39 protein-coding genes and 3 tRNA genes are annotated in these 46,840 nt (G+C 42.5%); 31 read left to right on the forward strand and 11 right to left on the reverse strand.

What is annotated here, in order from left to right:
- Nucleotides 1-178 precede the first annotated feature (178 nt).
- From GT508_RS09945 to GT508_RS14940, 9 genes are all read left to right on the forward strand, one after another.
- A tRNA-Asn gene (locus tag GT508_RS09945) sits at nucleotides 179-250 on the forward strand.
- A gap of 80 nt (nucleotides 251-330) precedes the next feature.
- On the forward strand, nucleotides 331-897 hold the full coding sequence (locus GT508_RS09950; RefSeq protein ID WP_138376429.1) for a M48 family metallopeptidase: 567 nt from the start codon (nucleotides 331-333) through the stop codon (nucleotides 895-897).
- 206 nt (nucleotides 898-1,103) lie between these two features.
- Nucleotides 1,104-1,766 carry an amino acid ABC transporter permease gene (locus GT508_RS09955; protein ID WP_028086778.1) on the forward strand — a complete coding sequence of 221 codons (663 nt, stop codon included), beginning with the start codon at nucleotides 1,104-1,106 and terminating at the stop codon, nucleotides 1,764-1,766.
- A gap of 76 nt (nucleotides 1,767-1,842) precedes the next feature.
- Complete coding sequence (locus tag GT508_RS09960; RefSeq protein WP_044920568.1) at nucleotides 1,843-2,688, forward strand: transporter substrate-binding domain-containing protein; 846 nt, start codon at nucleotides 1,843-1,845, stop codon at nucleotides 2,686-2,688.
- Between the two features lie 42 nt (nucleotides 2,689-2,730).
- Complete coding sequence (locus tag GT508_RS09965; protein ID WP_044920574.1) at nucleotides 2,731-3,471, forward strand: amino acid ABC transporter ATP-binding protein; 741 nt, start codon at nucleotides 2,731-2,733, stop codon at nucleotides 3,469-3,471.
- Nucleotides 3,472-3,527: 56 nt separating this feature from the next.
- Nucleotides 3,528-4,751: a M20 metallopeptidase family protein gene (locus GT508_RS09970; RefSeq protein ID WP_161144138.1), complete on the forward strand. Its 1,224-nt coding sequence runs from the start codon at nucleotides 3,528-3,530 to the stop codon at nucleotides 4,749-4,751.
- 22 nt (nucleotides 4,752-4,773) lie between these two features.
- Nucleotides 4,774-5,940, forward strand: coding sequence for a MalY/PatB family protein (locus GT508_RS09975; protein WP_161144139.1), 1,167 nt, complete (start codon nucleotides 4,774-4,776; stop codon nucleotides 5,938-5,940).
- Between the two features lie 101 nt (nucleotides 5,941-6,041).
- Nucleotides 6,042-7,169: a helix-turn-helix domain-containing protein gene (locus tag GT508_RS09980; protein ID WP_117598487.1), complete on the forward strand. Its 1,128-nt coding sequence runs from the start codon at nucleotides 6,042-6,044 to the stop codon at nucleotides 7,167-7,169.
- 11 nt (nucleotides 7,170-7,180) lie between these two features.
- Nucleotides 7,181-9,334, forward strand: a complete 2,154-nt coding sequence (locus GT508_RS14940; protein WP_161144140.1) for a double-cubane-cluster-containing anaerobic reductase — start codon at nucleotides 7,181-7,183, stop codon at nucleotides 9,332-9,334.
- Between the two features lie 102 nt (nucleotides 9,335-9,436).
- Here the strand turns inward: GT508_RS14940 and GT508_RS09990 are convergent, their stop codons facing one another.
- The gene (locus GT508_RS09990; RefSeq protein WP_161144141.1) at nucleotides 9,437-10,129 is read right to left on the reverse strand and encodes an epoxyqueuosine reductase; all 693 of its coding nucleotides are present in this window, start codon (nucleotides 10,127-10,129) and stop codon (nucleotides 9,437-9,439) included.
- 97 nt (nucleotides 10,130-10,226) lie between these two features.
- On the opposite strand from GT508_RS09990, the gene GT508_RS09995 reads away from it, so the two are divergent.
- The 3 genes from GT508_RS09995 (at nucleotide 10,227) to feoB (ending at nucleotide 14,372) form a co-directional block, all read left to right on the forward strand.
- Nucleotides 10,227-11,267, forward strand: a complete 1,041-nt coding sequence (locus GT508_RS09995; protein WP_117598490.1) for an XdhC family protein — start codon at nucleotides 10,227-10,229, stop codon at nucleotides 11,265-11,267.
- A 35-nt stretch (nucleotides 11,268-11,302) separates the two neighbouring features.
- Nucleotides 11,303-11,860, forward strand: coding sequence for a class IV adenylate cyclase (cyaB, locus tag GT508_RS10000; RefSeq protein WP_117598491.1), 558 nt, complete (start codon nucleotides 11,303-11,305; stop codon nucleotides 11,858-11,860).
- A 169-nt stretch (nucleotides 11,861-12,029) separates the two neighbouring features.
- On the forward strand, nucleotides 12,030-14,372 hold the full coding sequence (gene feoB, locus GT508_RS10005; protein WP_161144142.1) for a ferrous iron transport protein B: 2,343 nt from the start codon (nucleotides 12,030-12,032) through the stop codon (nucleotides 14,370-14,372).
- A gap of 70 nt (nucleotides 14,373-14,442) precedes the next feature.
- On the opposite strand, the gene GT508_RS10010 is transcribed toward feoB, so the two are convergent.
- From GT508_RS10010 to GT508_RS10040, 7 genes are all read right to left on the reverse strand, one after another.
- A complete protein-coding gene (locus tag GT508_RS10010) occupies nucleotides 14,443-15,426 on the reverse strand; it encodes a bile acid:sodium symporter family protein (protein WP_161144143.1) in 984 nt (327 codons plus the stop codon).
- Nucleotides 15,427-15,429: 3 nt separating this feature from the next.
- Entirely contained in the window at nucleotides 15,430-16,269 is an 840-nt protein-coding gene (panC, locus tag GT508_RS10015; RefSeq protein ID WP_161144144.1) for a pantoate--beta-alanine ligase, read from the reverse strand.
- Nucleotides 16,270-16,375: 106 nt separating this feature from the next.
- A complete protein-coding gene (gene panD / locus GT508_RS10020) occupies nucleotides 16,376-16,768 on the reverse strand; it encodes an aspartate 1-decarboxylase (RefSeq protein ID WP_161144145.1) in 393 nt (130 codons plus the stop codon).
- A gap of 261 nt (nucleotides 16,769-17,029) precedes the next feature.
- Nucleotides 17,030-17,794, reverse strand: a complete 765-nt coding sequence (locus GT508_RS10025) for an acyl-CoA dehydratase activase (protein WP_118310199.1) — start codon at nucleotides 17,792-17,794, stop codon at nucleotides 17,030-17,032.
- A 29-nt stretch (nucleotides 17,795-17,823) separates the two neighbouring features.
- On the reverse strand, nucleotides 17,824-18,084 hold the full coding sequence (locus GT508_RS10030) for a DUF3343 domain-containing protein (RefSeq protein WP_161144146.1): 261 nt from the start codon (nucleotides 18,082-18,084) through the stop codon (nucleotides 17,824-17,826).
- Nucleotides 18,085-18,103: 19 nt separating this feature from the next.
- Nucleotides 18,104-19,381: a double-cubane-cluster-containing anaerobic reductase gene (locus GT508_RS10035; RefSeq protein WP_161144147.1), complete on the reverse strand. Its 1,278-nt coding sequence runs from the start codon at nucleotides 19,379-19,381 to the stop codon at nucleotides 18,104-18,106.
- Nucleotides 19,382-19,521: 140 nt separating this feature from the next.
- Nucleotides 19,522-20,676 (reverse strand): aminotransferase class V-fold PLP-dependent enzyme, encoded by a 1,155-nt coding sequence (locus GT508_RS10040; RefSeq protein WP_055282803.1) that lies wholly within the window; start codon nucleotides 20,674-20,676, stop codon nucleotides 19,522-19,524.
- A 265-nt stretch (nucleotides 20,677-20,941) separates the two neighbouring features.
- Between GT508_RS10040 and GT508_RS10045 the strand changes: the two genes are divergently transcribed.
- The 4 genes from GT508_RS10045 to htpG all read left to right on the forward strand — a co-directional run bounded on the left by GT508_RS10045 (nucleotide 20,942) and on the right by htpG (nucleotide 29,092).
- Entirely contained in the window at nucleotides 20,942-22,093 is a 1,152-nt protein-coding gene (locus GT508_RS10045) for a double-cubane-cluster-containing anaerobic reductase (RefSeq protein WP_055282801.1), read from the forward strand.
- Between the two features lie 713 nt (nucleotides 22,094-22,806).
- Nucleotides 22,807-23,511 (forward strand): ABC transporter ATP-binding protein, encoded by a 705-nt coding sequence (locus GT508_RS10050; RefSeq protein WP_055282798.1) that lies wholly within the window; start codon nucleotides 22,807-22,809, stop codon nucleotides 23,509-23,511.
- Nucleotides 23,512-23,527: 16 nt separating this feature from the next.
- The gene (locus GT508_RS10055) at nucleotides 23,528-26,839 is read left to right on the forward strand and encodes an ABC transporter permease (protein ID WP_161144148.1); all 3,312 of its coding nucleotides are present in this window, start codon (nucleotides 23,528-23,530) and stop codon (nucleotides 26,837-26,839) included.
- A 207-nt stretch (nucleotides 26,840-27,046) separates the two neighbouring features.
- Nucleotides 27,047-29,092 (forward strand): molecular chaperone HtpG, encoded by a 2,046-nt coding sequence (gene htpG, locus GT508_RS10060; RefSeq protein WP_161144149.1) that lies wholly within the window; start codon nucleotides 27,047-27,049, stop codon nucleotides 29,090-29,092.
- A gap of 100 nt (nucleotides 29,093-29,192) precedes the next feature.
- On the opposite strand, the gene GT508_RS10065 is transcribed toward htpG, so the two are convergent.
- On the reverse strand, nucleotides 29,193-29,672 hold the full coding sequence (locus GT508_RS10065; RefSeq protein WP_161144150.1) for a DUF5721 family protein: 480 nt from the start codon (nucleotides 29,670-29,672) through the stop codon (nucleotides 29,193-29,195).
- Between the two features lie 186 nt (nucleotides 29,673-29,858).
- Between GT508_RS10065 and GT508_RS10070 the strand changes: the two genes are divergently transcribed.
- From GT508_RS10070 to GT508_RS10125, 12 genes are all read left to right on the forward strand, one after another.
- Nucleotides 29,859-30,713, forward strand: coding sequence for an SGNH/GDSL hydrolase family protein (locus tag GT508_RS10070; RefSeq protein WP_330576915.1), 855 nt, complete (start codon nucleotides 29,859-29,861; stop codon nucleotides 30,711-30,713).
- Complete coding sequence (locus tag GT508_RS10075) at nucleotides 30,713-31,198, forward strand: DUF4358 domain-containing protein (protein ID WP_055282789.1); 486 nt, start codon at nucleotides 30,713-30,715, stop codon at nucleotides 31,196-31,198. Before GT508_RS10070 ends, GT508_RS10075 begins: the two co-directional genes overlap by 1 nt.
- Nucleotides 31,199-31,216: 18 nt before the next feature.
- Complete coding sequence (locus tag GT508_RS10080; protein WP_161144151.1) at nucleotides 31,217-32,623, forward strand: MBOAT family O-acyltransferase; 1,407 nt, start codon at nucleotides 31,217-31,219, stop codon at nucleotides 32,621-32,623.
- A gap of 8 nt (nucleotides 32,624-32,631) precedes the next feature.
- Complete coding sequence (locus GT508_RS10085) at nucleotides 32,632-33,810, forward strand: DHHW family protein (protein ID WP_161144152.1); 1,179 nt, start codon at nucleotides 32,632-32,634, stop codon at nucleotides 33,808-33,810.
- Nucleotides 33,803-34,549, forward strand: a complete 747-nt coding sequence (locus GT508_RS10090; protein WP_161144153.1) for a pseudouridine synthase — start codon at nucleotides 33,803-33,805, stop codon at nucleotides 34,547-34,549. The genes GT508_RS10085 and GT508_RS10090 overlap by 8 nt, the downstream gene beginning before the upstream one ends.
- Nucleotides 34,521-36,464, forward strand: a complete 1,944-nt coding sequence (ligA, locus tag GT508_RS10095; RefSeq protein ID WP_192934810.1) for an NAD-dependent DNA ligase LigA — start codon at nucleotides 34,521-34,523, stop codon at nucleotides 36,462-36,464. The genes GT508_RS10090 and ligA overlap by 29 nt, the downstream gene beginning before the upstream one ends.
- Nucleotides 36,465-36,517: 53 nt before the next feature.
- A complete protein-coding gene (clpX, locus tag GT508_RS10100; RefSeq protein ID WP_055282779.1) occupies nucleotides 36,518-37,963 on the forward strand; it encodes an ATP-dependent Clp protease ATP-binding subunit ClpX in 1,446 nt (481 codons plus the stop codon).
- Between the two features lie 99 nt (nucleotides 37,964-38,062).
- The gene (locus tag GT508_RS10105; protein ID WP_161144155.1) at nucleotides 38,063-39,421 is read left to right on the forward strand and encodes a sodium:proton antiporter; all 1,359 of its coding nucleotides are present in this window, start codon (nucleotides 38,063-38,065) and stop codon (nucleotides 39,419-39,421) included.
- A gap of 15 nt (nucleotides 39,422-39,436) precedes the next feature.
- On the forward strand, nucleotides 39,437-40,438 hold the full coding sequence (locus GT508_RS10110; RefSeq protein WP_055282774.1) for a cytidylate kinase-like family protein: 1,002 nt from the start codon (nucleotides 39,437-39,439) through the stop codon (nucleotides 40,436-40,438).
- A 170-nt stretch (nucleotides 40,439-40,608) separates the two neighbouring features.
- The gene (locus tag GT508_RS10115; RefSeq protein ID WP_242859232.1) at nucleotides 40,609-42,207 is read left to right on the forward strand and encodes a S8 family peptidase; all 1,599 of its coding nucleotides are present in this window, start codon (nucleotides 40,609-40,611) and stop codon (nucleotides 42,205-42,207) included.
- A 28-nt stretch (nucleotides 42,208-42,235) separates the two neighbouring features.
- Nucleotides 42,236-42,526: a hypothetical protein gene (locus GT508_RS10120; protein WP_055282772.1), complete on the forward strand. Its 291-nt coding sequence runs from the start codon at nucleotides 42,236-42,238 to the stop codon at nucleotides 42,524-42,526.
- Nucleotides 42,527-42,988 carry a signal peptidase II gene (locus tag GT508_RS10125; RefSeq protein ID WP_161144156.1) on the forward strand — a complete coding sequence of 154 codons (462 nt, stop codon included), beginning with the start codon at nucleotides 42,527-42,529 and terminating at the stop codon, nucleotides 42,986-42,988. It begins immediately after the preceding gene.
- A 130-nt stretch (nucleotides 42,989-43,118) separates the two neighbouring features.
- On the opposite strand, the gene GT508_RS10130 is transcribed toward GT508_RS10125, so the two are convergent.
- Nucleotides 43,119-43,189: transfer RNA gene (locus GT508_RS10130), tRNA-Gly, on the reverse strand.
- Nucleotides 43,190-43,204: 15 nt separating this feature from the next.
- A tRNA-Pro gene (locus GT508_RS10135) sits at nucleotides 43,205-43,279 on the reverse strand.
- 254 nt (nucleotides 43,280-43,533) lie between these two features.
- On the opposite strand from GT508_RS10135, the gene GT508_RS10140 reads away from it, so the two are divergent.
- From GT508_RS10140 to GT508_RS10150, 3 genes are all read left to right on the forward strand, one after another.
- Nucleotides 43,534-44,436 (forward strand): C39 family peptidase, encoded by a 903-nt coding sequence (locus GT508_RS10140; protein ID WP_081021025.1) that lies wholly within the window; start codon nucleotides 43,534-43,536, stop codon nucleotides 44,434-44,436.
- Nucleotides 44,437-44,518: 82 nt separating this feature from the next.
- Nucleotides 44,519-45,730, forward strand: coding sequence for a MalY/PatB family protein (locus tag GT508_RS10145; protein WP_055282842.1), 1,212 nt, complete (start codon nucleotides 44,519-44,521; stop codon nucleotides 45,728-45,730).
- 29 nt (nucleotides 45,731-45,759) lie between these two features.
- Nucleotides 45,760-46,716, forward strand: a complete 957-nt coding sequence (locus tag GT508_RS10150; protein ID WP_028086742.1) for an AEC family transporter — start codon at nucleotides 45,760-45,762, stop codon at nucleotides 46,714-46,716.
- Nucleotides 46,717-46,840 lie beyond the last annotated feature (124 nt).

Consider the following 46,840-nt stretch of genomic DNA (forward strand, 5'->3'; position numbering starts at 1 on the left):
AAGTACAGTAATGTATGGAGCTGACTGATACTAATCGGTCGAGGGCATGACCAAGCAAGGTGATAGGTAGGATGAAAAAGAGATATTTCTTGTATGCAGTTTTGAAGGTACATAAAAATAAAAAAGCAAGTAAAAACCCTTGTCAAAAGAGACAAAAGGGTTTATACTATATAAGTATTCCTCGATAGCTCAGTGGTAGAGCATTCGGCTGTTAACCGAAGGGTCGTTGGTTCGAACCCAACTCGGGGAGTTAAAGACAGAAATCGATTTGATTTCTGTCTTTTTATGTTATAAGAGAGTACTTTATAATGAATGAGAAGGATAAATAATATGAAATACATTTTACAAACAGATAATGAAACAATAGAGATTCCGATTATACGATCAAAAAGGAAGACACTGGGGTTAGAAGTGAAATATGATGGTACAGTAAATGCAAGAGTTCCAATGCGGGCACCAAGAGAGATTATAGAAAGATTTATCCGGGAACATGAAGCATGGATTATAAGAAAGCGGCAGGAATGGAGTCTGGCTGGAAACAATCGGGATGATATGTCAGGTCTTCCACCGATCGAGACAAAAGAAGGAAAAGCGAAGATCAGACAGTATATAGAAGGGCAAGTTGAATATTATGCAAAAATAATGGGTGTTACATATGGAAGGATATCTATGCGTAATCAGAAAACACGATGGGGAAGCTGTAGCAGCAATGGAAATCTGAATTTTAATAATCGGTTGTTATTTGTGCCAAAAGAACTGGTTGATTATGTAGTGGTGCATGAATTGGCACACAGAAAAGAGATGAACCATTCGAATGCATTTTGGAATGTGGTAGAGAAGTATATGCCGGATTATAAAGAACGCAGGAAAAAACTAAGGGAGTATCATATAGAATAAGAAGGAATACACAACAATCATAAGAAAACATTTACTTAAAAAAAATATATATAGAAAACCTCTATAAATCATAATACTTATAGAATATGTGCGAAAGATACAAAAATTAACAAATGCTTTGTAGGACAATGACGATGAAAAATAATTTGAAGATGTTAAAATGTTAATTTGTTAGGAATAGAAATAACAGGTCTGGAGTAGGTGAAATGTTTAAAGTAAGTTATTTTTTGGAAGTCCTGCCGATTATTGCAAGTAAAGTTAATATTACATTTGAATTAACGATAGCTGCGACAATATTTGCACTGATCGTGGGAGTCATTATTGCAATCATCGGTTATTACAAAATTCCGGTATTGTATCAGCTGACAAGAGTGTATGTATCCATTATGCGAGGTACACCGGTCGTAGCACAGTTGTATTTCTTCTATTATGGAATTGCATTATACAGTGCATTTGTAAGAAATATGACACCACTTATCGCTGTAGCGGTAGTTATGAGTTTTAATATGGGAGCTTTTATGTCAGAAAGTATCAGAGGAGCATTATTATCCGTTGATGAAGGACAGAAAGAAGCTGCATATTCACTGGGAATGACGAATTTTCAGCTGGTTACGAGAATCGTAATTCCACAGGCTGTACGTGTGGCATTACCGCCGCTTTTTAACGACATCATTAACCTGATCAAGATGACTTCGCTTGCATTTATGCTTGGTGTACCGGATATCATGGGAGCTGCCAAGATTGAGGGAGCCAGAACGTTCAGATATTTTGAAATTTATGCTGCCGTTATGCTGGTGTACTGGCTGATTATATTTGTGCTTGGAATCTTACACAAATTATTAGAAAAGAAATGTGCAAATATGTATTAAGACAAGATCTTAAATGGAACAACCCCATTAAGATAGATGCATTATCATTTATGTGAAAAAGAGGAGATTAAGTATTATGAAAAAACGTGTATTAGCTGCTTTATTAGTAACTATGATGACAGTAGGAACTGTTGCAGGATGCGGAAGCAATGCCAAATCTGATGATTCAGATAAAAAAGCAAGTTCAGAGTCTAAGAGTGATGACAAAAAAGATTCCGGAAAGAAAGTAACAGTTGTTACATCTGGAACAGGAGAACCATACAGCCTTATTTCTGATGATGGAAAATGGACAGGTATCGACGCAGAGATGTGGGATGAAATTGAAAAACGTACCGGATGGGAAGTAGAAGTAAAACAGGCTTCTTTCGATGCTATGTGGGGAGAACTGGATACAGGACGTGCTGATGTAGTTGCAAACTGCCTTGCAGTAAAAGAAGAAAGAACAGACAAATATAATGCAACAATCCCATACTACGGAGATTCACAGTGCATTATCGTAAATGATGATTCTGATTACAAGACATCTGATGATTTAAAAGGAAAGACTGTAGGATGTACAAACGGACAGGCTGCACAGACAATCATCGAAGACATGGCGAAAGAAAAAGGATTTACAGTAAAACTTTATGAAGACAGTGCTGTAGGTATGAACGATCTGAAACTTGGAAGAATTGATGCATATGCGAATACAACAACAAATGTAAATGCATTTACACATAACAATACAGATGCAAAATTCCGTTTCTTTGATGAACAGCTTCTGGCAAATAATGTAGCTTATTTCCTCCAAAAAACAGATGACGGAGATAAACTGACAAAAGAATTAGATGATGTAATCCAGGATATGTTAGATGACGGAACAGTAGCAAAGATTACTGAAAAATGGATGTATGCTGATATGACAAAATTAATCCAGAAATAAGAAAAGTCAGGAAGATTAAAACGTATGGGAACAGAAACACAGTTGGTTAAGGTTGAACATTTATATAAAGAATTTGATGAAAATACAAAAGTATTAGAAGATATCAATCTGACGATCAATAAGAATGAAGTGATTGCAATTTTAGGACCTTCGGGAACTGGTAAATCTACATTACTCAGATGTCTGAATTACCTGACAGTACCGACAAAGGGAAAAATAACAATTGGTGATGTAACGGTAGATGCACAGAACCATACAAAGAAGGATGTAATAGAATTGAGAAAACATTCTTCCATGGTATTTCAGGGATATAATCTTTTCAAGAATAAGACTGCATTAGAAAATGTAATGGAAGCGCTGACCGTTGTACAAAAAAAGTCAAAGGCAGAGGCGGAAAAAATTGCGTTAGAACTGCTGGATAAGGTAGGAATGAGTGAAAGAAAGGACTTTTACCCATCGAAACTGTCCGGAGGACAACAGCAGAGAGTTGGAATTGCAAGAGCACTTGCAGTAAATCCGAATGTGGTATTATTTGATGAGCCGACATCGGCATTGGATCCGGAACTGGTAGGAGAAGTACTGAATACGATTAAATCTCTTGCCGAAGAAGGAACGACAATGATTTTGGTTACGCATGAGATTGGATTTGCAAGAGAAGTAGCAAGCAGAATCCTGTTCATGGACGGAGGAAGAATTGCAGCCGATGGAAGACCGGAAGAAATCATCGATCATCCAGAGAATCAAAGACTTCAGCAGTTCCTGAATTTTGTTAATCGTAAATAGAATGGCTGAAAGGTCTGCACAGGGTTTGTGCAGGCCTTTTTTGAGGAGTTGGTACAATGAGTAATATAAATGATAAGATAAGACAAATTGCAAAAGAGACAGAACCGGAACTGATCCGCATCAGAAGAGAACTGCATCAGTATCCGGAGCTTGGAATCGACCTTCCAAAGACACACGAGATCATCAGCCGTGAATTACATAAGATCCCGGGGCTTAAGATAAGAGAACATGCTGCCGGTGGGTATGGTCTGATCGCAGAACTTAAGGGGAAGAAAGAGAATGGGAAAAATGTTTTGCTGCGGGCGGATATAGATGCGCTTCCACTGGAAGAAAAAGTGGAAAGCACTTACAAGTCCAGGCATGACGGACGTATGCATGCATGCGGACACGACGGACATGCGACATGGCTGATCGGTGCGGCAAAGATTCTGGCACAGTTGACAGATGAATTCGGTGGATGCATAAGATTCGTATTTCAGCCGGGGGAAGAAGTCGGACTTGGCGCGGATACGATGATAGAAGAAGATAAAGTACTGGAAGATCCGAAGATGGATATGGCATTTGCCGCACATGGATGGCCGTCTGTAGAGAGTGGTAAGATCGGAATCGTGAGACGCTATGCATTTGGCTGTGTGGGAGATTTTAAAGTCAGAATTATTGGAAAGAAGGGGCATGCATCATGGCCGGAGCAGACGATTGATCCGATTGCGGCAGCGAATGAGATTTACCAGCATATTCCGGCAATACTGACACGTACGATCGGTGGAACAGAGCCTAAGATCATGTCAGTTACTTATATGCAGGCAGGGGATGTGAATGTCAGAAATATCATTCCGCAGGACTGCGTATTTGGCGGAACGATGAGAGCCGTAAAAAGAGAAGTTCTGGAAAAAATGAAAACAGAACTGGAAAAAGAGATAAAAGGAATCTGCCAGGTATACGGAACTTCTTATCAGGCAGATATCAGGATTCACGGGGGAAGTGTAAAGAACGCTCCGGAATTATTAAACGGAGTGAAAAAGTCAGTAGCCGATGTACTTGGAAAGGAAAATGTTTATATTATAGAAGAAGATAATCTTGGCGGAGAAAATTTTGCAGAATATAGCTGTCGTGTTCCGGCGGTCTATATGTTTATTGGAATTAAACCGGAAGAGAAAAAAGCAATTCCGGGGCTGCACAGTCCGGAATATCAGTTTGATGATACGGTACTGGCAGGAGCGGCTGCCGCATTTGCCAATATTGCGATTCACGGCTGTATGGGAGAACTGAAGGAAAATTAAAAAGAACAGGAGAGGTATCAGAATGGAAAAGCTGGTTTATGTAGACCGAAGAAATACAAACTGTAATAAATGGGACGGACAGCAGAAAATGTTCGGAGAAGAAGGACTTCATGCAATGTGGGTGGCAGATATGGACTTCCGTGTACCGGAGTGTGTAGTCAGTGCACTGAGGGAATATGTGGAATCCGGAGTGTATGGGTATTATAAGATTCCGGATGCTTATTATCAGGCATTCATTGACTGGGAGAGGGAGCATCACGGATATGAAGTGAAAAAAGAATGGATCCGGTTTTCACCGGGAGTTGTAGCAGGATTCCACTGGCTGTTGCAGATTCTGACAGAAGAAAATGATGCAGTAATTGTAAATACACCGGTATACTATCCGTTTTTAGACGCAGTAAAGAACAATCACAGAAATTTAATCTGTTCCGATCTTAAGAACGAGAATGGAGAATACTCGATTGATTTCGATGATTTTGAGAAAAAGATCACAGACCATCAGGTGAAATTATTTATTTTGTGTTCACCACATAATCCGGCGGGAAGAGTATGGAAAAAAGAAGAGTTAAAGCGGCTTTTTGAAATCTGCAGAGCGCATCAGGTGTATATTATATCAGATGAGATCCATCAGGATCTGGTATTTGGAGAGAATAAGCATATCCCATCTTTGTCAATCGGAGAGTATAATGATATTATGGTATCGATCGTGGCTGCATCGAAGACATTCAATATTGCGGGTGCACAGAATTCTATGGTGATCATTCCGGATGAAAAACTTCAGGAAAAGTGGGATGCTTATGTAAAAGGCAACAGAGTACTGGGAGGAAATGCTTTTGGTTATGTTGCAGCTCAGGCTGCATATGCAGGAGGCAATGAATGGCTGACACTGGTACTGGATCAGATCGAAGAGAATTATCAATATCTGAAAGCAGAACTTGCGGAAAAACTTCCGGAGGCGGTTGTGACTCCGCTGGAAGGAACGTATCTTTGCTGGATCAATCTGGAAGCATATGTAAGTGCAGATGAGATGAAAGAAGTGATCCAGAAGAAGTGCCGTCTGGCCGTTGATTTCGGTGACTGGTTCGGCGGAGAACGCTTTGGTACGTTTATAAGAATGAATCTTGCGACATCAAAAGAGAATGTAGAGATTGGTGTCAATGCACTGATTGCGAATTTAGTGAGAAAATAGTTATAGAAATTATCAATAAGACGAAATCACTGGCATATGATTTTCTATTTGACAGAAATAATTTTCTACGAGAAAATATCTGTATATGGAGTGAAAAAGATATGTACGAGATTGAAGTCTGTTATAAAATAATTTTTGAAGCAATGCTGGAAAAACCAGTATTAAAAAGTATTGCAGAAAAGATAAATGAATATACAGGTGCGAAAGTAATATTTGTGTCAGGGACAGGAAAAATCCTGGCATATTCGCATACCTGTGAACAGGATGGGAGCGAATCCATCAGATGGAAGCATGTGACATTTTCAGACTATAAGAAATTCTGCCAGGAAGCTGATACGAAAGAACATCAGCTTATACTTCAACCTGTTGAAACAATGGGAAGGTTAGCTGGATATGTAGTTATTCTATATAGTGAAGAGGAGTCCCGGCGGTTTTTTGAAGAATTGGGAAGTGTGATCGGACAGGCAGTAAGGCATCAGTTTGAAGATGTGGTAAAAGAGACGATGGTTTTACAACCGATGCGCGAAGCCATACTTGCCTGGAGTCTGTTTCACGGGAAAGCAGATGGGATCCAGCAGACAGAAAAAATATGGACAGGACAATGCATAGAAGTATTAATGTTAAAAAAGGATATTCAGGAAAAGAATGTATTGTGGATAAAAGAAATATGGGACAGATATTGTATCTGCGAAGAGACAGATAGGATCCAGATATTATTTTATGGATTAAGAGCGAAAAATACGGAAGAAATTTACCAGAAGATCATGGAAAAAAAGATTGGATGCAGCATCAGTGAACCATTTGGGAAATTAGACAGATGTGTTACAAAGTACGAGTTGTTAAAACGCATGTCTATGGTAAACGGACTGGAAAATGACCCGGTTATGAAACGGGAAAAGGAATGGTCGGTGCAGGGACTTTACACATATACAACACCGCTCTTTAAAGAAGCGGGATTAAGTGATTACCGATTGTTACGGCTGCTTCAGGAAGACCGAGAGAATAATACGGAGCTCTACTATACATTAAAGGTATATTTGTTGAATGAAAATAATGTAACAATGGCAGCAGACAGCCTTCATATTCACAGAAATACATTGGTCTACCGGTTAAAGCAGATCAGGGAATGTATAGAAGCTGATATCAATGATAACGAAACAGCAAGGGAATTGCTGGCATTTATGATGATGTATGATATATCGAGACAAGATGAGAAAAGGCAAAAGTAAGGAGAGCATATATGAAACTGGTGCAGGATTTACCAGAGATATTTGAAGAGTTTGGAGAAAAAAAGAGAGAAGCATTTCTGGAAATAAAAGAATATAAGGATAAGGGAATTCCGGTTATAGGAATGTATTGTGCCTATTTCCCGACAGAACTTGCAATGGCAGCGGGAGCAATCCCGGTAGGTCTTTGCTCTTTTTCCAATGAGACGATCACGGCTGCGGAACGCGATCTGCCGAAAAGTATGTGTCCGCTGGTAAAATCCAGTTATGGATTTGCAATCAGTGACAGATGTCCGTTTTTTCATTTTGCTGATCTTGTGATCGGAGAGACGACCTGTGACGGAAAAAAGAAGATGTATGAGCTGATGGCAGAGTTCAAACCTGTTCATGTAATGGAACTTCCGAACAGTCAGTCTGAAAGAGGACTTGCTTTCTGGAAGAGTGAGATCATCCGGACGAAAGAATATCTGGAAGAGTTCTTTCATATGGTAATTACAGAAGAGATGATCCGTGATGCCGTACATTTGAATAACCAGATCCGTACCTCTTTGAAAAATCTTTGCGAAGTGATGAAACTGGATCCGGTACCGGTAAGTGGGGAGGATATCCAGAAGATGGTCCAGGGAAGCAAATACAGGTTCGATTTTGCGACGACTCCAGGCGTGGTGAAAGAAGTGATCGATAAGATCATGACAGAATACAGACAGGGAAAGCATCTGGAAAAGCGGCCGAGAATACTGGTGACAGGGTGCCCGATCGGCGGGGACAGCCTGAAAGTGATCCGTGCGATAGAAGATAATGGCGGAGTTGTTGTGGCAATTGAAAACTGCAGTGGTGTGCGGACACTGGGGAGTCCGGTGGAGGAAGACTGTGAAGACATTTACGAGGCTATTGCCAGAAAATATCTGTCAACAGGATGTTCGATCATGACGCCGAACGATAACCGGATCGATCTGATCGGTGAGATCATAGAGGAATATCATGTAGACGGAGTGGTAGAGATGATACTGACCGGATGTCATGCAACAGGGGCGGAGTCTGTTTATATCAGAAAATTTGTAACAGAAGAGAAACATCTGCCATATATTGCCATTGATACGGATTATTCTACTGCAGATCAGGGGCAGATTGCTACCAGACTGACAGCATTTTTGGAAATGATCCAGCCGGAGACAGAAAAACGTATAGATATCAATTATTGTTATAAGATTGTACTGACGGGACTAACGGAGCAAAAGTCAGGAAAGAAAATTCTGGAAGAGATATGGAAATATACGCATATTCCGGTAGGCATAAAGGCCGGTGAACAAGAGGTAGAAGATTGGATCGGGATCAGCAGGGAAGAAGCAGAGCAGGAAAACAATAAAAGGATGGAATATAAGCTGTCAGAGAAGAATGGTGTTGTAATGGCAGTTGTTCCGGATGATGTCAGTAAGGAAAATGTAGAAGAACTGTTGGAACTTTTGGCAAAAAGTTATCATATGAGAGACAATAGCCGTGAGACAGAAGAAAGAGAAATTCCGGATTATATGTGGATTATGGCAGAAGAATCAAAAGACCTTATACATATCGGACAGGAGCTTGCAAAACAGATCGGAGAGAAAAAAATAATAGCAGGACTGAAATTGCGGCAGATGCAGGATAACGAATTATTCCTGTCAGGAATGGAAGGAAAAGAAGCCCGAAACTGTGTAATTGATATATGCCGGAAATCTATGGCAGATGTAGATGGAAAAGTGATAATTGGAAATGGATTTCCAGACTGTGAGAAAAAAGAAGAGAACAGGCAGCTTCAGTGGCAGGTGATGAATATAGCTTCAAGGCAGAAACAGAAAGAATCGGTAATGCTTGTAGAGAATTATTACCATGAACTTGCAATCGACTGTATCAGTGAACATCTGGGACAGGAAAAAGTATATATGGAAGAGTTAGAAATTCTGAAAGAAGAGGACCGGAAAACAGGAAAAGAACTTTATGAGACATTGTACTGGTATCTTCGGATGAAACGAAATGTTGCACAGACGGCCGCAAGGCTTAGGATTCACCGGAATACATTGTTGCCAAGAATTGCACGGATTAATGAACTGTTGGATATGGATGAAAAAGACGGAATGGAATGTGAAGGAATTCTGTTGGCAATGGAGATAGAAAAGCTAAAAAATGACTGATACGCTTGGTATCAGTCATTTTTTTAAATTTATTAACATTTCCTTCAAGGACTGAGAGGCCGCTTCCCCAGTTAATAAATTAAATCCCAAAAACAACACATCTTACACATCCCGGCACTGCTTCAAATACTGCTTCGTATAAGTGCAGACTGCAAAGCATTTTCCACACAGATCTGCATCAATCCCCGTGCTTTTTTGCATGATCTCACGACATTTCTTATGACACGTGGAGATGGCTATGATATTTTCGCAAGGTATGCCGGGACGCCACAAAGTATTTTTCAGGGCATGTGCCGGGCAATATCTGACACAGGCATGACAGGCACCGCACTGAGAGCGTGTAACCGGAGCATCGCAGGTCAGCGGGGCATCGGTCAGAAGAGAAGAAATCCTTACGGCAGATCCATATTGCGGTGTCACCAGCCGGTTGTTTTTACCGATCCAGCCGAGACCGGCTCGGGTGGCAATCGTTTGATGTGACAATGGAATACAGTTATCTGAATCTGTCATTTTCTGGTCTGTCGTCCGGGCATAAGCATGATAGCCTTTGTCAGTCAGGTATTTTGCACCGGCAGTTACGATGGTGTTCAGTTTGTCACTCAAAGAATTATAAAGTTCGTAGTATTCTCTTGTTGGAGCAAGCTGAAGACCTTTGATGACGTGTTTCGGTAACGGGATTGCGACTGCAATACCGACCGGGTAGTCAGAAGATGGAACTGCGGTCAGATCCCCAATTCCGACCAAAGCAGCACCCTGCGAGATTAGATAATCTCTGAATTCTTTTGTGGGATTCATAAAATTCCTCCTTTCAGAACATTTCCGTTCATTGACTTATTGTACATTCAATTTTACAATAGAATGCAGAAGAAAGATAGTGGGAAAGGAAACTATTATGGAAAGTAGAATGACGGAATTAATGGAAGCAATTCAGGAAAGTGAAGGACAGGCCGAACGCAGGGTGCTTACTTTGCTGGGAGGCAGATGCATTTCTGAAAAGGCACTGGTCATAGATGGAAAAATTGTCTGGGAAAGCAGGAAAAATGGTTATTTTCATGGATATACAGATGAGATAAAGAATATTACAGAAAGTGGAATCACCTATATTGGAAATGAGAAAGTATTTTGCGATACATTGGGACAGGAAAAACAGATTGTGATCTGTGGTGCCGGTCATGTGTCGATTCCGGTGATTAAAATGGCAGTGATGATGGACTGTGAGGTAATTGTACTGGAAGATCGTCCGATGTATGCGGATCATGCAAGACTGGCCGGGGCGTCACAGGTTATCTGCGAACCATTCGAAGAAGCACTGGACAAGATACAGGGAAGTGCGGATACGTATTTTGTGATCCTGACGAGAGGACACCGGTATGACCAAATCTGTCTGGAGAAAATAGCCGCAAAAGAGCATGCCTATATCGGTATGATCGGAAGCCGCAGAAGAACAGCACTGGTAAAACAAAGTCTGGCGGAAAAAGGCGTGGATCAGGAGGTGCTGGATGCAGTGTATACACCGATCGGTCTGGATATCGGAGCGCAGACACCGGCAGAGATCGGAGTGGCAATTATTGCAGAGATTATTGAAGTAAAGAACAGGAAGAAACGGACTTATGGATATTCCAAAGAAATTATGCGTGCGCTGACTGCTCAGGAACCGTATCCGGAAAAGAAGATAATGGCAACGATCATTACCAGACATGGTTCCGCACCACAGGGGCTGGGAACCAAAATGCTGATATACAGAGATGGCCGCTGCGTTGGGACGATCGGCGGCGGATGTATGGAAGCAAGAGTCATCCAGATTGCCAGACTTATGGCAGCAGGAGAGGGAGAACAGGCAAGGATCTGCCATGTAGACATGACCGGAAATGAAGCCGAAGAAGAAGGTATGGTCTGTGGCGGGGAAGTGGATGTATTTCTGGAAATCGTCTAAGCGCGGAAAACAGAATCATCGGAGGCATTAAAAAGATGATAGAAGTAGAGGTAAAAATACCCATTGAAAATATAGAAAAGATAAAGCAAAAATTGCTTGAAACAGGGTTCATATATCAGAAAACTGTTGTAGAGACGGATACTTATTTTACAAGCGATCACTATGATATGCGGAAGAAGGACAAGGCACTGCGCATCCGTAAGACGGAGAATCTGGATACGGGAGAAGTAAAAGCACAGCTTAACTGCAAAGGACCGAAATTAGATCAGGTATCCATGACCAGGAAAGAAACAGAGATTGATATCTATGAGCCGGAAAAGATGGAAGACATTCTTAAAGAACTTGAATTTTATCCAGCGTCTTGCAGAGTGAAGAAGACAAGAGGTTATTATATAAAAGATCATATGATAGCGGCTGCAGATAAGGTAGAGAATCTGGGTAACTTTCTGGAATTGGAAATAATTGTTGCAAAAGAAGAAGAACGAGCAGGTGGATTGGATATGATATATGAGCTAATGAGAATGTTGGGATGCGAAAAGACAGAGACAGTAAGGGATTCATATTTGTCAATGTTAGAAAAACGAGGTATCTAGCATCAGAAAGATCCATGAGGGACAGATAAAAAGCCAAATTTCCTGTCCCCGTTGTTATTGACAAAAATTATCGATAAGTCTATACTAACCTTACGAGTTGAGAAAAATTATCAGTAACAGTGGAAATAATACCACTGCCTGTAGATAAATTTGGAAGGAAGTACAGACGATGACATTAAAAGAATTACCAATCGGCAAAAGTGCAACATTGACAGTCGTAGGTGGAGAAGGTGCATTGAGACAGCATTTTCTGGATATGGGACTTATTCCGGGGGCAGACGTTACCATGGTAAAATACGCACCAATGGGTGATCCGGTGGAACTTCGTATCCATAGTTATGAACTGACACTCAGGCTTGCAGATGCGGAAAAGATAGAGATTACAGATGTCCGTGATGAGATTAAGATTAAGAATCAGATTCCGAAAGAGAAGATTGATCATCCGGGACTTGGAGAAGGTGGAAAATATCATGAAAAAGCAGATGAGAATCCACTGCCGGATGGAACAACACTGACATTTGCACTGGCAGGAAATCAGAATTGCGGAAAGACGACACTGTTCAACCAGCTGACCGGCTCTAATCAGCATGTGGGAAATTTCCCGGGAGTGACAGTTGACCGTAAAGATGGAGTGATCAAGGAACACAGTGATACCCTGGTGACAGATCTGCCGGGAATCTACTCTATGTCGCCGTATTCCAGTGAAGAGATCGTGACCAGGAACTTTGTGTTAAATGAGCATCCAAAGGGAATCATCAATATCGTGGATGCAACCAATATTGAGCGGAACCTGTATCTGACCATGCAGCTGATGGAGCTGGATATTCCTATGGTTTTGGCACTGAATATGATGGATGAGGTGCGGGACAACGGCGGTTCGATTCTGGTAAATGAGATGGAGCAGGAACTTGGAATACCGGTTATTCCAATATCGGCTGCGAAGAATGAAGGAATTGGCGAACTGATCGAGCATGCCGTGCATGTGGCAAAATATCAGGAAAGTCCGGGGAGACAGGATTTCTGTGATGCAGATGACCATGGCGGGGCAGTACACAGATGCCTGCACGGGATCATGCATCTGATCGAGGATCATGCAAAGAAGGCAGACATTCCGGTAAGATTTGCGGCATGCAAACTGGCAGAAGGGGATGAACTGATCCTGGAACAGCTCAAGCTGGATGAGAATGAAAAACAGCTTCTGGAGCATATTGTAAAGCAGATGGAACAGGAACGTGGACTTGACCGGTCCGCAGCAATTGCAGATATGCGTTTTACATTTATTGAGAAGATCTGTGATGCTACGGTTGTGAAGCCGAAAGAAAGCAAGGAACATCTGCGAAGTGCGAAGATGGATAAGATCCTGACGGGAAAATATACAGCTATTCCATGCTTTGTTGCAATTATGGCGGCTGTATTCTGGCTGACATTTAATGTGATCGGAGCTGCGTTGTCGAATCTGCTGGATATGGGAATCTCTGCACTTACGAATCTGGTAGATGGTGCGTTGACATCCTGGAATGTCAATTCCGTTATTCATTCGCTGGTAATCGATGGAATCTTTAACGGTGTGGGAAGTGTGTTAAGTTTCCTTCCGGTTATCGTTACCTTATTCTTTTTCCTGTCCATTCTGGAAGACAGCGGATATATGGCAAGAGTTGCATTTGTGATGGATAAATTACTCCGTAAGATCGGACTTTCCGGACGGAGTATCGTACCGATGCTGGTAGGATTCGGATGTACGGTTCCCGGTGTTATGGCGAGCAGGACACTGCCTTCGGAGAGAGACCGTAAGATGACGATCCTTCTGACACCATTTATGAGCTGCTCGGCGAAACTCCCGATTTATGCATTTTTTACGGCAGCATTTTTCCCAAAACAAGGAGCAGTAGTGATGGTAGCGTTATATTTTGGTGGAATACTGATGGGAATCCTGATGGCGCTGCTTTTAAGAGGAACGATGTTCAAAGGTGAAGCCGTACCGTTTGTCATGGAACTTCCGAATTACCGTATGCCGGGAGCAAAGAATGTAGGGCAGCTTCTGTGGGAAAAAGCAAAGGACTTTTTGCAGAGAGCATTTACCGTAATCTTCTTTGCAACAATTATCATCTGGTTCCTGCAGACATTTAACTTACACATGAATGTGGTGGCAGATTCCAAGGACAGTATCCTGGCAGTTGTGGCAGGAATCATTGCACCGGTATTCCTTCCGCTTGGTTTCGGAAACTGGAAGATTTCTACTGCCCTGATCACAGGATTTATGGCAAAGGAAAGTGTGGTATCTACGCTTTCGGTACTCTTTGGAAGTACGGCAGAACTGACGGGAGCAATTACGCCGGTGGCAGCAGCAAGCCTTTTGGTCTTCTGTCTGTTGTATACACCATGTGTTGCGGCTATTGCATCGATCAAGAGAGAACTTGGCGCAAAATGGGCGGCATATGTGGTGCTGGGACAATGTATGGTTGCGTGGATCGCAGCATTTATCGTGCATCTGATTGGTACGGTGGTAATGTAAAGAGGCATAAAAAACCTCCTGTGGATGGAATTAGATATGTTCCATTCACAGGAGGTTTTTGCTGTATATATTAAATTACATGCTCTGCTTTTGCTATTTGTTTCTTTATCTTATACCTTCCGCTGCGCCGGAGACTTGCGAATAAAGAGCCTGAAATATTGTGCCATACACTGAAGATTGCCCCAGGCAGTGTGGCAAATGGGTTTGCAGCAAAGTTTGCGGTGGCGAGTGTGATAGCAAGACCGCTGTTCTGCATACCGACTTCAATCGCAAGGGCAGTTGCTTTGTCATATTCCACATGGAAGATGCGTCCGGCAAGTAATCCAAGTCCCATACCTGCAAGATTATGTAAGATAACGATACAGAGTACGAGGAATCCGGATGTCATGATTTTTTCCGCATTTACTGCGACGATTCCGCTGATGATCATGACGATGGATACAACGGAGATCAGCGGAAGGATGCCGGATAATTTCTCAATATGTCTGCCGATCAGTCTACGGAGAAGGATACCTAGAAGAACCGGGATCAGTACGACCTTTACAACCGAGATCACCATCCCAGGAAAAGATACCTGAACCCATGCACCGGCAAGTAGATATACCAGAAGCGGCGTCATAACCGGTGCTGCCAGAGTTGAAGTGATTGTCATGCCAACAGAAAGTGCAACATCACCACCTGCGATATAAGTAATCACATTGCTGGCAGTTCCGCCGGGGCAGCATCCGACCAGGATGACACCAAGTGCGATATCCGTTGGCAGATGAAGGAGGACCGAGAGTCCCCATGCGATCAGCGGCATAATCGTATATTGTGCGACAAATCCGATAATGATCTCTTTGGGTCTGGTAAATACCACTTTAAAATCTCCGATATGAATAGTCAGTCCCATGCCGAACATGGCAACGCCGAGAAAGATCGAAGTATAGTTTGTAGTCCATGCAAATCCATCACGCCAAAAGAAGGCAATGACAGAAAAGCAGATAATAATCATTCCGATATATTTGGTAAGAACAGAGCTGAGCCGTGATAATGCATTTGTAACATGCTCCATATCTTATACCTCGTAACTGAAATTGTCGATGAGTCGTGTCTTTCCGATGTAAACTGCCATAGCAACCAGGACATCAGCATTTACGGAGTCAACAGGCTGCATGCTGAGTGCATCGACCATGGATACGTAATCAATACGTGCCAGAGGTTCACTGTTTATGATTTCACACATCGGTTCTAATACTTCAGATGCGGCAATACCATTCCGGATCAGTTCCTGACCTTTCTTTACAGCTTTTGAAAGGCAGAGGGCAGCTTTGCGTTCTTCGCAGCTTAAGTATGTATTACGGGAAGATTTGGCAAGTCCGTCTTCTTCACGTACGATCGGGCATCCGACAATCTGGATATCAAAGTTCAGATCCAAAACCATTTTGCGGATGATAGCAAGCTGCTGTGCATCTTTCTGTCCAAAGTAAGCACGGTCCGGTTTTACGATGTTAAATAACTTTGATACAACGGTACACACTCCTTTGAAATGGATCGGACGCGTCTTGCCGCACAGCGTATCAGATAAAGTATCGATACTGACAAATGCGTGTGGATCATGATACATTTCCGCCGGTGACGGACAGAAGATCAGATCTGCTCCGATGCTTTCACAAAGTGCACTGTCGCGGTCAAAGTCTCTTGGATAAGCTTCTAGATCTTCATTCGGTCCAAACTGTGTCGGATTGACGAAATCAGATACAACAACGATATCATTTTCCTCGCGGCAGCGACGGATCAGACTGGCATGCCCCTCATGGAGATATCCCATAGTAGGGACAAGACCGATGGTCTTATCTTCTTTTTTCCAGTTATTTACGAGTTCTCTTGTTTTTTCAATTGTGTTAGTTACCTGCATTGGTATTCTCCTTTATTCGTTATAATTCGGAGAGTTCTCTTCTGAATACACTGTGATCTCAGGTGGTTTTATGCAAAAAAATACGTTATGATAATTAAGTATCTTTTTATTCCATGTCTTTTAATAGCCCGTGACGTTCATAATTGGTCACGCGGCTTACCTTGTTCTCCTCATCTACGAATACAACCGCAGGTTTGTGTTCTTTTGCTTCATTCGGCGTATACTGTCCGTAAGCCATGATGATAATCTTATCTCCGGTACTGACACATCTTGCAGCAGCTCCGTTTAAGCAGATCATTCCACTGCCACGCTGTCCGCTGATGGTGTACGTTTCGAAACGGCTTCCGTTGTTTACATCAACGATCTGGACTTTCTCATATTCGAGAATTCCAGCAGCCTCCAGTAATGCTTCATCCACCGTAATGCTTCCTACATAATCAAGTTCTGCCTGAATGACAGTAGCGCGGTGGATCTTTCCTTTTAATAATTCAAGTGTCATCTCATATATCCTTTCCTTTTAAGGAAAAAAAATCAGCCAGAATACATCTGGTCCTGAGTCTTATTTCCTAAAAATATAAGCTCATTTTTGTTGAAAATTATGAGATTCCAGTGCTTCAGTTCTGAGTATGGTTCTGTCAGGGACAGATACCGTCTCCGTTGTTCATTATAAAAAGGCAGAAAAGGTATGTCAATCTATGTATACAAAAAAAACCAGAACCGGATTTTCTAAAATCATAAATCCGGTTCTGCGTTATTTTTATTATCTTTTTTTCTTTTCCTTTGCAAGGAGTGCGGCACCAAGTGCACCCGCATATCTTCCGTGTTCGGTAGGTGATACAGTCTGTCCGAGTTTCTGTGAGAGAATCTTTGTAAAATAGGTGCTGTTACTGAGTCCTCCTGTCAGGATCACTTTCTCCGGCAGGTTTTTCTTCATGGCAAGCTGAGCCACTTTGTTTGCAACTGAATCTACAACACCGGCTGCGATATCTTCCCGCTTCTGTCCCTCACCGATATAGTTGATGACCTCAGATTCGGCAAATACCGTACACAGGGAACTGATCGGAAGAACAGTTCCTTTATCCGCCATATCAAACAGTTCCTGCAGGGTAACGCCCAGGCGATTTGCCATAATCTCCAGGAATTTACCGGTTCCGGCAGAGCACTTATCATTCATCTGGAAGTCCTGCACCATACCGCCGGACACCAGGATGATCTTGGTATCCTGTCCGCCGACATCGATAATTGCACATTCATCACCGGCCATCTCACGGCCGCCTCTTGCGTGGCAGGTAATCTCTGTGATAACATGATCAGCAAAATCTACGGCAACACGGCCATATCCGGTTGCGACAACTTTCGAATCGTTCGATAACACATCGATGCCATCTTCCAGTAAACGATCCTTGATCGTCTGGCAGGTTTCTTTGCTGCTCCATCCGGTTGGCAGTACAAAATGTAGATCATGATCTCCTTTTACAGCAACTTTGGATGCGGTAGATCCGATATCAATTCCAATATAATTCATAAATTCATTCCTCGCTTAATATTAATTTTTTAACAATATCTGTCCCGCCGTGGATTAATATCTCGTTCAATGGCGGCAATTTTCAAAATCTCAATATGATTCTCATCGATGAATTTCCGGATCGCTTCCAGATCATCTTTTCTGACGAGCAGTGAGATTCCGCAGCACTTACTGGCTGCGCGCGGCGTAGGAGCGATGGTGGCCTTGATACCGGCTTCTTTTAATATCCCATACAGACGCATCCCGTTGTCATGGTTGGGAAATAATACATAATGCTGTATCTTTTGCATGATCTGTTACCTCGGTTACTTATTTATTATCTAACATTTCGATAAATGCACTGATTCTGGTACGAAGCTGTCCGGCATCGCTGTCGGTGTAATCAGTCTCGATTCCAAGAACAGGGATTCCGGCTTCTTTCATTGCTTTCTCTACGGAATATCCCTCGGTATCATACAGGTTACAGAACTTAAGGTTCACATCAATGATACCATCAACTTTGTATTCTTTTGCAAGACGTAAGATGTCATCGATACGTCCTTCATTCGGTGTAAAGCATGCACAATTGATCTTCATGTATCTTTCGGCCAGAGCCATGTACTGGTCTTCCAGGGTTGTCTTGCTTTCATCAACAAGATTTTCGAAATATCTGGTTCCGGTACACATCTCTTCGCAGACGATCGCTGCTCCGCTGGTCTCTACAATATTATGAAGCTTCCAGTTCGGAATTGCAAGAGGAGTTCCGGTCAGCATGATACGTTTGGTTCCGGCAGGGACAACACTCACACCGTCTTTCACTCTCTGATCCAGCTCGTCGCATAACTTGTTTGTCATCTGTGTAAATCTCGCAGGATCATCATAGAATGCAATCTGAGAGATCAGGAGCACATCACATCCGCTGATCGGAAGATTCTCATTCTTGCGCAGGTTGTAAAGACGTTCCAGGGCTTTTCGTTTATTATTAATTAATGTAATGCTTTTTGCCAGTTTTTCAGCAGTTACTTCATTTCCGGTAAATTCTTCCACGACATTCTTAAATGTCTCGATTTCTTCTGCCCAGGCCCGGATATCTTTGGCACGCTTCATTTGTGGAAGATCCATGACATGTAACGGTACATCTTTAGAAAGAATCTCCCATGCTTTCTTCTTACCATCGCAGGTTGTCTCCCCAATGAACATGTCTGCGATACGGAAGAATGGACAGGTACGGTCAAGACGTGCACCCACAGATGCCTTGATCAGTGGACAGGTATTGGCAGGTAGGACTTTCTCTCCGCCAGGAACCCAGAACTGGGATCCGCCACATAATCCGGTAGCAATGGCATCTGCTGCGAATACGATTTCATCCGGTACATATACACAGAATGTACCGAATACTTTCCCGCCTTTTTTCTGATGTTCGATCAGTTCCGCAGGACGGATACCATGAATATCGGCAACCACCATATTATAATAGTCCATAGAATCCGGACGGTTTTCCTGTGATAAAAATACATCCCCGAATGCCTGCGGCAGTACTGCGCAGAGCTGGTCATGCAGGTCTACATCCATCCCAAGTTCTTCCCACATTTTACGATAATCAGCCATTTTAAAATACCTCCTTATAATGTAATTGATCCGATGTTATCGATAAAATAACCGTAACACGTTTGGAAGACCAGGGCAATGCATACCGGAGGAATTGGTTATAGATAATTCACAAGTTCGATAAGATATATTTGTAAATTCTATACTGAGAATAATTCTCGCAACCCGTCGATGCAGCAGTCAATTTCTTCTGTGGTATTGAAGTGGCTGAAGGCAAAACGGATGGTTCCATGTGGCATGGTATGCAGGGCCTGATGTGCCATCGGAGCACAATGAAGACCGACTCTTGTCATGATCCCGTAATCCTGTTCCAGGGAAAATGCAATCTCGGCATTATCATACTCCGGAAAATCAAGAGAGACGACAGCAAGCCGGTCCTGAATCGTCTGTTTTCCCGCAATATGTGCCTGTGGGATTTCCTGTATTCTTTTAAGAAAATATCCGGTCAGTTCCATTTTCTTCTGATGGATAGCCGGAATGCCTGCTTCTTCCAGATAAGTCAGGGCAGCGTGAAGTCCGATGATACCCGGAAGATTCATGGTACCGCTTTCGTACTTGTCCGGGAGATAGTCCGGCATAAGGAGTGAATCCGACTGGCTTCCGGTTCCGCCTGCGATCAGAGGCGTCAGTTCATGATCCAGTGCTTCCGATATCAGAAAGCCGCCGATACCCTGGGGACCAAGCAGACCCTTGTGTCCGGTAAAAGCAAGAAAATCAATATTACATTCCTGCATATCGATATCGACAGAACCGGCACTCTGTGCAGTGTCTACGGCAAAGAACAGATGATGACGCCGGCAGATATCACCAATCTCCCGGATCGGCAGAATGGTTCCGCATACATTGGAAGCATGAAGCATGATGACTGCTTTTGTCTCCGGGCGGATCAGTGCTTCGACAGATTCCGGTTGCGTTGTACCATCTGTTTCAGCAGGGATCATCGTGTAATGAATGTCCTGTGAAGCAAGCTGGCAGAGCGGACGCATCACGGCATTATGTTCCAGGCTGCTGACCAGTACGTGATCTCCGGGTCTCAGGAGACCTTTGATCAGATAATTCAGGGAATAAGTGATTCCCGGTGTGAATATGACATGTCTGGAATCCGGCGCATGAAAAAGTCTGGCGAGCTGCATACGTGTGAGAAGCACCAGACTTTCCAGCTCATACGCACCTTCATAATTTCCCCGGTTGATATTGAAGGCGCCGGATTCTAAAAGTTCTGACATAGAAGAGGCAACTTGGGGTGCTTTCGGCCAGGATGTGCTGCCATTGTCAAAATATATTTTTTGATTCATATCGAAAACCTCCATAAGACATTATATAGTTCGTGTAGTATTTATCGATATTGTAACAGATTACCGGATGGAAAATACAGAAGATTATCAAAAATAATATAGCTTTGTACGTTATCATAGAGAAAACAAATGATGATTATAGATAAAAATGATAGAATAAACCGATTTATTAATATTTCCTATTAGGTAAAATGAAGTGTGAGTGGTATGATAGTCTTATGAAAAATTTATCAAAAAATCAAGAAAAATACGGAGGAATTTTAATATGGAGTTAATTAAAGAACTGCCGGAAGTGTTCGAAGAATTTGCCGAGCAGCGTCAGAAATCATTTATGGCAATGAAAGGATTAAAGGATCAGGGAGTTCCGGTTGTCGGAGCATATTGTACTTATTTCCCGGCAGAGATCGCAAGAGCAATGGGAGCAGTTACGGTAGGCTTATGTTCTGTATCCGATGAGACCATTCCGGATGCAGAGAAAGACCTGCCAAAGAACTTATGTCCATTGATCAAATCAAGCTATGGATTTGCCAAGACTGATAAATGTCCATTCTTCTATTTCTCAGATGTAGTTGTTGGGGAGACAACCTGTGACGGAAAGAAGAAAATGTATGAGTATATGTCAGATTTCAAAGATGTATTTGTGATGGAACTGCCAAATACACAGAGTGAGATGGCATTACAGCTGTGGAAGAGTGAGCTGATCCGTTTCAAAAAATATCTGGAAAAGAAATTCGACGTAGAGATTACAGATGAAGCTGTATTAGAGGCTGTAAAAGAAGAAAATAAAGTAAGAAAAGCTATGAAAGAGCTGTATCACGTTATGACACTTGACCCTGCACCGATCAAAGGCGGTGACCTGTTCAAAGTATTATACGGAAGCGGATTCAAGTTTGACCGTAAAGCAATTCCGGCAGAGATCGAAGCAATGAGAGAGAAGATTGAAAAAGAATATGAAGAAGGAAAGAGACTTGATAAGATGCCTCGTATTCTGATCACCGGATGCCCGATCGGAGGAGCAACCGAGAAAGTGATCCGTGCAGTAGAAGACAACGGTGGAGTTGTAGTAGCATTCGAGAATTGCAACGGAGCAAAATCTTTCGATAAATTAGTTGACGAAGAGAATCCGGATGTATATGATGCACTGGCAAGACGTTACCTGAATATCGGATGTTCCGTTATGACACCGAATCCAAACAGACTGGATCTCCTTGACCGCCTGATCGATGAATTCAAGGTAGACGGAGTTGTAGAGATGACACTTCAGGCCTGTCATACATATAATGTTGAGTCACTCTCTATCCGCAAATTTGTAAATGAGAAGAAAGGAATCCCGTATATCAATGTAGAGACAGACTACTCACAGGCTGATATCGGACAGCTGAATACCCGTATTGCGGCATTTATAGAGATGCTGTAGGGCAGAGCTAGATCCACCGTAGCGCAATCGGGATTTAATTTATTAACTGGGGAAGCGGCCTCTCAGTCCTTGAAGGAAACAATAGATAAGGCTTCTTGTTCAGGTTCCATACCATAAGAAACACTAAGAGAGTCAGAACCACCTAAAAGCAAAGGAACTACGCTCAAACTCGGCGTTCGCCTCAAACACGTTCGCTTCGTTCCTTTAACGGTGCTTCTGACTCTCTAATTGTTTCTAACGGCATTCCACATTCACAATAATCCTTATCTATTGTTTCCTTCAAGTCGTGACTGGCAGCGGATGTTAATAAATAAAATGCCCGGAAATGTAACCCGGTGGAGGCCACTACGGTTACGCACTTGCCATTTCATTCTTAAGGCATTTGATACACACGGAATAAAGCTTGGAAAGGTGTTCCAGTGAATGTGAAAGAGGCGTTGGTAATTCTTAAGGGGTAAAATTCTGCGTTAGGTTTTCAAAATTTGACTGTCTGAGGCATATGCCGAGTTTCAAATTTTGAAAGCCTGCTTTTAGCAGAATTTTACCCCTTTAGAATTGACCCGCCGATGGAACCTGAGCAGGAACGCCTTTCCAAGCTTTATTCCGGTTCGGGTATCCACAGCCTTCCTGAATTAAATCCCAATTAAATTCCAAATAAAGTAAAAAAGATGATATAATTATAATACGAATATGCCCACACGGAGGAAACGTATATGAGTGAATTTGTGACCTTAAAAGATGTCAGGAAGATATATAAGATGGGGGAAGTTGAGATCATGGCAGCGGCCGGAATCGACTTTGAGATTAAGAAAGGGGAATTCGCAGTTGTAGTCGGACCCAGTGGTGCAGGAAAGACAACGGTGCTGAATATTCTTGGGGGAATGGACACCGCTACGTCGGGACAGGTGCTGGTTGACGGTCAGGACATTGCAACGTATTCGACGAAGCAGTTGACGGCATACAGAAGAGATGATATCGGATTTGTCTTTCAGTTTTATAACCTGATCCCGAATCTGACAGCACTGGAGAATGTAGAACTGGCTCTTCAGATATGTAAGGATCCAATGGATGCACAGGAAGTTTTGGAAGAAGTTGGACTGGGAGAAAGACTGGATAATTTTCCGGCGCAGTTGTCGGGAGGAGAACAGCAGAGAGTGTCGATCGCAAGAGCACTGGCAAAGAATCCGAAGCTGTTACTCTGCGATGAACCGACCGGTGCGCTGGATTATAATACAGGAAAATCCATTTTGAAATTATTACAGGATACCTGCCGGAACAGTGGAATGACGGTGATTCTGATCACACATAATTCGGCAATTGCGCCAATGGCAGACCGGGTGATCAAGATTAAAAACGGCCGGGTTGATAAGATCATACAGAATCCGCAACCAGTTCCGGTTGAGACCATAGAATGGTAAAAGGCAGGGACGGCAGATGGCAAAAAAGATAACACGTAAGAATTTTTACATGGAGATCCGCCGCAGTTTCGGACGTTTTATTTCTATTCTTTTTATTGTTGCGCTGGGAGTAGCGTTCTTTTCCGGCATCCGGGCATCCGAGCCATCTATGAAGATTACCGGAGATGCGTATTTTGATAAGTCAGACCTGATGGATATCAAGGCAGTCAGTACACTCGGAATTACGGAAGATGATGTGAAGGCAGTCAGAAATGTAAAAGGAGTTGGAAAGGCAGAAGGAGCCTATAGTGCAGATTTCCTGAATATAAAGAATAAGAAGCAATATGTACTCCACGTGATGTCACGGATGGAAGATATAAATAAGATTACGGTCAGTGAAGGCCGTATGCCGGAAAAAGTGGGAGAATGTCTGGTAGATGATCAGATGAAGTATAAAGTCGGAGAGACGATCAGGCTTAAGTCCGGGACGGATGACAAGGTGAAGGATACCCTGAAGGTGGATGAACTAAAGGTTGTCGGAAAAGGGAATTCACCGTGTTACATAGCATTGAATCGCGGAAGTACAACAATCGGAACAGGTATAGTCAGCGGATTTGTAGTAGTACCGGAGAAAACATTTCATCTGGATGTATATACGGAAATGTATGTGCAGGTGCAGGACGCAAAAGATCTGACTGCATATACCGGTGCATATAAACAGAAAGTAAAGACAGTCAAAAAACGGTTGGAAGCAATCACAGAAGAAAGAGGAAAGATCCGTAAGGAAGAACTTTTGGATAAAGCGAATACAAAGCTTGAAAAGGTGCAGAAAAAGCTAGATGACGGAAAAGCAGAATCAGAGCAGAAACTTTCAGATGCGGAAAGGCAGATTACAGACGGAGAGACGCAGATTTCACAGGCAAAGGAAACACTCGTAAGCGGGAAGTCGCAGATGGAAGATGCGGGGAAGAAGATCCGGGCGAAGCAGCAGGAATTGGATGCGGCAAAGAAAACATATCAAAATGGTCTTCAACAACTGGAGCAGGGAAAAAAGCAGTATGAACAGGGAAAAGCAGCTTATGATGCACAGTATGCAGAAGCACAGGAACAGATCCAGACAGGAGAACAGGGGCTGGCCGTATACAGAGCAGAACTTGACCAGGGATGGGATGGATATCAGACACTTCTGAAGAACATAGAAGCATTAAAAGCACAGGTGTCCGGAGAAACAGAACAGGATCAGGAATTGACGCAGAAGATCCGGGAGCTGGAAGCACAGGCACAGGAAACAAAGCAGACGCTGGATGCGAAAGAACAGGATTACCAGACAAAGAAGAACGAACTGGACGCTGTAAAACAGCAGCTTACGAATGCAAAAGCAGAGCTGGATCAGGCAAAAGCGCAGCTGGATGCAAGTGAAACAAAGCTTAGCAGTGCAGTGGCAAGTATAGAGTCCGGGCAGAAACAGTTAGATGCAGGGAAAGCAGAACTGGAAGCACAGGAGCAGACGCTGAAAAAAGGAGAGGCAGAAATTGCGGAAAATGAAGCAAAACTTGCCGATGCCAGGAAAGAATATGAAGACGGAAAGAAGACATCGGAAGCAGAAATTGCAAAAAGCGAGAAAAAGCTTGCTGATGCCGGTAAGCAGATCAGTCAGATCAAGAATCCAAAATGGTATGTATATGATAGAAGTACACTGATAGAATATGATGGATTCGGAGAAAATGCGGATCGTATGCGTGCGATCGGAAAAGTATTTCCGGTTATGTTTTTCCTTGTTGCGGCATTGATCAGTCTGACCGGTATGACACGTATGGTAGAGGAACAGAGAATAGAGATAGGAACCATGAAGGCTTTGGGATACGGGAATTTTTCCATTGCATCGAAATATCTGGGGTATGCATTCCTTGCAACGGCAGGAGGAAGTGTCCTTGGAGTACTGGTGGGAGAGAAAATCCTTCCGTACATTATAATCTATGCATATGAGATCATGTATCCGCATATTCCGAAGATATACGTACCATACCACATGAGTTATGCTGTGATGGCATCCGCTGCCTCGATCGCATGTACTATGGGAGCAACGCTTGCATCCTGTTATAAGGAACTTGCAGCGGAACCGGCAGTGCTGATGCGGCCGCCGGCACCAAAAAAAGGGCGGAGAGTATTTCTGGAAAGAATAGGATTCATTTGGAAACGTATGAGTTTCACATGGAAATCCACGATCAGGAATCTGATGCGTTATAAAAAGCGTTTCTTTATGACCGTATTCGGAATCGGCGGTTGTATGGCGCTGATGCTGGTCGGATATGGAGTGAGGGATTCTGTATATGAGATCGCAGATATTCAGTATGAAGAGATTCAGCTGTATGATGGACATATATTCTATAAAGATGATGTGACAAAGACAGAGAAAGAAGAGTTAAAGGAGTATCTGAAAACAGATTCAGATATTCAGAGTTATATGGAGGCAGATATGCGGAGTGTGACCGCATCCGGAGGCGGTAAAAAACTCAGCGTGTACCAGTGCATATTAGGAAATCCAGAAATTGCAGAAAAGTATGTGGATTTTCATGACAGGAAGACGAAAGAATCGTATTCACTCACCGGTGATGGAGTAATTGTCAGTGAAAAGACGGCGAAACTTCTGAATGTAAAAGAAGGGGATACCGTCAAAGTGAAGAATGGAACGGAGAAGAGTGTCACTGTAAAGATTGCGCATATCTGTGAAAATTACATGGGACATTATATCTATTTTACACCGCAGTACTACAAGAAGGTATCTGGAAAGACGGTGAAATATAATTGTATCATGTTCCGGGCGAAGAACGGATATTCGGAGGACCAGGTGAAAAAGGCGGGAGAAAAGATCCTGTCAAAAGATCAGGTACTGACAATCTCATACCTGCTTGATATCAGAGATCAGCTGGATGATATGCTGGCCAGCCTGAATCTGGTTATCATTGTACTGATCGTCTCAGCCGGAATGCTGGCATTTGTGGTACTTTATAATCTGAACAGCATTAATATCACAGAACGCCAGAGAGAACTTGCGACTTTGAAAGTACTTGGATTCTATGATACGGAAGTAGCAGAATATGTATTCCGTGAAAATATCCTGCTGACGTTGATCGGATCCGTGGCAGGTGTTGTATTCGGTAAGATTCTGCATTTGTTTGTAATTCAGACAGTAGAAGTGGATGCGGCAATGTTTGGCCGGAGTATTTATCCGAAAAGTTATATCTACAGTTTTTTATTTACGATAGGGTTCTCATTGTTCGTAAACTGGGTAATGTATTTTAAACTGAAAAAGATTGACATGGTAGAATCATTGAAAAGTATAGAGTAAAGTTTATAAACGGTTTATAAATTTCACAGAATTGTTAGCACTCTTTTTGAAAGAGTGCTAATTTTCTATTGACTTTTAAAATAAGCAGTATTATCATATCACTTAGATGAAAAAATGTAGCAAAAAGGTGTCTGCCGACAGAAGAAGCAGTACCTTTTGTCACTAATATGATAGAAATATAAAAAGTAGAAATAGGAGTGATTTACAATGGCAGCAAAGAAAGGTAGTTTGTCAATCAGCAGTGAAAACATTTTCCCGATTATTAAAAAATGGGTATATTCCGATCACGATATTTTCGCACGTGAGTTGGTATCCAACGGATGTGATGCAATCACAAAACTGAAGAAACTGGATATGATGGGTGAATACCAGTTGCCGGATGATTATAAACCGGCGATCAAAGTTGAAGTCAATCCAGAAGAAAAGACTCTGAAATTTACAGATAATGGTCTTGGAATGACAGCCGATGAAGTAGAAGAATACATTACACAGATCGCATTTTCCGGAGCAACACAGTTCCTTGAAAAATATAAAGATAAGACAACAGAGGATGATATGATCGGACACTTCGGTCTTGGATTCTATTCTGCATTCATGGTAGCTGACGAAGTACATATCGATACCCTTTCCTATAAAGAAGGGGCAAAGCCGGTACACTGGGTAAGCAACGGCGGAACAGAGTATGAGATGGAAGAAGGCAGCAAACAGGAAGTCGGATCCACTATGACACTGTATCTGAATGAGGACAGTCTGGAGTTTGCAAATGAATACAGAATGAGAGAAGTTCTGGAAAAATATTGTTCCTTTATGCCGGTAGAAATCTTCCTTTCCAAGGCAAATGCAGAACCGGAATATGAGACCATTGATGAAGCTGATCTGAAAGATGACGATGAAGTGATCGAACATATTCACGAAGATGCCAAGATGGAAGAAAAAGAGAATGAAAACGGCGAAAAAGAGATGGTAGAGACGGAACCTGCCAAAGAAAAAGTAAAGATTAAAAAGCGTCCGGTTTCATTAAGTGATATTCATCCACTGTGGACAAAGCATCCGAATGAATGCAGTGACGAGGATTACCTGAACTTCTATCGCAAAGTATTTATGGATTACAAAGAGCCGTTGTTCTGGATTCATCTGAATATGGATTATCCATTTAACTTAAAGGGAATCCTGTACTTCCCAAGAATCAACACAGAGTATGATTCTATTGAAGGAACGATCAAATTATATAATAACCAGGTATTTATCGCAGATAATATCAAAGAAGTCATTCCGGAATATCTGATGGTATTAAAGGGAGTGATCGACTGTCCGGATCTTCCGTTGAACGTATCGCGTAGTGCACTGCAGAATGATGGATTCGTCAATAAGATATCGGAGTACATTTCCAAGAAAGTTGCAGATAAGCTTTCCGGAATGTGTAAGACAAAGAGAGAAGATTATGAGAAATACTGGGATAACATCAGTCCGTTCATCAAGTTCGGATGCCTGAAAGATGAAAAATTCTGTGACAAGATGAAAGATGCGGTTCTGTTTAAGAATCTGGATCACAAATATCTGACATTGAAAGATTGCATCGAGGCAAATGGAGGAACAGTAGAAGATCAAAATGCCAAGACAGATGATCAGAATACTGAGAACAAAGAAGAGGATAAGACAGTTATTTATTATGTGACGGACGAGATCCAGCAGAGCCAGTACATTAACATGTTCAAGAACCAGGGCATGGATGCGGTAATCTTAGGACACAACATTGATTCGCCGTTTATCACACAGTTAGAGCAGCGTAACCAGAATATCAAGTTCCAGAGAATCGATGCCGATGTAACAGCAGGTGCAAAGGAAGAAGTTGTCGAAGAAGAGAAGGAAGCATTCCAGAAGAAATCTGACAGTCTGGTAGAGATTTTCCGCAAAGAGCTTGGAAACGAGAATCTGGATGTTAAAATCGAGAAACTGAAAGATGAAAATGTTGCTTCTATGATGACGTTATCCGAAGAAAACCGTCGTATGCAGGAAATGATGAAAATGTATGGCATGAACGGAATGGATATGGGTACAACAAGTACACTGATCCTGAATGCAAATCATCCGCTGGTTCAGTATGTAGTTGAACATAAAGACAGTGAGAACACAAGTATTATCTGCAAACAGTTATATGATCTGGCAATGCTGGCACATAAGCCGCTCAGTCCGGAAGAGATGACTGCGTTTGTGCAGAGAAGTAATGAGATCATGATGCTGCTTACAAAGTAAAGATTTGAAGTTAAGATTGGCGGAATGAAAAATAAGAGCCGTGCGGCTGTGGAAGGAAAATCCATGGCGGCACGGCTCTGTTTATATCGGAAACTGCAGATCAGTAGTCACCTTCAATGGATCTGGATTTTAAAATGTTTTTTACTTCCTGATCCCATTCTCTTTCGATGGATTTGTCCATGGTGAAAGTGTTCAGAGAAGTTCCGGTGATACATTGTAAGTGATGTCCATCGTAGTGGAAGTTCAGGTACAGCCCCCGGATCTCTTCCGGGCGGTATCCGGTGAGACCGTGGGCGGTCAGAAAGTACGGGATCTGATCTTCCGGAAGCGCAAGGACAATCTTGAATCCCAATGGAGTGCGTTTACCGCGGATGATCTGGAAGCAGAAGTCTCGGATTTTATTCCAGCGGGAGTAGGTTTCTTCAGGTTTTTCATCAAAGAAGTCTTCCTGGAGAAAGCCGCTGATGGTAAATTTGTTGAAGGTCGTGATCTCGCCTTCTATGAAAGAAAAGTTGTCGAAAGTGTCTTTTAAGAGCAGATGCGACATGCAATTTTTGGCTGATAACTGGTATACATTCATAAGGAAAACCTCCTGTTAATCTATATGATCATTTTCCCCTTTCAGGTATAAGGAAATGTATTCAACATTATAGCACAAAAGACGACAGAAAAGAGGATATAAATTGACATTCAAAAAGAAAAACAGTAAAATAAATTGGATATACATATTTAGGATCAACAGAGAAACGAAAGAGGAGAAGATTTCGTGGATATAGAGAGTAAAACTTCAATTTATGAAGAAAAAGAAGAGACTCAGGAGGTGAATCCTGAGGAGCAGAAAAGTGAAATAAAAAGTGAGAAAGAAAAAGACCGGGTACTTCAGACTGCAGTGATCGTTGCGGTTGCTATTCTGGTGATTGGCGGGATTACGGTGGCGCGCAGGCTCAGTAATCCACAGAAGGATACAAAGAAGGGCACAGAGATCCTGAAGACGATGGATGAGATGGATGTGTCTAAGGCAGATAAAAAGATTAAGGAGTTAGAAACGCAGGAACGTGAGGCAGAACAGGATGCAGAAGAACAGCCGGCAAGCGAAAAATTTGCAGATTGTCTGGTCCTGGGGGATTCCATCACACAGGGATTGTACGAATATGGTGTGCTGGATCAGGCAAATGTACAGGCAGACCGTGGAGCCGGTGTGTCGGCGGGGGATAATGAAAAACTGGCAGATCATATTGCCAGGGCAAAAGAGATGAAACCGTCAGTATTATTCCTTTCTTACGGGATGAATGATGTCGGAGCGCAGAATGGAGATGCGGATGGATTCATAAAAGCATACAGGCCGGTGATCAGAGATCTGAAAAAATCACTGCCGGATACAAAAATATATGTTAACAGTATACTTCCGACAGCGCAGATTGCAATTGATCAGAATTCTGTCTATGCAAAAATTCCGGAGTTCAATCAGAAATTAAAAAAATTATGTGAAAAAGAGAAAGTAACATTTATTGATAATACAGAGCTGGTGAAACAGGAGTATTATGCCGGTGATGGAATCCATATGTCAACCGGTTATTATAAAGAATGGGTAAATCATATGGCGGAGGTTGCAGAATTATAATGAAAAACGGAAAATTAGACAGGATTAATCTGTTAAAATATTTGATGGTAGTCCTCCTGATCATTTATGTAGTATTTCTTGTGACCCGGGAAGGGGATAATACCGTATCCGTAGACACGATTGAAAAGAATATCACAAAAGCCGTAAAATTAGAAGGAATGAAAAAAGGCACAACACAGGATCTGAAAAAATATTACAGTCTGAATGCCAATGATTATGAAGGAATCAGTCTGTATATTCCGGATGACGTTATGAGTGTGAATGAAATACTCGTAATAAAGGTAAAAAACGAAAGTCAGATCGAGACGGTTGAAAAGGCAGTGGAAAGTCGTGTAAATACACAGGAAAAGAATTTTGAAGGTTATGGTGTAGAACAAACAAAGCTGATACATGCTGCAATTATTGAGACCAGAGGACGTTATGTGCTGCTGGCAGTTTCAAAGGATGCAGACCGTATCGATGCGGCATTTAAGAAGAGTATTTGATAAAAAGGAATTAGAGAGATGTTATTTAGCAGTATTTTTTTTTTATTTTCATTTTTGCCGGCTGTGATGATCTTATATTATTTGTTGCCGGTAAGATTCCGGAATGTGATCTTATTGCTGGCGAGTCTGGTGTTTTATGCATGGGGGGAACCGGTATATCTGTTTCTGATGCTACTGTCCATATTGTTTAATTATTTCAGTGGACTGGATATTGCAAGGAATCTGCAGGATAAGAGAGCTGCAAAGCGGAGCCTGGTTTTTAACCTTATCATTAATCTGGCAGTACTTGGATTTTTTAAGTATGAAGGGTTTGTATTGGACACATTGAACGGGATACTTCCGGTACATATTTCTTATCATGCACTGCCGCTTCCGATTGGAATATCCTTTTATACATTCCAGATATTATCCTATATCATTGATGTATATCGGGGAAATGTAAAAGTGCAGACGAATCTTCCTAATTTTGCATTATATGTAACGATGTTTCCGCAGCTTATTGCGGGACCAATCGTGCAATATGCAGATGTAGATGAACAGCTTGCGTCCAGAGAAGTCTCAAGGACAAAATTCGGAGAAGGAAGCATGTATTTTATCCGGGGACTTGCGAAGAAAGTATTACTGGCGAATACCTCAGGGATGATTTTTACAGAGGTAAGCGGACTTGCGAAAGGTAATATAGCCGTGATGACGGCGTGGCTTGGAGCTTTTGCGTATATGTTCCAGATTTATTTTGATTTCAGTGGATATTCGGATATGGCGATCGGACTCGGTAAGATGTTTGGATTTGAATTCAATATGAACTTTAACTATCCATATGTGTCTAAGAGTATTACGGAGTTCTGGCGCAGATGGCATATTTCGCTGAGCAGCTGGTTCAGGGATTATGTGTATATTCCATTGGGAGGAAACAGGGTATCGAAGATCAAACACATCAGGAATCTTCTGATCGTATGGTTTCTGACCGGATTATGGCATGGAGCTGCATGGAATTTCGTGGCATGGGGACTCTATTATGGGGTGATCCTGATCATTGAAAAATATCTCCTGTCGCCGGTACTGGACAGACTTCCGGATGTAGTCCGTCATATTTACAGTATTGTTCTGGTTGTGATCGGCTGGGTATTGTTTTTCAGCTCTTCATTCGGACAGGCAGCAGATTATATCAGAGTGATGTTTGGTGCAGGTGCACATGGCTTTGCAGACAGAGAGAGTATGTATCTTCTTACAAGCAACCTGATCCTGTGGCTGATCCTGATATTTGGCTCTACGCCGCTGGTTCATTTCAGATACGAGCATATGTTAAGAACAAAAAAATGGAATACAACAATCATTAACAGTGTGGTATATGCTGCGTTGTTTATTGTCTGTATTGCATATCTGGTAACGGAGACCTATAATCCGTTCCTGTATTTCAGATTCTAGGAGCAAAGATGAGACAGTCGAGAAAGAAATGGGAAAGAAAAAGAGAAGAACAGAGAAATAAAGTAATTGCATTGCTGTTTATTGTAATGATGGTTATCTTCTTCGTGGTAAATATTGCAACTGCTGACAGGGAATTTTCGGCAAAAGAAAACCGGGCACTGGAACAGAGACCTAAGCTTACGATTTCCGGTATTGAAAGCGGAAGATGGATGAAACAGTATGAATCTTATGTATCGGATCAGTTTGCGGGAAGAGATTTCTGGGTAGCTTTAAAGAGCCGTATTGATCTGATCGCAGGAAAACGTAAGGCAAATGGTGTATTTAAAGGAAAGGATCATTATCTGTTAGAGGATATAGCCAGACCGGATGAAGAACAATTGAAAGCAAATCTGGATGCAATGAAAAAGTTTCAGGAGACATATAAAGATATCCCGATGTATATGATGCTGGTACCGAATGCTGCAAATATCGAGTCGGACAAACTTCCGTATTGTGCAGTGACAGAAGATCAGGATAAACAGTTTCAGAAAATAAAGGCTTCGCTTGGGACAGCTTTTCAGTGGGTAAATGTAGAAGATACATTGAAAAAGCACAGAGCAGAAGAGATATATTACCATACGGATCATCACTGGACGACGCTTGGTGCTTACTATGGATATCAGGCGCTGGCTGCGGCTATGAAACTGGATACATCGAAAGCACCGGCTATGAAATCCTATGCAGTGACGAATTCATTTAACGGAACCTTATCGGCGACAAGCGGATATGAAACAGACTATAATGAGCCGATCTATATATACGCACCGGATGATCTGAAAACAGCACCACAGGTAGTTGTAAATAATGTGAATGAAAAAAAGAAAACAGCAACGTTATACGATACATCCAAGTTGAAAGAAAAGGATAAATATGCATTATTTCTTGGCGGTAATTATCCCGTCCTGGATATCAGAACGACGGCAGATACAACAGACAGACTGTTGCTTGTAAAAGATTCCTATGCGAATAGTGTAATTCCGTTTCTGACGGCATATTACAGAGAAATCATAGTGGTTGATCCAAGATATTATTATGATGATATCAGAGAAGTTATGAAGAAAAATAAGATCACAAGTGTTCTGTTCCTGTATAACGGTAATACATTTGTGCAGGATAACAGTATCAGCGGGGTATTGCAGAATGATTAGACTGAACAAGTATTTAAGCGAAGCCGGTGTCTGTTCCAGAAGGGAGGCAGACAGGCTGATCGAGTCGGGAATTGTGACTGTGGATGGAAAGACAGCAGCTCCCGGCATGAAAGTAGAAGACGGACAGGAGGTCCGTGTCGGAAAAAAAGTGGTCAAAAGCAAAACGAAAAAAACGGTCCTGGCAATGTACAAACCTGCCGGGATTGTTTGTACAGAAGATAAAAGGGAGAAAAAGAACATCATCCGGTTCCTCAATTATCCGGTACGCATCACTTATGCAGGAAGACTGGATAAAGATTCGGAAGGGCTTCTGATCATGACAAATGATGGAGATCTGATCAACGGCATGATGCGCGCAAGATATGCACATGAGAAAGAATATAAGGTCAGAGTAAACAAAGAAGTTACTCCGGAATTCATTGAGAAGATGAGCCGGGGAGTACACATCAGAGACAAAGAAAAGAATCTGGATGCGGTGACCAGACCCTGTACAGTAAAAAAGACCGGGAAATATACATTTTCCATTATTCTGACACAGGGATTGAACAGACAGATACGGCGCATGTGCGAAGCACTCGGATATAAGGTGGATGTGTTAAAAAGGATACGGATCATGAACGTGGAACTTGGAGATCTGAAACCGGGACAGGTAAGAGAATTAACAGAACAGGAGTTAAAGGAATTATATGGGACAGTCAAAGAACGAGAGAATGTTGGAATTAGTAGAACTTCTGAATAAAGCATCCAGATCTTATTATCAGGATGCGCAGGAGATCATGAGCAACTACGAATATGACAGATTGTATGATGAACTGCAGGATCTGGAAAAAGAACTGGGAATTACATTGTCGAACAGTCCGACGGTAAATGTCGGATATGAAGTTGTCAGTGAACTCCCAAAAGAAAGGCATGAAAGCCCGATGCTCTCACTGGATAAGACGAAAGAAGTAGAAGAGCTTAAGAACTTCGTTGGCAGTCAGAAAGTATTGATGTCCTGGAAGATGGACGGATTGACGATCGTGCTGACTTATCGTGACGGAAAGCTTTATAAAGCGGTCACACGTGGTAACGGAGAAGTCGGAGAAGTGGTTACAAACAATGCGAAGGTATTCAAGAATGTACCGGTGCAGATCGCTTACCGGGGGGAATTGATCTTAAGAGGAGAAGCGGTGATCGGATATCATGACTTCGAGAAGATCAATGAAGAGATTGAAGATGTAGATGCAAAATATAAAAATCCAAGAAACTTATGCAGTGGTTCAGTCAGACAGCTCAATAACCAGATCACGGCAAAGAGAAATGTTATGTTTTATGCATTCACGTTAGTGCAGGCAGATGGAGTTGATTTTCAGAATTCCAGAGCTTGTCAGATGGAATGGCTGAAAGCACAGGGATTTACGACGGTAGAATATCATATGGTGACCAGAGATACAGTAGAAGATGAAGTTGCTAAATTTTCGTCAGAGATTAGTAAAAATGATTTTCCTTCTGACGGACTTGTGCTATCATATGATGATATAGCGTATGGAAGATCGTTGGGAAGAACAGCAAAATTCCCGAGAGATTCTTACGCATTCAAATGGCAGGATGAGATCAGGGAAACGATTCTGCGTGAAATCGAATGGAGTCCGTCAAGGACAGGACTGATCAATCCGGTTGCAATCTTTGATCCGGTGGAGTTGGAAGGAACGACGGTCAGCCGTGCAAGTGTTCACAATATCAGCATTATGAAAGAACTGGAACTTGGCATCGGAGATAAGATCGAAGTTTATAAGGCAAATATGATCATTCCGCAGATTGCAGAGAATCTGACAAGAAGCGGTGTGAAAGATATTCCGGAAAGATGTCCGGTCTGTCAGGGGGAGACGAAGATCAGACAGGTAGGAAATGCGAAAGCATTATACTGTATGAATCCGGAATGCCAGGCAAAGCATGTGAAGGCATTTGCATTATTCGTAAGCAGAGATGCACTTAATATAGAAGGATTGTCGGAAGCAACACTGGAAAAATTCATTTCCAAAGGATATATCCATACATTTGCCGATATCTTCCATCTGGACCGCTACAAAGACGAGATTCAGGGAATGGAAGGATTTGGAGAAAAATCGTACAGGAAACTGATCGAAAGTGTGGAAAAAGCAAGAACAACCACGCTGCCAAGAGTCGTCTATTCACTGGGAATCGCAGGGATCGGACTTGCCAATGCAAAGGTTATCTGCAGAGAGTTGAAATATGATGTAGAAGCCCTTTTGATGGTTACAGAAGAAGAATTAAATGAGATCCAGGGCGTGGGAGAAGTTCTGGCAAAGGCATTCACCGGATATTTTTCAGATGCAAAGCATGTGGAGAATTTCAGAAAGCTTTTAGAAGAGTTGACAATCCCGGAAGAGACATCAACAAAAAAACAGATTTTTGAAGGTGTCAATTTTGTGATCACCGGAAGCGTAACACATTTTGCAAACCGCGGTGAAGTGAAGGAATTGATTGAAAGTCTGGGAGGAAAGGTGACAGGATCGGTAACGTCCAAAACGAATTACTTGATCAACAATGATGTAACCAGCACATCTTCCAAAAATAAGAAAGCAAATGAACTGGGGATCCCGATTATTTCCGAAGAGACATTTCTGGAACTGGTGAACCAGGAAGAATCATAGAACCAGGATAAAACAGAGTGAAAGATACGACAAAAAGTAAGAAGGAGAGAATAATGACCAATCAGGACGATAACAATCAGGAAATCGAAAAAGTAGAAGACGTCGAAGTAGAAACAACAAAGAAGACGTCAGATTCGGATGATAAGAAACAAAATGATGATGAGTATGAAAAAGTATGTTTTATATGCAGACGTCCGGAGAGTGTCGCAGGGAAGATGATCGAACTTCCGAACCACATTTGTGTCTGCAATGACTGCATGCAGAAGAGCTTTGATGCAATGTCGAACGGACCGATCGATTACAGTCAGCTGATGAATATTCCGGGAGTACAGGTATTCAACATGTCTGATATGGAGCAGAGTATTCCAAAACAGCAGAAGATCAAGAAGAAAAAAGAAGGCGAAGAATACAAGCCGTTAGTAGATATCCGGAATCTTCCGGCTCCGCACAAGATCAAAGCAAAACTGGACGAGTATGTGGTAGGACAGGAATATGCAAAGAAAGTGATGTCGGTTGCAGTATATAATCATTATAAGCGTGTGGCAACGGATTCGATGGATGACATTGAGATTGAGAAATCCAACATGCTGATGATCGGGCCGACAGGTTCCGGTAAGACGTATCTGGTAAAGACACTGGCAAGGATTCTGGATGTTCCGCTTGCAATTACGGATGCAACATCTCTTACAGAGGCAGGGTACATCGGTGATGATATCGAAAGCGTTGTATCCAAACTGCTTGCGGCAGCAGATAATGATGTCGAAAAGGCAGAACAGGGAATTATTTTTATTGATGAGATCGACAAGATCGCAAAGAAGAAAAACTCCAGTCAGCGTGATGTGAGCGGTGAGTCTGTACAGCAGGGAATGCTGAAACTTCTGGAAGGAAGTGATGTGGAAGTTCCTGTCGGGGCAACGAGCAAGAATGCAATGGTTCCGCTTACAACAGTGAATACGAGGAACATTCTGTTCATCTGTGGAGGTGCATTCCCGGATCTGGAAGGAATTATCAAAGAACGTCTGACCAAACAGGCAGCGATCGGATTCGGAGCGGATCTGAGAGATAAATACAATAACGACAAAGAGATTCTTAAAAAGGTCGCAACAGAGGATTTGCGTGTATTCGGTATGATACCGGAGTTCCTGGGACGTCTGCCGATTGTATTTACCTTACAGGGTATGAGTGAAGATATGCTGGTGGAGATATTAAAAGAGCCTAAGAATGCAATTTTGAAGCAATATCAGAAACTGCTTGCATTAGACGAAGTAAAATTGGAATTCGATGACGGCGCACTTCATGCGATTGCAAAAAAAGCAATGAAGAAAGATACCGGAGCGAGGGCGCTTCGTGCGATCATCGAAGAATTCATGTTAGATATCATGTATGAAATCCCGAAGGATGACAATATTGGAGAGGTTGTTATCACAAAAGAATATATTGAGGGAACCGGAGGACCGGTAATAATGTTGAGAGGTCAGGAAGTACCAAGGCTTCAATAATACATTTTACATATAGAATGCTAAGAGAGTTGTCAATGACAGCTTTCATTATGCAATGACACATAAGACTTTACTTGAGGAAGAATGGAGGAGAAAGGAATGGAGGAATTATCAGCTATTCCAGTTTGGCTCTGCATACCCTTTGCAGGGCTGTTGCTCAGTATTGCCGTTATGCCTCTGATCAAGCCGGACTGGTGGGAAAAGCATCAGCCGCTTGCAGTTGCGTTCTGGTCGGTACTGTTTATTGTTCCGTTTGCTGCAAAGTACGGAATGTTTACAATGGGAGAGACGGTTTTGGAATGTGTGGTAAATGATTATCTGACATTTATCATTTTATTGTTCGGTCTGTTCTGTGTAGCAGGTAACATTACAATTGACGGTGAGTTTGCCGGATCACCGAGGATCAATACGGCATTGTTTGTTCTGGGAACACTGCTTTCCAGCGTGATCGGAACGACCGGATCAAGTATGCTTCTGGTACGTCCGTTTATTAAGATGAATTCGTGGAGAAAAAGAAAGAGTCACATTATGATCTTTTTTATCTTCCTGATCTCTAATATGGGAGGATGTCTGACACCGATCGGAGATCCGCCGCTTATGATGGGATTCATGCGTGGCGTTCCGTTTTTCTGGAGCCTGAAGCTGTTTCATATACTGATCTTTAACATGATCATTTTGCTGATGTTATTCTATTTTCTGGATAGAAGAGCTTACAGAAAAGATATTGCGGAAGGTAGAAAACCAGATATTAGAGAGCCCGGAACACACGTTAGAATTGTAGGACTTCATAATCTGATATATGTTGCAATGATTGTCGGAGCTGTAATCTTAAGTGGAATGCTTCCTGGTATGTCTGCATTCCAGAATGCGGACGGAACGGTAAAAGGAATCCATATCCTTGGAGAAGTGACGCTTGGATTCCCGTCTGTGATCGAGATCGTGATCATCCTTCTGGCAGCATTTTTATCATTTAAAACGACAAAAGAAGAAGTACGTATCCGTAACCATTTTACCTGGGGGGCAATTCAGGAAGTTGCGGTTCTGTTCATCGGAATCTTTATCACGATGCAGCCTGCATTGATGATTCTGAAGGCAAATGGTGCGGAACTTGGTATCAATAAACCATTTGAAATGTTCTGGGCAACCGGAGCACTGTCAAGTTTTCTGGATAATACACCAACGTATCTGGTATTCCTTACAACGGCGGGAGCACTTGGGTTCAAGAGCGGTGTTGTGACGACACTTGGTTCGGTTCCTGTTAAGATGCTGGAGGCAATCTCCTGTGGAGCTGTATTTATGGGAGCAAATACCTATATCGGAAATGCGCCGAACTTCATGGTAAAATCTATGTCAGATGAAAATGGTGTGCGTATGCCATCGTTCTTCGGATATATGGTATGGTCACTGACATGTCTGATACCGGTATTTATTATCGATATGCTGGTATTCTTTTTGTAAGGGGAGGTGCGGAACATGGAAAATAAGAATAAATACTATGACATAGCGGAACGGATCTATGATCTGGACGGAGAAGTCTATGAATGTGTAGGTTCTTCTCTTGGCCGTACCTTTACGGGAGACAAACGTACTTGTGTAGAAAGTCTTGTGAAGCTGATGCGTACAAAGCCACAGGGGCATCTGCTCAGAAGTGAGCTTGCGCTGATCAGTAACATGGCACGTACGATCCGTAAGGATGAAGACCGATCCAGACTGATGAGAAAATATGATGAGATATTAAAAGAAATCGCAGAACTGCCGGCAGGTTTTGGAAAAGTTGAGATTCTGGATGAAAACAGGGCAAAGCTAAATACATCGAACCTGCGTCAGAAGTTTTCAAAGGATGATCATCTGATCATCTGTATCGGAAGAACACATGGAAGTGCGGGTAACGATATTGGATTTGCACTGGCGGATGCACTCAGGATCAACTATTACGATGCAGAGATATTCAATGAAGTATTGAGACGTCTGGACGCGGAGAAAGATTCGGTTGTAGATGTGGCAGATCTGGGAACAAATGAGATTGAGAATAAGTACCAGGGATCCGGACGGACGTTGAAAGAACGTCTGAAAGATTTTGACCGTTATCATGGTCTGACAAAAGAAGATGCAATCTTCTTTAATCAGAGTGATCTGATATGTAAGAAGGCAAAAGAAGAAGATTTCATTGTTATGGGACGATGTGCGGATGTGATACTGGCAAATAATCATATTCCACATATCAGTATCTTTATTACAGCTCCTTTTGAACAGCGTGTACACAGAGTCATGGAAGTCAATAATCTGGATCATAAAAAAGCAGAACGCCTTTTGAAGAAGATTGACCGTCAGCATTCGAAATATTACAATTTCTATACCGGCCAGAAGTGGGGAGATGCTGTGAACTATGATATCTGTTTTAACAGTGCAAGTTATGGTATCGAAGAATCTGTGGAGATCATCGAGCGTATGCTGAACCAGCATACAAATGCATAAAAATATTAATGAATGACACGAAGTCTTTCATATACATAAAACAAATGTATATGAAAGGCTTTTTTTCATTGGAAGACAGATGTAAAGAAAAGATATTATCGGAAGATTACTGGGATTTTATTATCTCGCCATACAGGGAAGATGAGTTAGAAGGAGTGGATACGGAAAAGATGTGTATCCAGGAGCTGGATTTCGGATATAAAAGTGTGTCGTTAGACAGCCGGATGTTACTTCCCTTATCCTTGCGGCAGTACTGGTACGGCGCGATCCCCAAGTGCTATACACTTCTGGATATGCAGCCGTTAGATGCAGCCGGAATTATTACGCTGCAGAATTATCCGACGCTGCAGCTTATGGGAGAGGGGATTATGATCGGTTTCCTGGATACGGGGATCGATTATACCCATCCGGTATTCTGTAATCTTGACGGGACAACAAGAATTGCGGGGATCTGGGATCAGACAATTCAGGATGGGGATCCGCCGGAGGGCTTTCTGTATGGAACAGAGTATACCGAAGAAAGAATCAATGCGGCTCTGCATTCGGAAAGTCCGCAAGAACTGATCTCTTCGGAAGATACAGATGGGCATGGAACATTTGTTGCAAGTGTGGCTGCCGGAAGTGCAGAAAGCAGTGGACAGTTTCTTGGGGCTGCCCCGGAGGCGGTGATCGCGATGGTAAAGCTTAAGCCGGCAAAAAAATATCTGAAAGAATTTTTTGGGGTTGCAGAAGATGCACACTGTTATCAGGAAAATGATATCCTGGCCGGACTTCGGTATCTGAATGAACTGGCCCGCAGACGGGAGATGCCGCTTGTGATCTGTATGGCGATCGGAACCAGTTTCGGAGGGCATAATGGTGACTCTTTGCTTGCAGGAGTTCTGGATGGCTATGCATTGCTGAGAAACCGCTGTGTAGTAACGGGAACCGGGAATGAGGCAGCGCAGAGACATCATTATTACGGAACATTTACGGAGGCACAGAATATACGGACAGCGGAGATCAGGGTAGGGGAAGGGGTGAAAGGTTTTGTGACGGAGTTATGGAGTACCCTTCCGAACATTGTGACAGTGTCGATCACATCACCTTCCGGAGAACGTACCGGGCAGATTCCGGTACGTCTGGGATATCTGTTTGATTTTGTATTTGCTTTTGAACGGACGGCTGTTACGGTGGAGTACAGACTTCTGCAGGAGAATAGCGATGCACAGCTGGTGTTTATCCGGCTGCAGAAAGCAGTACCGGGAATCTGGAAAATAGAAGTAAAGCCTGTGATGCAGCCGAAGGGGGAGTTTCATATGTGGCTGCCCATGAAAGAGTTTCTGGATGGAGAAGTATATTTTCTGGAATCGAATCCGGATACCACATTTACAGAACCGGCAGGAGGGGAGCATACGATGACGGTGTCTTATTATAACAGTCAGGAGAATACGGTTGATATTAATTCGGGCAGAGGGTATACTAGAGATGAAAGAATCAAACCGGATTATGCTGCACCGGGAGTAGCGGTTACCGGTGCGGTACCGGGCGGAGGATTCAAAGAACGCACCGGTTCAAGTGCAGCAACAGCAATTGCGGCAGGTGGCTGTGCACTGATCATGAAGTGGATCAGTGATCAGCCGGGAGCGGGTGGAGCATCAGCCAGTCAGGTAAGGAATGTGATCGTGATGGGGGCGCAGAAGCTTCCGGCGATAGAATATCCAAATACACAGTGGGGATATGGAACGATGAACCTGTATCATTCACTGGATATTTTAAGACGGCTGTAAAGAAGAACGAGATAAGGAGAGGATACAGATGGCAGATTTTTTTGAAGAATTCAGCAGAAGAGTTTCAGATGTTGCGAGTGACATCACTAAGAAGACAGGAGATACACTGGAGATTCAGAAGATCAAAAGTAATGTACGAACTTTAAAGAGAGCAAATGAAAGAGATCTTGCAGATATCGGTCGTATGGTATATGAGAAGTTCCAGAGTGGGGAAGTATCCGACATGGATTACGTAACGCTCTGTGAAGAAATCGAAAAACGCGAGGAAGAGATTGAAAAGCAGGAAGAAGAGATTGTGAAGATCCAGGGAGAGATATAGATGCACACAAGCATACCGGGTGCGATTGGAACACTGTTTGGTCTGGATATGGCTGTAAAACAGTACATAGAAGAAAATGTAAGTGAGAAAGAGGAAAAAAACTTTTGCGGGACAAAAGTCCTGATCAGAAAAGTATACAACAAAGGCTTTGCATTTAATTCCATGGATTGCGAACCGGATAAGGTAAAGAAAGCGTCTGTGATAACGACGGCAGTGATCCTGATGCTGACATTGGCAGAATCATTCCGGGAAGGTCATAAGGTGAATAAGACAGCGTTGACATTGCTGAGTGCAGGAGCCATCAGCAATACTTATGACCGGATCGTCAGAGGTAAAGTCGTAGATTACATTGGTATAAGATCTGAACATAAGATATTAGGTGATGTAACAGCGAATCTGGCAGATGTCTATATCCTGATAGGATCTGTCCTGATGTGGATGAGAAGAATCGGAAAACGATAACAGGAAATATGACAGAAAATAGAATATCGGAAAAAGGAAAACACTATACTCCATCTTCTTTCGGATAGAATATAGTGTTTTTTTTATTTACACCTTTATATGAGAATGAAATTAAAATCAGGCATGAAAAAGCGGGTGATGGGAATCGAACCCACGTATCCAGCTTGGAAGGCTGGTGTTCTACCATTGAACTACACCCGCAAAATATATTATAAATCGGGGTGACAGGATTCGAACCTGCGACCTCCTGGTCCCAAACCAGGCGCTCTAGCCAAGCTGAGCCACACCCCGATATTATGTTGTGTCCTTAAGACAAGATGTATCATATCATGAATGGAGATAAAATGCAAGCAGAAATTGAAAAAAGATAAATAAATGGGATCGGTATCTATTCAGCAAAAGAATTTTTAGAAGAATTTTTAGAAAAAGTTAAGTTGTATCTGCAGACACGCTGTTGTATAATTAAGAGCGATGTCGAAAAATTCTTTCGAACAGATGATGCAGAAGATTTTGAAGATTTTCAAAAAAGAGGACTGAATTGACAGATGAAAGTGATGAATCATACAGAAGAACAGCAAACAGAAAACAAGACTTCTCTTTCAAATGGTGCAAAAAGAAATCGGATTTATATATATATAGCAATAGCAGGTGTGATAGCAGCAGTGATAACTGCTGCTTTTACTGGCTATTATCTTCATCAGGAGCGTGCAGAAGAGAAGAAACAGGAAGAATTATTAAAAGCCGAGAAGGCAAAAAAACAGAAAGAAAAAAAAGCTAAAACAACGGAAGCAGCCGAACAGAAGTTAGAGCGTGTCCGCAGCCAGGCAGAGGAGCAGGGAGTACCACAGAGTGTGATCGAACTGTTGGACAAGAATGCAGAGACGGTAGATTTTGTAGCAGATTATGAGAAGAAAAAGGACAAGCCTTATGCAGATACGATAGAGGAAGATCTTTCAAATGGAGAAATTCCGGAACTTTTACAATGGGATGAACGCTGGGGATATGCACCGTATGGAACGGGGATCGTAGCGACCAGTGGATGCGGACCGACCTGTATGGCAATGGTAGCAGCAGGACTGAATCAGGATGCATCCATTACTCCGGCAAAGGTAGCAGCATATGGAACCGAACACGGTTATGTGGATGAGGAAAATAATACTTACTGGAGGTTCATGGATGAAGCAGGTGCGAACTGGAATCTAAACAGCGTAGGAGGTATGCTTTCAGAAGAACAGGTAAGCGCAGAACTGGCACAGGGACATCCGGTCATATGCAGTATGGGACCGGGAGACTTTACGCAGATCGGTCACTTTATTGTTCTGACCGGCTATGAGAATGGCACTGTAACGGTAAATGATCCGTTCAGCATTAAGAATACGAATACGGCATGGACATTTGCCAATATCAAAGATCAGATCAAGGCAATGTGGACATTTTCAAAAAAATAAGATGCTCAATGTGGAAAAGTTCTGAAAGAACAGAAGCATGATGTGGAAAAGTCTTGGATTTTATGAAAAAGGAGAACAGGATATGAGATATGATTTTACAAAAATAATAGACAGACATGGCAAAGATGCGATTGCAGTGGATGGATTGGGAAAGAATCCGGGATTTGCACCTGAGCCGCCAAAAGACGGATTCGATGTAATCCCGATGTGGGTAGCTGATATGAATTTTGAGACTGTTCCGACGATCCCGAAAGCAATTATGGACAGAGCGGCACACCCGGCATATGGATACTTCAGCCCGGTGGAAGAGTATTATGATTCGATCATCCGCTGGCACAAGATCCGTAATAATGTAGAAGGTCTGATGCCGGAGTATATCGGATATGAAAATGGAGTATTAGGCGGGGTGATCTCGGCACTGACAGCATTTGCGGCACCGGGAGATGCGGTACTTCTCCATAGTCCGACCTATATCGGATTTACGAAATGTATCACGGAGAACGGATATAAGATCGTACATAGCCCTCTGAAAAAGGACGAAAAGGGAATCTGGCGCATGGACTATGAAGATATGGATGCAAAATTAAAAGCCAACAACATCCATGTGGCGGTTTTCTGCAGTCCGCATAATCCGACAGGACGTGTCTGGGAGCGCTGGGAGATAGAAGAGGCTATGGAAGTATATAAGAATAACGAATGTGTTGTGATCGCAGATGAGATCTGGTCAGACCTGATTTTAAAAGGGAGCCGGCACATTCCGACACAGTCGATCAGTCCGGATGCCAGAAACCGTACGATTGCATTCTATGCACCGAGCAAGACATTTAATCTGGCGGGACTGGTAGGAAGCTATCACATAGTTTTTAACCGAATGTTACGTGACCGTCTGGAGGCAAAATCCAGAAAGTCACATTATAATACGATGAATGTACTGTCCATGCATGCGCTGATCGGAGCCTACGAGGCAGAAGGATATACCTGGGTGAATGAACTTTGTCAGGTATTGTCAGAAAATGTAGAGTATGCGGTCAATCATATCCGTGACTATTACAGAGGAATCAATGTCAGCAAGCCGCAGGGAACTTACATGTTGTTCCTGGACTGTGAGGACTGGTGTGAAGAGAATTACAAGTCACTGGATGAATTGTTGAAAGCCGGCTGGGATGTCGGTGTTGCATGGCAGGATGGAAGACCGTTCCATCAGGAATACGGAATCCGTATGAATCTGGCGTTGCCGCTCAGCAGAGTGAAGGAAGCATTTGAGCGTCTGGATGAGTATGTATTTCATGTGTAAAGAGCCGGGAATGAAAGAAGTAAGGGAAATTGGAAAATATTATTGTATCATTTAATGTAATCGCACCTGTATTTTTTCTTATGGTGTTAGGATATCTGATGGTCAATTATACCTCTCTGGCAGACCGTAAGCTTACAAAACAGGCCAATGCGATCGTTTTTAAGATATTTTTGCCGTGTATGTTATTCTATAATGTCTATCAGAGTGACATCGGGGCGGAGATCCACAGCAGGATTAAGTTGTGTATCTGGGCGGCAGGCGGACTTCTGATCCTGTTCGTACTGCTCTGTCTGATCGTTCCAAAGGTTGTGAAGCAGGAGAATCAGCAGGGAGTCGTGATTCAGGGAATCTTTCGCAGCAATTACGTAATCTTCGGAGTTGCGGTTGTGCAGAATATGTATGGAGTAAAAAGCACAACAACGGCGGCGATTTTAAGTGCGATCCTTGTACCGATGTATAATTTTCTGGCAGTAGTTGCACTCTCGATTTTCGGAGAAAAGAGGGAGACAGACTGGAAGAAGATTATTCTTGATATTGTGAAGAATCCGCTGATCATATCTTCGGTGTTGGGAATTATATTTTCGCTGTTGGGAATCAGACTTCCGACGGCAGTGGATACAACGGTTCAGGATCTGGCAAAGCTGTCAACGCCGATTGCATTCATGATCTTGGGAGGTGATCTGGACTTCTCAAAAGTAAAAGGAAACTTAAAAGTTGCATCAGTGGTACTGACGATTAAGCTTGTGATTTTACCACTTATTATGATCCCGATGATCGTTATGATGGGATACAGGGATGCGGATCTGTTGTCAGGCCTGCTGGCATATCAGACTCCGGTTGCGGTATCCAGTTATATCATGGCACAACAGGCGGGAGCAGATGGACAGCTTGCCGGACAGCTGGTGGTGTTCTCATCGGTGCTTTCGATCTTTACGTTGTTTGTGACGATATTGATATTGCGGACGATAGGATTGCTTGGGATTTAATTCAGAAAGGCACGATGACCCGGACCTGCATAAAAAGTAGGAAGCCGTTCCTGTTCAGGTTCCGTCGGCGGGAAATACTAAAGCGTCAAAATTATGCTAAAAACGGGTTTCCGAAATTTGCAAC

The sequence above is a fragment of the Dorea sp. BIOML-A1 genome, from assembly GCF_009875615.1.
Lineage (GTDB): Bacteria > Bacillota > Clostridia > Lachnospirales > Lachnospiraceae > Dorea_A > Dorea_A amylophila.

What these genes read in the sequence shown, in the direction of transcription:
- GT508_RS10125 (WP_161144156.1), top strand. Translation starts at nt 42,527, where the DNA reads ATGCACACAAGCATACCGGGTGCGATTGGAACACTGTTTGGTCTGGAT.
- GT508_RS09970 (WP_161144138.1), top strand. Translation starts at nt 3,528, where the DNA reads ATGAGTAATATAAATGATAAGATAAGACAAATTGCAAAAGAGACAGAA.
- clpX (WP_055282779.1), top strand. Translation starts at nt 36,518, where the DNA reads ATGACCAATCAGGACGATAACAATCAGGAAATCGAAAAAGTAGAAGAC.
- GT508_RS10080 (WP_161144151.1), top strand. Translation starts at nt 31,217, where the DNA reads ATGTTATTTAGCAGTATTTTTTTTTTATTTTCATTTTTGCCGGCTGTG.
- ligA (WP_192934810.1), top strand. Translation starts at nt 34,521, where the DNA reads ATGTTGGAATTAGTAGAACTTCTGAATAAAGCATCCAGATCTTATTAT.
- GT508_RS09950 (WP_138376429.1), top strand. Translation starts at nt 331, where the DNA reads ATGAAATACATTTTACAAACAGATAATGAAACAATAGAGATTCCGATT.
- GT508_RS10035 (WP_161144147.1), bottom strand. Translation starts at nt 19,381, where the DNA reads ATGGCTGATTATCGTAAAATGTGGGAAGAACTTGGGATGGATGTAGAC.
- GT508_RS10065 (WP_161144150.1), bottom strand. Translation starts at nt 29,672, where the DNA reads ATGAATGTATACCAGTTATCAGCCAAAAATTGCATGTCGCATCTGCTC.
- GT508_RS10010 (WP_161144143.1), bottom strand. Translation starts at nt 15,426, where the DNA reads ATGGAGCATGTTACAAATGCATTATCACGGCTCAGCTCTGTTCTTACC.
- GT508_RS10030 (WP_161144146.1), bottom strand. Translation starts at nt 18,084, where the DNA reads ATGCAAAAGATACAGCATTATGTATTATTTCCCAACCATGACAACGGG.
- GT508_RS10110 (WP_055282774.1), top strand. Translation starts at nt 39,437, where the DNA reads ATGGAAAATAAGAATAAATACTATGACATAGCGGAACGGATCTATGAT.
- GT508_RS10120 (WP_055282772.1), top strand. Translation starts at nt 42,236, where the DNA reads ATGGCAGATTTTTTTGAAGAATTCAGCAGAAGAGTTTCAGATGTTGCG.
- GT508_RS10115 (WP_242859232.1), top strand. Translation starts at nt 40,609, where the DNA reads ATGTGTATCCAGGAGCTGGATTTCGGATATAAAAGTGTGTCGTTAGAC.
- panD (WP_161144145.1), bottom strand. Translation starts at nt 16,768, where the DNA reads ATGACACTTGAATTATTAAAAGGAAAGATCCACCGCGCTACTGTCATT.
- GT508_RS14940 (WP_161144140.1), top strand. Translation starts at nt 7,181, where the DNA reads ATGAAACTGGTGCAGGATTTACCAGAGATATTTGAAGAGTTTGGAGAA.
- GT508_RS09955 (WP_028086778.1), top strand. Translation starts at nt 1,104, where the DNA reads ATGTTTAAAGTAAGTTATTTTTTGGAAGTCCTGCCGATTATTGCAAGT.
- feoB (WP_161144142.1), top strand. Translation starts at nt 12,030, where the DNA reads ATGACATTAAAAGAATTACCAATCGGCAAAAGTGCAACATTGACAGTC.
- htpG (WP_161144149.1), top strand. Translation starts at nt 27,047, where the DNA reads ATGGCAGCAAAGAAAGGTAGTTTGTCAATCAGCAGTGAAAACATTTTC.
- GT508_RS10025 (WP_118310199.1), bottom strand. Translation starts at nt 17,794, where the DNA reads ATGAATTATATTGGAATTGATATCGGATCTACCGCATCCAAAGTTGCT.
- GT508_RS10145 (WP_055282842.1), top strand. Translation starts at nt 44,519, where the DNA reads ATGAGATATGATTTTACAAAAATAATAGACAGACATGGCAAAGATGCG.
- cyaB (WP_117598491.1), top strand. Translation starts at nt 11,303, where the DNA reads ATGATAGAAGTAGAGGTAAAAATACCCATTGAAAATATAGAAAAGATA.
- GT508_RS10085 (WP_161144152.1), top strand. Translation starts at nt 32,632, where the DNA reads ATGAGACAGTCGAGAAAGAAATGGGAAAGAAAAAGAGAAGAACAGAGA.
- GT508_RS09990 (WP_161144141.1), bottom strand. Translation starts at nt 10,129, where the DNA reads ATGAATCCCACAAAAGAATTCAGAGATTATCTAATCTCGCAGGGTGCT.
- GT508_RS09995 (WP_117598490.1), top strand. Translation starts at nt 10,227, where the DNA reads ATGGAAAGTAGAATGACGGAATTAATGGAAGCAATTCAGGAAAGTGAA.
- GT508_RS10055 (WP_161144148.1), top strand. Translation starts at nt 23,528, where the DNA reads ATGGCAAAAAAGATAACACGTAAGAATTTTTACATGGAGATCCGCCGC.
- panC (WP_161144144.1), bottom strand. Translation starts at nt 16,269, where the DNA reads ATGCAGGTAACTAACACAATTGAAAAAACAAGAGAACTCGTAAATAAC.
- GT508_RS10140 (WP_081021025.1), top strand. Translation starts at nt 43,534, where the DNA reads ATGAAAGTGATGAATCATACAGAAGAACAGCAAACAGAAAACAAGACT.
- GT508_RS09980 (WP_117598487.1), top strand. Translation starts at nt 6,042, where the DNA reads ATGTACGAGATTGAAGTCTGTTATAAAATAATTTTTGAAGCAATGCTG.
- GT508_RS10045 (WP_055282801.1), top strand. Translation starts at nt 20,942, where the DNA reads ATGGAGTTAATTAAAGAACTGCCGGAAGTGTTCGAAGAATTTGCCGAG.
- GT508_RS09975 (WP_161144139.1), top strand. Translation starts at nt 4,774, where the DNA reads ATGGAAAAGCTGGTTTATGTAGACCGAAGAAATACAAACTGTAATAAA.
- GT508_RS10050 (WP_055282798.1), top strand. Translation starts at nt 22,807, where the DNA reads ATGAGTGAATTTGTGACCTTAAAAGATGTCAGGAAGATATATAAGATG.
- GT508_RS10105 (WP_161144155.1), top strand. Translation starts at nt 38,063, where the DNA reads ATGGAGGAATTATCAGCTATTCCAGTTTGGCTCTGCATACCCTTTGCA.
- GT508_RS10090 (WP_161144153.1), top strand. Translation starts at nt 33,803, where the DNA reads ATGATTAGACTGAACAAGTATTTAAGCGAAGCCGGTGTCTGTTCCAGA.
- GT508_RS10075 (WP_055282789.1), top strand. Translation starts at nt 30,713, where the DNA reads ATGAAAAACGGAAAATTAGACAGGATTAATCTGTTAAAATATTTGATG.
- GT508_RS10040 (WP_055282803.1), bottom strand. Translation starts at nt 20,676, where the DNA reads ATGAATCAAAAAATATATTTTGACAATGGCAGCACATCCTGGCCGAAA.
- GT508_RS09960 (WP_044920568.1), top strand. Translation starts at nt 1,843, where the DNA reads ATGAAAAAACGTGTATTAGCTGCTTTATTAGTAACTATGATGACAGTA.